Source organism: Piscibacillus salipiscarius (assembly GCF_042685285.1).
Lineage (GTDB): Bacteria > Bacillota > Bacilli > Bacillales > Alkalibacillaceae > Piscibacillus > Piscibacillus salipiscarius.
Window position 1 is genome coordinate 1 of the sequence record NZ_JBHUMZ010000010.1, and the last position, 54,839, is coordinate 54,839.

Here is a 54,839-nt window from a genome sequence, read left to right on the forward strand (position 1 = left end):
GATCTGTCCGTTTTTTCGTGCTAACTGTTCGCTTGCCGAGGCGATCTGTTCGCATTATCGGGCCAACTGTTCGTGTGCTGAGGAGATCTGTCCGTATTTTCGCGCCAACTGTTCGCGTGTCAGGAAAATCTGTCCGCATTATCGGGCCAACTGTTCGCGTGCTGGGGAGATCTGTCCGTTTTTTCGTGCTAACTGTTCGCTTGCCGAGGCGATCTGTTCGCATTATCGGGCCAACTGTTCGTGTGCTGAGGAGATCTGTCCGTATTTTCGCGCTAACTGTTCGCGTGCCGAGGAGATCTGTCCGTATTTGCAGCTAATTTGTTCATATAATGTACTTGTCCCCTCGTTTAAAACACCCAAGCTATGGACAAAATGAATATAGCGTCTAGAGGGGGATCACATATGCTATATCGATTGAAGCGATGGTATTTTAAAGTTCCTCAATTTGCAAGACTATTAGGGACCATATTTATAACAATGACTCTATTCGGATACATCGTTCATATGCTTGAACCGAATGAATTTAAAACTGTTTTCGACGGAATCTGGTGGGCATTTATTACAGGTTCGACAGTTGGTTATGGAGATTACGTTCCCCAGACGACAGTAGGGCGTTTAATGGGGATTTTATTACTGCTGCTAGGCGGAGGTGTGATCACATTTTATATGGTGACATTTTCAAGAAGTACGATTTCAAGAGAAAAATCATATGAACAAGGGCGAGTTGCCTTTAAAGGACAAGATCACTATATTATTGTCGGGTGGAATGAGCGCTCACGTAGACTTATACAACTTCTGAATGAACAGTATGGGGATCAAACTTCGATTGTACTTATAGATGAATCTATCAGAAAAGACCCCATCAATGTAGCCTACGTTCACTTTATTAGACATGACCCAAGTTTAGATAATACGTGGCAAAAGGCGAATATTGAGCACGCAAAAAAAATTATAATTACAGCAGATCAGTCAAAATATGAGCGTGATGCGGATACATACTCCATTTTAATCACAATCACGGCTCGAGGCATTAATAGCCAAGTGCCGATATTGGTTGAAATTCTAACGAGTGCTCAAAAAGCAAATGCCATCCGTGCCGGTGCATCTGAAGCCATCTGCACCAATGAATCGACGAGTACGTTATTCTTCCATGAATTAACTAGCCACCAGCAAATTCAAACGTTTGAATATGTGATGGCCTTATTATCAGACCAGGAATTTATCGTCCATAACGTCGCCGAACAATGGAAGGGTCACACGATTATTGAATTAACCTATAAAATGAAGAAGGAAGGCCTTCTTTTGCTCGGTCTTATTCGTGAAGAAAGCATTATGATGAACCCGGAACCACAAGAAGAACTGGTTGAAGGAGATCGCATTATTTTCTCTGAAAAATTAGTGCAATAGCGCTCTTTCTACCTTTTGCAAAACCTCTTCAGCTTCTTGAACATATTTGGCATCGACATCGGCATCCGGCTCTTCTGGCGCTGCGAATTGGTTAGTCATAGCGGAACGGTTGCCGCTCATACCTTCTTGATCAATACCTGATTCGAACCGGTGAGCTAACACGAATGGCTTGCCGATTCGAACCTTCGCATCACGTTCATCTAAATAGCCAATCTCCGTAGATATTGGAATACGCAGAAAAACGTATTGCTCAGTGTCTTTATCTAATTGATAGTCAAAATAAGCATGATCATAATCCCAGTTACCGCCAATCACAAAATCTAATCGCTTGAGTATATTTTCTAAATCATATAAGTCATACATTTGGTTATCTAAACCAGACTCTAATTGTTTCACGTTTATCACCTCACCCCTAGTATGTACGGTGAAAAAATAAACATGTATTTAAGAATTTGCCAAAGTATTTAAGATGCTTTATGGCGATAAATCATCACACCATTTGATACTAACGTTACTAAAACCAACACAGTACCGACTCTCACCAAGGTCCCTGATGTATCCATCAATGCAGCCCAATCTTCAATCCTGACTAAATGATTTTGATATACAATCTGAAATAGTAATGCAATCGCACAAGCACTAATACTTAGAAAAGTTAAAAGAGCCCAGCTTGAATTCTCGCGCTGTTTATAATACACCAGTGCAATAATTGGAATAAACCATGCCACCACACCCAAAATTAAACTAGCGATGTTAAAATAACCCATCACTTGCCCACCTTTTATTAAAATTTTGACCAACTTTATATTAACATAAAATTCCAATACCATAAGTTAAAAACACGTAAATTCAGAGAACCTACGTGTTTTTTACAATCTTAGTTTTTATCTTTTATCGGAATCCACACTTCACAGCGGTAATCGTTGCTATAAGCATCGCCATCAGGATAAGCTTCAATTTCAGGTCCTTCAGCATGTTCATAGCCTGTAGATGGAAACCATTCTGAAAAGATTCGATGTGTAACATTCTGTATCGCATCTGGCATCGCACCAACGGATTCGAATACTGCCCAAGTGGCAGAGGGAATCTCTTTTTCAACTAAACCATTCATCGGTTCTTGTTCAGGTTTTTCTATCGCAATCACATACGAAAATTCCTCTAATTCAGGCGCAAATTCCATACAAATTCCTAATACACCAAGATCCCCGGCTCGCTTCTCTAGTTTTTCAACCGTGCCGTTTTCATGTGATTCTTCCCAAAATTGAGGAATCTTTTTTAAATTCTCATCACCTTTGGTTGAGGCACGAATCTCTTTACCAACAACTTTAAATCCTTCTTTTTTCACGATTTTGTAATTCATATCTTCATCCCCTTTTAATTGAATGTGAAAGGAAAGTTTTGGATAGGCTTTTAAACTTCTACCTTCTTTACGTGCTTGAGAAGGACTCATACCGTGCACACCTCGAAAAGCTCTTGAAAAGGATTCTGGCGTATCGTACCCAAACTTCAATGCCAAATCAATAATTTTATTATCACTCAAAACAAGCTCTTGAGCAGCTCGAGTCAACCTTCTTTTACGGATATATTCCGCAACGGTAATTCCGGTTAACATATGAAAAAGTCTTTGATAATGAAACTTTGATAAATAAGCAACTGCTGCAACGTCATCAATGCTTATGTGATCAATAAGATGATCTTCAATGTATTCAATGCTATCTGTCATTCGTTTAAGGCCTTCCAAGACATAACTCCCTTTCCAACTCCAATAATACTGGGTAATTAGCTTTTTATCCTGACATTCCGTGCGCTCTTTTGTCAGTTTGACTAAATCTATTTTAACATTAAAAAAACGCATGGTTTTCTCAACCATGCGTTTAGTTTATATTTTTTTATAACGACATTGTTAGGATCTGTTTAACATCGTCATGATGTAAATTATTAAAGTTACCGAATGGTCCGTTTTTCATTGCGCGGTCAACCATTGTATCAATCTTTGATTCATCAATATCATAATCAGCTAAACGAGATGGTGCACCTAGAGCTGTCCAGAATTCGCTCAGACGATCAATTCCTTCAAGAGCCACTTGTTTATCTGATTTACCTGATGGATCAACACCGAATACTCTTACTGCTAACTGTTTGAAACGGGATGGATCTACATCAACATTGTGTCTCATCCAGTTAGGGAAAATAATCGCAAGCCCTCCTGCATGCGGAATATCATAAACCGCTGATACAGCGTGTTCGATATTATGAGATGCCCAGTCACCACGAGTACCCATTTGAAGCATTCCGTTAAGCGCGACTGTTCCTGCATACATAATCGTCTCGCGATATTCATATGAATCTAAGTTATTAATTAGCTTTGGTGCTGTTTCAATAACTGACTTAAGCACACCTTCACACATACGATCTTGAACAGGCGCATTGGTTGAACGATAGAAATATTGTTCAAAAATATGGCTCATCATATCGACGATACCGTAGATGGTCTGATCTTTCGGCACTGAATACGTATGAACTGGATCAAGAATCGAGAATTTAGGATAAGAGAATGGTGATCCCCATCCGTACTTCTCACTTGTTTCCCAGTTTGTAATAACGGCACCAGCATTCATTTCAGAACCTGTTGCAGCGAGGGTTAAAACGGTTCCTAGTGGCAGTGCATCTTGAGGAGTTACTTTTTTCGTAACTAAATCCCAAGCATCTCCGTCATATTTAGCCGCACTTGCGATGGTTTTTGTGGCATCGATTACACTTCCACCACCAACTGCTAGTAAGAAATCAATATTGTTTTCTTTACAGAAGTCAGCACCTTTATTAACAGTTGATAGTCGCGGATTTGGCTCCACCCCGCCAAATTCGAATACTTCATAGTCATTGTCTTTTAGCTTTTTGTCTACATTAGCAAAAATTCCATTTCGTTTAATGCTTCCACCGCCGTAAACGATTAACACACGTTTAACACCGTCTGGAATTAGATTAGGTAAATTCTCTAGTTGGCCTCGACCGAATACTAATTTTGTTGGATTGTGAAAAGTGAAATTTTCCATGTCGAATGCTCCTTTCTACATCTAACTAATTGTTATTATGAAGAAAAAATTTATTTTAATCAAAAAAAGTGTCTCGAGGGATTCCTCTGAGACACTTCTTAATTTGAAAAACTAAGACTAAAACAAGTCTAATTTTTCTTAATTATCCACGATAAGTTTGTTCACGATCTTTAGACTGCTCAATCCATTCTTCTAGTTTATCTTTAAGAACGTTAAAGCCAGTCCCTTCATCGTTTTGCTTCTGAACAGCTTTTTTCTTAGGTTGGTTTTGAGTTTTTGGTTTGTCTTCAGTAGCGCGAATAGATAGAGAATATTTTCCACTATCTTCGTCTACGTTTAGAACTTTAACTTTTACTTCATCCCCAACGGAAAGATGTTCATTAACATCTTTAACATATCCGTGTGTAACTTCTGAAATATGAACAAGGCCTTGGACATTTTCGTCAATCGCAACAAAGGCACCATATGGTTGGATCCCTGTTACTTTGCCTTCAAGCACTTGTCCTTCTTCGATGATTTTTGACATATTATACAACTCCCGACGCTATTTCTTTTGCACAATTTTATATTTTATCACAATCTCTACTCACTTTCAATGTGTGGGGCGTGTGATCATTTACTTATATTTTCTACAATTTTTTTATAAATCATGTTTATAATTTTTTAAAACGGTTATAAATAGTAATGTAATACTTTCTCGTATTCCCCCTTTGGCAAAGTGTTGGATAAGCACTTTGCTCTTTTTTTTGCACTTTTTTCGCATTCATCTTAAGAATTCGATAAACTTAATAGAGAGGTGAATGTTATGACATTTAATTTTGATAAAATCATTAATCGAGAAAACACGAGATCAGCTAAACTTGAATATCGTGAGGCCTTATTTGGGCGTAACGATGTACTACCGCTTTGGGTTGCCGATATGGATTTTCAATCGGTTCCAGAGCTCGAGACTGCTTTAGTAGAGCGGGCTAGACATAATTTATACGGCTACACCACTTTTGACGATGAAATTTTAAACACAATTAAAAGGTGGCTGTCTAAACGACATCAATTTGAAATCAATACGGACTTATTAACCTTTAGTCCTGGGGTTATACCTTCATTACACGCACTGGTTCAGGTATTTACAGAAGAAAACGATCAGATTGTTATTCAACCACCTGTTTACCCACCATTCTTTTCGGTTGTTAAAGCTCATAACCGTGAATTAGTGGAAAACCCGCTTATTAATAACAACGGACATTATGAAATGGATTTTGAGCATTTAGAAGAAACATTAAAAAATGGTGCAAAGGCTTTTATTTTATGTAGTCCTCATAATCCAGTTGGGCGTGTTTGGAGCCGAGATGAGCTTCAGAAGCTAGCCGATTTATGTGTGAAATACGGCGTGTACTTATTTTCTGATGAAATTCATGCAGATATTGTGTTTGATGGCTACGAGCATATTCCTGTTGCTTCGTTAAATGACAAAATTAACGAATTAACGTTTACACTAATGGCGCCTTCTAAAACGTTTAATATTGCAGGCCTTCAGGCTTCATATGTTATTTCGCCTAATGAGGATTTGAAGAAGAAAGTAAATGAACAGTTGATGAGGCAAGGTTTTTCAATGCTTAATACGTTTGCATTTACGGCTTTAGAAACGGTTTATAAGCATGGAGAAGACTGGTTAAATGCTTTAATTCAAAAATTAGAAGACAACAAAAAGTTAATTGATGAAAAACTTGAACAGTCGTCAGCTAAGATTAAATCGGTCGACACTGAAGGTACTTATCTCGTGTGGTTAGACTTTACAAAAACGGGTCTTGAACACGATGAAATCAAGCGCAAGCTAAGTGATGAAGCTAAAGTTGGTTTAAACGATGGTAAATCCTTCGGTGATCAAGGTGAGAAGTTTATGAGAATTAATATTGCTTCTCCAAGCCAAATTATCGAAGAAGGAATCGACCGAATTATTAAAGCGTTTGAATAGATAGCCTTAGCAGAAAAAATAAAGAAATGCCCTCCCTTTCCACAGGAGTTTCAGGCATTTCTTTTTTTCATTTTAACAACTGCTCATCTACACTTCTTATAATGTAGTTCTCTATTATTTCTCTTCTTCTTTCTTTTCTACTTGATCGCCTGGGTTTTGTCCTTCTGAACGTTTTTGACCTTTGATAATTTCAGCACAGGCAACGCGGTCTCCAGAATCACCAGCAGGCTGGCTGACTCCATCATCCTGACCGGAGTGTATCACTAATGCTTTTCCATCATCTTTAAAAATCGAGCCTTTCCCATCTTGAAGTGTTGCATCTTTAATGACATATTCATAAGTTGCCGTCCCATCTGGCTTTACTTCAAGGTTAGTCATATCCCCTATATGATGACCTTCTGGATGCATCAGACCGTGTTTCTTTTCACCTTGATTACTCCAGTGGTTACCCGCAGACTCGAATGTCGGCGCTTCACATTTTGGGAATTCGTGAAGGTGTATACCATGAAAACCAGGCTCAAGGCCTTCTAAGTTAACCGTCAGTTTAACGCCTCCGGGATCCGTTTGAAACTTCGCCTTACCGATTATATCTAAATCTTGGTTTTTGATATCCGCTTCATAAATCGATTCAGCGTCTGCTTGGCAGGCAGATAATATCAAAAAACAGCCGATTCCTAAAAATAGTTTTCGCATCTATCTCACCTCATTATTCAGTTTGTAGAAAAATGAGGAATCTTAAACATGCAAAAGTCATTTTCAGAGATTTTCGTACAAAAGTCTCCAGATCGCGTAGCTATTTTAATTTCGTATGATACGTTTATAAATTTTAAACCCCCGTTCATAAGTTTTGAATCCACGTTCAAAAACTCGGAAAACCCGTTTATAAAATTAAAACTTACGTTCATAACGAGCCGAAAGACGTTCAAAAGCACCTGAGGGTCTATAAAACAACCTAGATGAACGGGAGTCACCTAGGTTGCTGAGATTCGCGCTTGGCTTCAGGGTACTTTGATTCAAACTTCTCCTGCTCGCGCTTAGCTTTTTTTATAATCATTCGCATAAATAAAACGGCCACTGTCATAAACAATAATAGTGAGATGAGGGCCGGAATATATTCGGTTTTATCTTGTGGAAAATAAAGAAATTCCATCATAGCTACATCACCTATTTCTTTGAGCTAAACTCATTATAACAGATAGGCCAAACGCATAGACAATTAGATTGTTTCATCTTTATGAAAATTTAAAGCTCTTTTACTAAATTAGCCATTTCAATCGCGCCGACTGCTGCGTCGTATCCTTTGTTGCCTGCTTTGGTGCCAGCTCGTTCAATTGCTTGCTCAATTGTATTGGTCGTGATGACGCCAAAAATAACGGGTACACCCGTTTCTAAACTAGCATGTGAAACACCTTTTGCCGCTTCACTACATACATAATCAAAGTGAGGCGTTGAACCTTTAATGACCGCTCCAAGTGTAATGACAGCATCATAGTCACCAGATGCTGCTAATTTTTTCGCAGCAAGCGGAATCTCAAATGCGCCAGGAACCCACGTTAACGTGATTTCATCCTCTTTGACACCATGGCGCTTAAGGCCGCCAATCGCACCATCGACTAACTTTTCAGTAATAAAATCGTTAAAACGTCCTGCTACAATCGCAATTTTCAATCCTGATCCGACTAAATTTCCTTCAATTGTTTTCATATTATTCCCCTCCGTTTTAGAATAAGTGTCCTAATTTATCGCGCTTCGTATCTAAGTATTTTTGGTTATCTTTATTGGGTGCCATTTTAAGTGGTACACGGTCAACCAATTCTAAATCGTATCCGTGAAGACCTTTAATCTTACGCGGATTATTGGTTAACAGGCGCATTTTCCTGACACCTAAATCTTCTAAAATTTGCGCTCCAATACCGTAATCTCGTAAGTCAGCTGGAAAGCCTAATTTTTCATTGGCTTCAACCGTATCATAGCCTTCTTCTTGAAGTTTATAAGCTTTTAATTTATTTAAAAGTCCTATGCCCCGGCCTTCCTGGCGCATATAAAGAAGAACTCCTTTGCCTTCTTCTTCGATTTGTTTTAAAGCTGACTCTAATTGAGGGCCGCAGTCACAACGGTGTGACCCGAAAACATCCCCAGTTAAACATTCACTATGAACTCTAACTAATGTTGGTTCCGTTGGTGTGATATCGCCTTTAACTAAAGCAATATGTTCACGACCGTCAATTTGGTTCGTGTAGGCAATCGTACGAAAATCTCCGTAAGAAGTCGGTAAACTGATTTCAACTTCACGATGAACGAGTTTTTCATGCATTCGGCGATACTTGATTAGATCTTCAATCGTAACTAGTTTAAGCCCATGCTCGTCAGCTAGCTTACGAAGTTCTGGAACTCTCGCCATCGTACCGTCTTCATTCATGATTTCACAAATCGCTCCAGCTGGCTTAGACCCTGCTAAAGTTGCTAAATCAACAGCTGCTTCAGTGTGACCTGCACGACGTAGCACGCCACCTTTTTTCGCGATTAACGGAAAAATATGACCTGGTCGTTTAAACTCTGTTGGTACGACATCGTCTTCCGCTAAACGTGTAATCGTTCTTGAACGTTCATCGGCACTAATTCCAGTTGTCGTATCAACGTGGTCAATACTTACGGTAAAAGCCGTTCCATGACTATCCGTGTTAACGTCAGCCATTAAATTAAGCTGCAGCTGCTCGGCTTTCTCTTGAGTGATCGGCGCGCACAGCAATCCGCGTCCTTCACTCACCATAAAGTTTACCACTTCTGGCGTCGTATGTTCGGCTAATGCCACGAAGTCTCCTTCGTTTTCTCGGTTTTCATCATCAACGACAATGACGACCTTCCCCTGTTTTAAATCGTCAATTGCTTCTTGTATTGAATCAAACATATTTGCCCCTCCTATAACTCTCTCTATTATTGTCCCATAAAACCAGCACGGCGTATTTGTTCAACGGATATGCCTTCTGATTCACTTTCACTTGGTTTTACTAATTGATGTACATATTTGAGTAACATATCGCACTCGATATTCACTTCATCACCTTCATGCTTCGATGTTAAAATCGTTGCTTCTTGAGTATGAGGAATAAGTGAAATCGTAAACTGATTACTCTCTACGCCAAATACGGTAAGCGACGTCCCGTCAACACTGACAGAACCTTTTAACATAAAGTACTTAGCTAGTTCATCTGGCACTTCAATGTAAAAATACTCGGCGTTATCTTTACTCTCACGTTTAACAATTTTTCCGACCCCATCGACGTGACCTGATACGAAATGCCCTCCAAAGCGGCCATTTGCTGGCATCGCCCGTTCAAGATTCACTTTTGAACCTTCTTGTAAGCTTTTTAATGCTGTATGATGGAAGGTCTCTGGCATGATATCTGTGTCAAAAGTTGTATCTGTGTAGTTAGTTACCGTTAAGCAAACACCGTTAACTGAAATGCTGTCGCCTAACTGAACATCTTGGGTGATTTTTTCAACTTCAATTGTAAGTTGTAGCGACTCAGCACCTTGTGTCATTTGTTTAATGGTGCCTACTTCTTCAACAATACCTGTAAACATTATGAATCCTCCTCTTCGTGAGGCTTTGCGATTATTTTAAGATCTTGACCAATTGTTTCAACGGAGTCGAATTCGATTTGGATCGAATCTTTAACTTCATCGAAACCTAATTGATTATAAAAAGATTTACTCATGGCTCCCCCGATTAATTTCGGCGCCATGTAGACATGTATTTCATTGAATAATTGATTTTGGATAAAAGCTGAATGAATCGTTGAACCACCTTCAACATAAAGGCTCATGAGCTTCTCCTCAGCCATTTGACCCAAAAGCAACTCTAAATCGATTTGGTCAGAGTTCTGCCTCCAAACCTGAACATGACTAATTTCATTCAATGCTTTTTCTTTATTAGTATTTGCTTCTTTTCCGCAAACTACTATGGTATTTGAATCATCATTTGTTAAAAGCTTTGCTTCTAATGGAATAGATAAATGTGTATCGAGGACGATACGTGTAGGGTTCATACCTCCGCGGGGCAAACGGGTGGTTAATAGAGGATCATCTCGTAACACCGTCTCACTACCGACTAAAATGGCGTCATGTCTGTGACGATTATGATGAACGTCTAATCTTGATTGATCACTTGTAATCCATTTACTATCACCACTATTAGCTGTCATTTTTCCATCTAGGGAAACAGCTGTTTTAAGCGTGATATATGGACGTTTTGTTTTCATAAAATGAAAAAACATTTTGTTTATATCTTGAGCTTCTTGTTCTAAAATCCCAGCTTCAACATCAATGTCCTCACTACGAATCCACTCAACCCCGCCACCAGCAACTTTCGGGTTCGGGTCAAGCGTTGCAACGTAGACCTTTTTAATCCCAGCGTCTATAATCGCTTTAGCGCACGGAGGCGTTTTGCCATAATGTGCGCAAGGCTCTAACGTCACGTAAATCTCCGCATCTTTAGCGAGTTCACCGGCTTGCTTGAGGGCAAACACTTCGGCATGTGGTTCACCAGACTTCATATGTGTACCTGTACCCACTACCTTGCCGTCTTTAACAACGACCGCACCAACTGACGGATTCGGCCGCGTTTGACCTATGGTAAGTCTCGCGAGTTCTAAGGCATGATGCATGAAAAAATACTTATCTCTCAATCGTTAACCCCCTTTTTCTTATACACGGTTAACGATCCGATCCTTCTCCCATCCAGACTTTCACTGTCGGTTCTAGTTTTTCACTAGATCAGCCGCAAAAAGCGGGTCGCGGACTTAGAATGGTTCTCCATTCATCACCACCGGTCGGGATTTTCACCCAGCCCCGAAGAATCAGTATTCAGATTTATTAATACTGAACACGATTAAACCCTAGTCATTTCAAGGCTTCTGATAATCACCTTGACACTGTTTCAGACTATCTAAGACCAAATATTGTTCAATTTGGTCAACAGTTCGTCAACAGTTGACTACTGTAAAATATTATACATCAAGTATTTATATAACGCTATTATTTGAGTTTGCTATTTACAAAGTCATATTTTTTTCATTGACTTTTTTAAATATTATTATAACTTTAGTTGTAGCTAACTCTTGTATCCTGTATGGACGAATAAATAAATTATAGGATAGCAACTAAATTCCCTTTAAAATTTAGAGATAATTAATTTATCTAACCAGGATACAAGGGTTGGCCAAAATTTAAGAAGTAAAAACGCCAATTGATAAAGATATTTATAGATTCAAGCACCTTGGTTAAATTAGCCAAGTTTTTTTATGCGTTTTTACCTATAAAAATACCTTAAATGGGTGGAAAAATAACCTATTTGGGTTATTAAAAATCTTTATCATATAGTGTAAGTTGTATTTATTGCATTTATCTATTCCTACAAACACATATTTCGGAGGTGCTTTTTTTTTGGAGTTATTAACCACAGTTAAATTTGAACAAGATGAAATTCACGATATTATAGATGCCATCAATATAGCTCTCACCCAAGAAGATCAAAATATTACGCCCACACAGAAGAGTAGATATCAACAGCTGCTGAAAGGATTTATAAACTTATCTAGTGAATGGAAAAGTGAATTAAGTAGTAAAAAAAAACGTTAACACAAAGAGAATATGAAATTTTTAATTTACTTCTCTCTGGACTCTCAACGAAAGAAATTGCTGATAAAACCTATTCATCAAAGAATACAATTAATACACACATCAAGAGTATTTATAAGAAGCTAAACGTCCATAGCAAAGTCGAACTAATTTTGTATTACGGTTAAATTCAGAAGGTGTGTTTCAATATGAAGGAAGAAATTCGTGAAAAAGATATTTATCATTTGTATCAACCTATTTATGATCTTAATAAGTTTGAAGTGATTGGATATGAAGCACTACTAAGAACTACTCAAAGTGATAACCCTGAACAAGTATTTAAAGAAGCAAAAAAAGAAGGTTACTTATACTGGTTAGATACGGTATCTATCCAGAAAGCTATACATAAATTTATAAGAACCAAAGAATATAGACAAGATCATTACCTTTTTTTAAATGTGTACCCATCAACCCTTATTAACCCAAACTTTTTAGAATTTATAGATGAATTTTCAAATCTTAACCTTAACATAACATTAGAAATTAATGAGTCTGAGGCTGTTGAAGATATAAAAGAATTAGTTTTACAAAGTGATTATCTAAAAAACCGAAACATTCTTCTTGCCATTGACGATGTAGGAAAGGGCAGTTCAGAGCTAGTAAAAATTATAGAATTACATCCAGAAATTATTAAAATTGATGCTAACATAACCCAAGCTTTTAATCATTCAAAAGAGAAAACATTATTGATTAAGTTACTAATCAAGTACTGTAAAGAGCTACAAATCAGGCTAATCTTAGAAGGAATTGAAGAAATCGATACTCTATTTTCTATACGTGATAACGGAGCAGTTTATGGACAAGGTTACTTATTAGGGAGACCTTCTAATTTAACTTTACTAAATTAAAGGAGAAAATTATGAAATACGTTATTTTCTATGAATTAATTATTATAATTGCTTCTCTGTTATTCATAATGAAATTATTAAAAAAGAATAAGATAAGGTTGAAACAAATAAATTTACTTCAGCATGAATTAAAATCTAATACCAATAAGCCAGTTACTAATTCAGTCATCAACAATCGGAGAGGTGATTATAGAGTTAATGTTCATCACGAGCCAATCGAATTAACGTTCTTACACAGTCAGCATCAAAATTTAAACAAATTAGCCGGAAAGAAAATGCATGGTTACATTAAAGATATAAGTATAAGTGGGATTAAGATAGTAAGTGAGTATAACCTACCTATAAGTTCCAACATTCTTGTTGAATCATATTTTTCTATAAATGGAGAAGAGTTCAATATTAGAGCACTATTATTGCGTAAAGAAGAGCATATAAAAGAATCACTTATAACGTATGGTTTGCATTTTGAGGATTTGAATTATGAAATTGAGAAAAGACTTGCCGTTTGTTTGCATAAACTAGAAGCTAGTAGGCGCAACAGTATAAGTTAATGACGAAAGGTGATCAAAAGTGGACTTGCAACAAAAATATGATAAACATGCTTTAATCACTCAGATATTAGAAGTAGCTTGCCAGCTTAAATATGATAGCCAGTATTCCAAAGATAAAGCTGTTGAAGATTTAGAAAAAATTGTGAAAGTAATTGAAGAGGAAAAATAACCCCTAGTTTGGGGTTGTTTTTATAGTATATCTGTTGGATTATCTAATTTCTTAAATATATTCTCCATGAACGTTGAATCAAAACTATCATACCAGGAGTCAGGTAATTCAATTTCTATTAGTAACGAGATAAAATCTTGAACTAAATTACCATCAAATTCTTTCCAGGAGCATCTTTCCAACTCATCAAATGCCTCTCTATAAGACATTTTTGTTAATTTATAATCTCTCATGTCATAGGTCATGGCATCAAAAGAGTCACATACCCTTATAATCCTACCTTGGATAGAAATTTCCTCACCCATTAACCTGCGTGGATACCCAGTACCATCCCAATTCTCATGATGATCTCTTATAAATTCAGCTGCTCGCGTCTTTCCAAGTTCTTTTCTCACAATCAAATTACCAACATGACTATGACTTTGAAGAATTGTCCATTCTAGTCCAGTTAATTTATCTTTCTTAAATAACACTTCTTTGCTGATGCCTATTTTACCAATGTCGTGTAGTAATGAAGCAATATGTAAATCTTCATCGTAGACGCCAACTTTTTTTGCTAGCATCGAAGATAGATACATCACTCTTAATGAATGATGTTTAAATCGTTGTAACACCTCGTTATCTTGTGCAATTTCATTAAACAATGAATCTGGGGTTCTTTTCTTAGACACTAATTTCACCTCTACCACTTTATATCTCAACTTACATATTATTTATTTCGACAAAAAGTGATAGGATTTTAATGACTTGTTTATAATTTGAAAACTCAATTAAATTTTAACACTAATCTTCTTTTAATCTCGATTCTAGAGTTAGGAGGTGATATTTTAATGGATTACATTTTTGAAGGTCATTTAGTGACTCAAGAAACATGGGAGTATTATTGGTATTATGAGGATTGGGATTTGTATATAGACAATTCCAAACCAAAACGGAGTTATGTTAATGAAACTAATGAATTATGCAGGAGTTTAACAAACGAAATTGCAGATATATTTTAAGGAGAGTCATATGACTCTCCTTATTTCACAATATCATGATAACTTATAATTAAATCATCAGTTATTTCTCTATTAAACCCTTCTCTGTACACCCGTTGCCACGGGCCACCTACTTTATGAGTTTTTCTAACAAGATTAAACGGTTTTTCTTGTCCATATTCACTTAATACACTTAAAATACATTCAGTAGCCACCAACCCATGCTCAGATAAGGACAATTTAATAAATGACGGAGTGGCCACAACTTCATTTGGTTTAATAATAAATGATTCATCTTCTTGGTAATCAATCACTGAAGAACCATGAACAGTAAACTTATTAAATACGCTTTCCACCACAGGTCCATATTTATAAGATACAATTGGTTCTTCAAATAACTTTTCACCAGTTTTCTTTAAAAATTCAGCATAACAATAATATAAAATTTTTTGGAGTTTTAAATGTGACATTGGTACTACAGACAAAATAAATTTTGAAATATCATATGCAGTTAATTCTCTATCGCTTGTTACCAGGTCTAAAAACTCTTCCTTGTTTTGCGTAAATATAACATCTTCAAAAAATTTATCTTTTTCAAAAACAGAATCTAAGGAAGTTGAATCAGTAGATAATTTATGAATCCCAAATTGCATATCTCCACATTTTTTCTTTATTTTATGAAGAAGTTCATTTATTTCCTGTTTATCCAATTTTACATCTGAAGAATAGTGCCAGCCTATTCTACGCCCGCGTCTATAGTGACTCATAATTAACATAAAATGAAAAGCCAAATGTCACACCTCCTTAAATGCATCTTTATGTATACTAGCAGATTTTATGTATTCTTGCTTGTGTTTTTCGTGTGAATCATAATTAGTTTGAAAATCTTCTGGTAACCATATTTGCAACTCCCAGGGGTAAAACTTATTGTTATTACCATAAAAATATATATGTGTAGCTTTATATTCCCCTTTTGAAGAGTCTATATACTTTATTTTATAAAACTTTTTAATTATCCTGCACATTTTTTTAAATTCTTCACATTCATGATCAAAACCTTCTAAAGAAATCCTAAATCCTAATAAATCATTCAAACATTTATTTAATGGTATTTTTCCATTTTCTCTCTTCCCATTATTATAATGACCTAATTTATATATAATAGATTCCGGTTGTTTTACTCTCAGCCTAAAGTCTAAATCATTATAAATATAATCTAGATCAAGTTCTACAGTTAAAAATTCAAGCTCATTTAAATATTGACGTAGATTATATAAATAACCAGGTATTATTGAGTATGCGTCCTCATCTCCTACATTTTTTAATATATCATTAACTTTCGTTCTTTTTAGATTTATATCACTACCTGTTAAAGATTCATTAGAAAAATCGCTATGTATACTGGATATCTCCAAAATAATTTCACACAATTTATATATATCATATTTTATGACGCTGGTGTCTTTAGGAATTATGTCTTCGACCATTTTTAATTGTATCATTTTACCACCATATTAATATTCATTACATTTTATAATACAAAAGAATTAGTAAACCTTCAAACATAACTGTTTACAATATATAATTTGTATCGGCATAATTAATGAATTTTTAAGTAAAAAGCCCCTCAATCTGAGGGGCTTTTGAGACGGGACAATGTTTGTGATCAGTCCACGATATTAGCATTTACTGCCGTGAGTCATTTATACCTAGAAGTTACCCTTGTTTAATCTTCTTTGAAGTTCTTTAACCACTAGGCTTGGATCGCTGATTACACCATCAATTGGTGTACCTAAATATTTCTGAAGTTCGCTAACCGTTTCAGGTCCTAAGTAGCCATCAACGGTAGCACCAATTTTACGTTGCAAGGTTCTAATCACCAAACTTCCGCCTTGGCTAAACGTAATACCACTGACAATCATTTTAGTTACATCATTTTTTAATTGATCACTAATGATACCATCTTCTACAGTACCTAAGGCTTTTTGAAGAGCTCTCGTTGTTTTAGTGCCCCACTTACCATCAACTTTTAAATTAGGTGAATATAAGTTTTTACCTAAATATTTCTCTGGATCCACTGCATGAGTTTTATTAATGTTCCAGTTTCCTTTATGCAATTCAAAGTGTAAATGTTGGCCAAATGAATGACCGGTATTACCCATGACACCAATAACTTGTCCTTGCTTAACTTTGTCACCTACAGAAACTTTACGTGAACCATCACGCATATGAGCATAAACAGATTCCCATGTATCACCATTAATTTTGTGTTCGATCATAACACACTGACCGTAAGAATCTGATTCGTAAGAACGAGTTACTTTTCCATTAGCTACCGCCTTAATTTCGTGGTAACCGGGTTGCGCGAAATCAGTACCATGATGGTCTGGTCTGGAATTTGACCTAAACTCACTCGTTACTCTTTTGACGGTTGGATAAATAAATGTTGCCATGATTATCGACGCTCCTTATCTGAGAATTCCTCGCGCATTTCCTGGGTTACACTTTTGTTATCTTCATTAATGCTATTCAATTTGTCAGCTAATCCTGGTGGTAATAAGACACCTACTGCTGCTAAGTTTTCTATAATACTTAAACCTTCATTCGCAATATAAAAAAGCACAGTCGCATACGTGACTGCACCATTCAAACCTAATATTTGATCAACCACATTGGCCAAAATAATTACAACTAAAATGAGTAATTTTCTAGCGTAGCCAAATAGTGACTTTCTAGACCACAAGTTATCATTTTTCAGAGCTTTAAAAATACCTGTGATAATATCCAGTGCCATTAATAATAGTAACAAGTGTAGAAATTTCACTTCTCCAAACAAATAAAAATGTGCTGCTTCTAAATAAGACAAATTAACACTTCCCATCTTTGTTTCATCTCCTTAATAATCATAAGTTTGACCTCCCTTTAATTTTGGTCATTAAAAAAGAGAGGTTAGTCACCTCTCGTAATACCAACAATAAACCCGTTATTGGCTTAAAAATAAAATATTTAATTATTTATTGTCCTACTTACTTTGCCAACCCAATTTATTACTTCTTGTAAATCAACTTCAGTGTTCCAAAAAGTGAGATATCCCGCAGTAAGTTGTCGGAATTTATCTGTCTCTTCTATTCCTGAAATTCCACCAGATTCAGAATCAGAAACAATTAAATCTACATAATTTTTACTAACAGATGTTGTAGCCCAATCATCCATTCGCTCTTCAAAATGTTCATAATCATTTCTAATCTTCCTTAACATTTCTGGTGGTTCAATTAGTTCTGGATTTCTATCATGAATTATTTTTGCTCTTTCCTTTGATCTTTCTTTATCCTTCGGTCTAGAGCTTGTAGCATCCTTGTCTAATATTCTTACTATTACCATTGCTTGATTAATTACAGAAGTTGCATAATGGATTACCATTGAGGGCGTACTATTTTTCAAAGCGTGTTGCAATTGTACTACGCATTCATTCATCCATTCTTTGCGGATTTGTATTTCTTGTTCATATAAACGCATGATTCTATCTAGTTCATTAGGGTTGTTCGGAAAATATTTATTGTCCATATAACCACCCCTCCATTTTTATTTCTATTGTATATTAAGAGGTGTCTTTCTTCATAGTGTCTAATTACTATCTTGACTTAGGTTTATGTTCATTAATCACTTTCCAAACATAATTAGTATAAGTCTTCAATTCTCTTGCAATGTCAACTTGCCTCATCCCAAATTCATGCATCCTTAAAATCTTTTCCTTCTTAGTCATCTTCTCATACAACACATCAATGACCTCCTTAAATTAATTTATATAAATTATATACAACTAAATAATTTTTCGTAAGTAATTGAAGTGTTGTGTTTAATAGTTGTGATTGTATATTGGGGGCAACATAAATTAAGCGGTTAATTCTTCAATCAGTTTATCTTTAACTAGTTTTTGTAGCTCTTCTACACCTGCATTCGCCTCATACTCTTCATTTGAAACAGGTACATAACCATTAATGTTGATTTGATTATTTGAATCGACACCCCTAAAGTGGATATGAATTTTTGACTCGTTTCTTGTGTTAACAAATTGTACATTGTTTATTTTCACATCAAGGTTTTTAATCATAAATATCACATCCTTCCCTATCCCTTTAAAATTTTATGTGCTTTACTTAAAACACTTGGTGCTACTTTTATCCCTTCTAATTCATCTAAAGATATTAACTGTAATTGAACTTCCACATGTTGATTTAAAAGTTCATCAATGTCTTGTTTAAATTGGTCTAATTTATTTTCTTTTATTTTGACCTTTCCATTGTCTAATTCACTTTCCTTATACTTCTCAACAATTTTGGACCGCAATTTTTGGGCTGTTTCGAATTCCTCACCGACATGCCTTAAGTTTTTTTGCAATTTAAAAGCTACCTTTACTGGTAGTTCCTTTTCTCCCAATAAAGATAGCCCATCATGCAATAGAAATATGTCGTTTACAGTTACTTTCAATTTAGTTACCTCCTACTTAAGATGCTTCTTCTAAAAGCTTCACGCGCTCTTTTAAAGTTTGATTTTCAAACTCTAATTCTTCTAATCGACTATCGTATTCGTCAAATTTAACTTTCATCACAACATGATGTAGCGCACTTATTCGGTCGTAGTGTATACCTTCTGGTTCAGCCCATTCATACACTTCACCATTCGGTTCAAAATAAGGATTTCCATTTTCATCATAGTCTTTGAATTTAACAAGCCTAGGCTCAATAGGAGCTAAATCATCCGCAATATAACCATAATAACCGTATTGATCTGGATCCGCATTTGCCTTCGACTGATACCAAACAGGTTGTGCTTTCTCAAAAAAATTAAAAGCGTATTCTTCTTTTAAAGGCTCAATATTCTTCTTGTACTTTCTTGCAGATGTTGAACGAATCAAATGATAGGCCCCACTAATATACGCGTTAGGACTAGATGAAGTGGTGTAACTACTCAAACCAGGTAATCGTAATGAAACGTTATTGTCTGAGCCAATGTTAGCCCTCATATCAACTACTCTATTACTACTTCCGCCACCAACGGCATTAAAGCTAATCCAACCATTGTTCATCTCATTAGCAAATGTAACATCGTTAGAAGATGAATTAGGATAACCAAAATAACCACTACGACCATTCGTTTTTCCTGCTTTGTAAAATTCTATATAAAAGTGGTCTCTTCCATCTAATTGCAAACCTGGACCATTACTTTGCATGATGTGATTACCATAAGAATAGATTTCATCTGAATCAATGTTGATTCTTCCACCGCGATTTCTAATATTGAAAAAGTAACCACTGTGATAATTTACAAATCCTAAAAACGCCTCACCTAAGCCTTCGTGAAATGTCCCTAAAATAAACTCTTCTGATGTGTTTGGCTCAAAATAAATACTAGATGGATTCGCACCTTGGAAAGTATATTCATCCGTTACAATGGCTAGGCGATCATTGTTATTGCTATCTCTAACAATCAATCCTTCATTATTCAAGTGGATGCTGGTATGTCCACTACCTGCGTTTTGAACAATCTCAGAACCTTCTATATAAACACCGTAGATTTCACCAGCGTTAATAGTACCAATATTGGATGATATTGCACTCAATGCATCTGCGACAATTTGACTTGCCACTACAACACCAGTGTAAACGCCATTTTCATCAATATACGTACCCTGTCCATTCCAAGTACCAGCACTCGCAATCTGATCATCTGTTAATTGACCTGATAACCAGTCAACGTTTAATGTTCCATCACTATTAAAAACGCTAGCTCGATTCCAAACATCTTGGTTCATTTCAACCGTATTTTTGATAGGATTGTAATTATCATAAGCGTATTGTTCTGCGTTTGATTGAGCTTCTTGAGCCTGTGTAAAAGCGTATGATGTACTGTCTGTATAAATAGAATCATCTTTACTATCAATCTGTGTTTTTTCATACGTGTAATCCGCTAGTTCATCTTGACCAATTTTAAATGCAATTTGCTTCTGTAACCCTCGCCAAATTGACATAACTTCTTCTTGAGTAAATTCAATATAATCACCTAGGACAATTTTAGTTCTAGCATTTTCTTTTATACTTCCTTCAGATGTATGAACTCTAGCTTCTAGATATAAAGCAGGGGTAAATTTTTCATCTTTAACTCGAACGGTATCTCCAATGAATACTTGTTGTCCTAATTTGTTAGATAGTGTAGCGATGTCAGTATTATATTCGATTGTGGCATTCACTCGTTTTTCTAACTCGTTTTCAGTTAAAGTATCCAACCGTTCTTGAGTCATATTTTGATCAGACGATTGAGGATGATAGACCGCATATAAATGTTGCAAGTTTCCGTTTCCGTCTGGTACACCCCAACGTTTTAAAGCATCTTGATCTTCTATGAGTGTCGTTTTGACATTGCCATCTATATCAGGTGGACTAACGCCCAGTAGTGCCGTTACGACATTAGTTGATTTACTTTTTCGTTCAATGCCTAATAGGTTTTGGCCAAACGTTACTTCAAAGCCTCTCCACCTTCCAATACGTTCAATCATGTCTACATATCTAACAACCTTGCCATTTTCAATGGCGATTCGAAATTGTAATTCGAGATTAAATTCACTGGCAATTCTTTTTAAAAAGCTGTATGGATTAGTATGCTCTTCTATTTTGAATGACCGTAAGGTTGTATGAGCTATTTCCCCAACATTCCAACCTGTATCTTTTAATGTTTCAGTAACATGAAAGGTAGCTGTTTCAGCCGTTGTTTCTTGAGGATTGATAATTTTTGCCTTTTTTAATCGTAAATAACTAGCAGATGACCATACGTGGATATCATGACTACCATTTTGATTAAGTCTTTCGATATGCTCGTCAATAATAAATTCCGCATAGCCAACCTTTTTATCTGGAATCACAATACGGTTTTGATCTTGTATATGTTTTGAAAAATCCTTATTAGAAAAAGTAGTAAATTCAAAGGTGTCACTATTGGTATTTAAATCTATTCGTCGGTTATCACGCCAATAATTTCTCTCAGTAATAAAAGACAAAATGCTGCCTGTTTGCTTATCAGCTAAATGAATGAGTGATGGCAACATAGCTCACCTCCTTACTTATAAGCTGGACGATAGCGAAGCGTGCCTTGAAGGGCATTTTCTGGTAATAAAGCTAAGGTGTTTTCTCCTGGTTTTAAACTGAATGGTGTGGCCCCAAAATCTTTAAGATCGTTTCGTAATTCACCGTTAATTCGAATTTCTGGATCATATGGTTGCTTGTCTCGGTGATCAAACGTAATCATATCACCTGGTTGTGCAATATACGGAATACCTTGGACATCATTTAATTTATAACAACGCATCAATAACACTTTCATGTCTTCCTCGTTCGAATCAAAGAATTTTTGAAAGGATAATTGAATCTGTGAAACTTCTTGCGTAGACTGGTTTGATTCAATGGTTCGTCTCCACTCATTATCAACAATTTGTCCAGCTCCACTTCTTAGTAACTGAAGAATTAGTGTCCATGTATTACCTTCTCGAATCACTTTCATTCTGCCGTACATATCTTCTAGTGTTTTAGGTAACGTGAGGTATTCCGTAACCTCTCCACCATTTAGTTCTAATTGAACACCAAAATGATCTTGGCCAATCCATTTATCCTCTATAAAAGCTCTAAACACTATAGAGTTATTTGCATCTAAGCCATACATTTCAATTCTCCCGTTAGAACCACCTTTTGATTCAGCATAAAACCTAAAACCCATGTCAGCTTTAAAATCTTGAACTGCTTCAGAAAGACTGTGCTTCATAGCTGGACCATGCCACTCCTGTTCATCTGGATTAGGTTCAGCAAATATTGGGAAAAATCCTGTTTCATCATAATCCATTGAACCATTGATATAGCCTTCTGAAATAACGTTTGTTTCCACCCATCCAGTCATCGATTCCATATGATGATGAAATATTATTTCTTCTTCATTAACAGGAGTTTGCTTTACATCTATTGGTTGACCGATTAGCATAAATTCTTCTCCATTACTAACCATTGCAAATGTAATCGGTGAAAGGACTTCTAATTCAAAAATTGGTTTAGTTACTGCATTACCTTTAACATTTATCACGGTTCCCGTTGTTCCTACTAAAGGGATTTCTTGTTCAGGACCATAACCATATGGATCTAAACAAAGAAATTGAATGGTACCCGTTCTAAGATCTGCGAATTTATCAAAATCCTCTAATGTATTTTGAACAAGTGCAAAATACGTTCTATCAGGCTCATCATCAAACTGTAAAGGAACAGGTTCATCAGTAATAAGCCATTCTGCCAATTCATCTTTTAAATTTAGATCATGTGCTTCATCATTAAATTTAAATCCGATTGGTTGTCTAATTGTTAGAGGACGAACTTCTGAAGAATTTAAATGAGCTCCATCCATCCCAGGTACCGTTAATAAATGTCTATACACAGGGGCAAATGGAGCTTTCACTCTTCCATGAAGCATATGCAACCACGGTTTTCGGATATTGTTAAATGTGAAAGATTCAGTCAATACATAACCTCCTTTCTACCTGAAAGCTTCTATGATTCTATTATTTCGTTCTTGTTGCTCTGAAATATAAGGTTCAATTAATCTACCCACAGCTTCACTGTCCAATTCAATTGTTGTATTTTTCATAAGCAATTGAGTTAATAGCGCAATCATCTGTTTGGTGTCTTGAACCTGCTCACTTAATTTGTCAACCATCACTTTCATTAGGTGATTCCCTTCATTTGATGAACTAGATGAATCGCTTTGTCTACTAGATAAGGCAAGTAGTTTCATAAACTCACTTGGAGGGCGAACACCTTCCGCATAAGCTGGGATTGCGTTTGCAGCTAACTGCTTTGATTCATCATGTGGAAAAACTTGAGTACCTCTTGGGAGATCATAGATTCCAAGTGGCAGTGCTGCCCACCTATTTTTATAACGCGCTAATTCCCAACCTTCTTCACCCACAAGGGCTGTACCACCTGGGTGAAAATTAGTCCCATCAGCATAAGAAAGTCCATAAGCTGATGTTAATGCTGAAGCTTGGCTCCTTGTATAATCAGCTATACTCACATTAACTTTTCGATTAATGGGTTCGGATAACGCTGCATTAATATCTCTAACAGATGGTGATACATTCGCATTGATGGTTTTATCCACTCGTTCTCCGAGTTCTTTATTGTAATCACCAGCGACAGATACTAAATTTTCAATATTTCCTTTAGCATCTTTTAATCCTCTGATTTCCTCATCTATTTTGTTAACAGACTCCTGAAAAAGTTCTGTTTTACGTTCAGCTGGAGTGGCTTGTTCATATAACTTGTTTCGTTCTTCCTCTAATTTTGTTATACGTTCCTCAACTAAGCCAATGGAATCTTTATCTTGAATAGCCTGTCTAGCTTTTTCTTTAGAAATGCCAGCCGACGTTAAATAATGTTCCTGTAAGCGACTCGTTACAATATTAAGTTGTTTGATTTCTTCTTCTGTTTTTACTATCTGCTGTTCTTTGCTATTAATTTGTTGTTGTAACTCCAATGACTGTTCTTTTAGTCCTTGTCTTCCACCTTCAATTAATCTAAGTAAATCTTGAGCTTGTTTACGTTTTTTATTCATTTCTTTACGTTGACCAGCTAATAATTCACTTCGCATACCGTGTGTCTGGTTTTGTTGAATGATCTCTTTTGTTTCCTCTTTTAGGTCTTTCAGTTCCTCCTCGGTATACTGATTTAGTAGCTTATCAACCTCTGCTTGTTTTTCTTTAGATGCATTTAAACTATCTTGTTGCTTGGTAAGTTCTTGAGCTAATATGCTTTGGTTTTCTAAAACCTCATAATATTCGCCTTCTAATTCTAATGTGGCCATCTTAAGCATTTCATCATTATATTTTCGTAGCTCACTAGTTGTACCTGCTATTTTGCCACCTTGATCAGTTATTTTTTCTGTTGCACCTGGTAATTGGTCTACTAAATCATTATTTAAACTAACCATGGTGTCGAGTTGTTTGTTTGATAATCCAGACTCTTTTTTTAGACCCGCCATTTCTTTTTCAATATCTTCAATAACCTTAGGATCGGAAGCATCTTTTAACTCAGCATGTAAATCTACATATCTCGCAAATTCATCTTTTGTTAATTCCGATTGATTTCTCAACTTTTCAAATTGGCCAATCATCTGATCTGTTGTTTCATATTGATTCATAAATGAATCAGCAGTTTCAAATGAAATGTCATTCAGCTCTTTCGTAGTACTTGTCAGTTTATTAATAGCTCCGCCTACCAGTGTGAGACCACCAATTGCCACACCAGCTATGCCAGCTGGACCCAACATACCTAACCTTGAAATTAAGCCAACACCATTAGATTTTCCTAATACTTGAGTAACTTGACTTAAACCACTTGTAAGGGTACTAACAGTCTTAAATGTACTACCTAACATGAAATTAACAGGTCCTAATGCAGCTAAAAATCCTGCAGTAGATAAAATCGTTTTCTGTGTTGATGTATCTAAACTATCGAACCATTCAGCTAAATCTGTAACTCCTTCTGTTACTTCTGGTAAAACATCCTCGCTAAAATCTAGTAGAATTTCACCAACAGGTAATAGGCTTGTTTCAAACTCTCGTAAAATTCGTCTTTTGCGTTGACCAAATGTTTCTTCAACATTACCGGCCATACGATCCATGGAACCATCTACATTGTCTAATTCACCATCAATATCTTCTAGTGCTAAAATGGCATCTGCACCTAGGTCTTCCCATTTCGTACCAAATAAATCTACACCGACTTGGTTAGCGGTTGTATCATCTAAATCATTTAAATCTTTAACAATGGAGTCAAAAACATCAGAAGCTGTTGCTTCTCCATCTTCAAACGCTTCAAATAAATCTTGAGTATCATCTGATAACTGAGATAATGCATCTTTTGTCGTATCGGATCCATCCGCTAATCGAACACCAAATTCTTTAACAGCATCGTTTAAATAATCAAGATTATAAACACCTTCATCCATACCCTTTTCAAGAATTTGAAAGTATTCTTCAGCTGTAAAACCCATATCAGCAAATAAAGGAGCATATTCACTTAAGTTATCAAACATCTCATTTGAAAAGTTGAGACCATTTTGTGCACCACGCGCCATTAAGTCAAACGCAGCATCAGCCTCTAAACCAAACCCTTTTATAAGGTTGTTTCCAGCTCTTGTCACTTCATTAACATCTGATTCAAATGTTTCAGACAAAAGTAAGGCTTTACGTGTAATATCCTCTAACTCTTCATCATTTAAATCACGAATATTTTGCCTTGTTTGTAATATAGCGTGGTCTACTTCTTCAAGACTTTGTGCATACCCATCCTCATAAATGGATTGCGCAATATCCGTCATACGTTCAGTTTCTTCCGCTGTTAATCCAAGGGAATTTTGCATACGAACCGAAGCGTCTTCAAACTTACCTGCCGTCATTAAGGAAGCCGTTCCTGCCCCTAAAATAGGAACGGTCAAACCAGTTGTTGCCGTGGATCCTATGCTGGTTAATGAATCTCCGACTTTATCTAACTTCCCTGAAAACTGATCTAAATTTTGGCTAAGTTTCCCCCAAGTAGACTCTTGAAACGCCTGTTCTTTACGCATTTCTTCTAGTTCATCTGTTGTACGTTGGACGTAGCGCTCTAAGTTATTTAGTGCAGCTGCTTGATTATTGTAAGCACGTTCAGCCTTTTCTGCTTCTTTAGAACCTTGCCCGTGCTCATCAACCATCTTTTGATACTCTTTATAGGACTCTTCTGTTACCTTTTTCTGAACTTCTAACTTTTTATTGAGTCCTTGAAGACGTGTCTCATACTTTCCGATTGAACGATCTCCGCGATCAAATGCGCTCATATTTTTACGCATTTCTGAGTTAACGGTTTTTAGTCGGTCTTTTACACCCGTAAGACCTCTTTCCAAAGCTAAGTGATCTAATTCAAGCCCTATATTTAACCCTTCAATTCTTTCTGCCAATGGTTAACCTCCCTTCATAGAGGGATAAAAATTAACCGCCAAAGGCGGTAATTAGAGATGTTTCTTCTCTAGGTTTCGTTTCTTTCGATAGTAATTCAAGAACAAAATTAAACGGCATATTGAGTACATCATTGATGTCCTTACCTTGCTTCATCATTTTCAAAATAATCTCGTCTAAATATTGCTTTTGTTTTTCTGGTGTAAAATCATCATCAACTAACTGATTTTCTCCAGGTACTTTTTTGTTTCAATATTTTGATCACCTCTGGCCACAAAAAGTACTTGATCTTGTAAAATACGCATGGCATCTGGGGCATGAAGGCCCTTAAATAAATCTTCTTTTGTAAACTGACCACCATAGGCTTTGTCAGCAACGAATTCTAATAATTTATCAATCATTTCTTTCTCATTATTCACATTGACATTTTTCATTTCAGCCATTAAATCTATAGCCTCATAAACGACTGATAGAGGTAAAAACATCGGTGTTAAGTATTTCTTTGTAACTAATTCACCATCTTTAACTTCTGTAATGAGCTCGATCATGTGTCGCTTTAAATTTGCCATGTTAAATCCTCCTTCAAATTAAAATAGAGCAGGATTACTCCTGCTCTTCGACTTTCTTAATTAATGGTCTTCCTGCCTTATTGTCAGATGAAGCTAGTTCATCTAGTCGCTCTTGCTTAACCTTTTTATTAGCTGGTTTAGGGAATCGATCACCCACAAAATAATCTTTATCATCCTCTAGATCATGAAAACCTTCAATCACTTCATACTTAGCCATTTGAATAACCTCCTTAATCGCTTCAACATATTTGATAGAAGCTTTATTTTTATCTACATGCTTAAACGAATCTTTAAAGGGTACTTTATTCACGTATTTCCCTTTATAAAATAAATGCTGGTGATCATTCATCACACCAGCATTATGATAGATTTTCGTTTGATAATATCTTTCAACATTATCGGTTGGCCAACAAAAATCTAATTCATTAGGAGTTTCTACATCCTTACCGAAATGATAGACATTCCATAGCTGCGCCCACATTTCTGCTGTCCACTTTTGAATAGGAGTATAATTAGAATCATTTTGTCGTACATACTCCCTTTCTACTGAGCTTAAAAAGTTATATAGTTTGATAGAATCCTCAAAAACTTTATTCCAGTAGTCATGAGTTGGATGTTTGATTATCCATTGAGCTCCTCCGATAGGGTGTTTCTTTCTGATCAGTGAACAATCAACGCCTACAACATCACACATTCTTTTTAGTAAATCAGAACCTTTACTATCTATATACTCAACGCTTAAATAACTTTCACATGATGAAGCCAACCATTTATTTTTAGTTGGTTGGACATTAGGTAATTCTCTTAACAGTACATCACTATCCAAGTAATAGTATGTTTCCATTTCCCTTGAAGGATCTTCTTCTAAATATCGCTTCCATAGATAGGGTTTAACAGAAGGAATGTAACTTTTATCCTCACGAACATCATCATACACATGTATCTCAACACCATAATTCTCATGCAAATAAACAGGCACCCGTTCATCATGCCGTGTGAACAACAGCACAATGTGACGAATGCCTAGTTTTTGTAATCTAGTAATACACACTTCCAGCTCCCATTCAAAACGTTTAATGGCAGGCTGACATAAAATATATTTCATTTATAATCACGCGCTTGTTGTGGTAGTCGTTGTCGTCGTATCAGGATATGCGACTCCAAAAACTTTATTAAATAAAGCATCACGATTAGTGGTTTCACCATCCGCATCATAACCAAATACTACGGACTTTTCTTTTGTAAACCCATCGACTTTACGCTCCATAAATTCTCCTGAAATTTCTTGGTTCTGAAAAGCTGTGGTATCTTCTTTTGTCTGTGCGTTAATGGTTGGACGCATAAACATGCCTTTAGTTAACCCAACCCATTCTTTTGAACCATCCTCATGAGTTTTAGCAAATACACAAGCAACGTATGGAGGATTGTCCCCCTCACCATAAGAACCTAGTCCCTCCACCGTTTCAAGACCTAACAATGTTTGACGGTCCTCTACTGGTAGTTTATGAAATGCACCCGTTACGGTAACGTTACCATTCGAAACAGCAATTTCAGCTGTTTTGTTATCACCATAAGCACGTACAGCTTCTTGCGGTAATTCAACTGTAATCGTTTGAGCAAACTTAATGCGTTCAATAGAACCATTAATAATACCCGTATCGCTTGATTCATTCAGTACAGCATAATAAAACTCATCAACTCCGGTTGATGCTTTATAGTTTTTTTCTGAGAAATGCTGCAGGTTTAGCTTTAGCAGTCTATCTTTTTTCATAGATTTTCCTCCTCTTATTAGTTAACATATTTTTTACCGCGATAACGTCTAGCATCACGGTAAACATTTAAATCTTGATCCCATTCATCAACACCGCCACCATAGTTACCAAAGTTAAACTGATCCCAAAGAATCTGTTGAATTTGTTTAGCCACAAGGTCACGGTCTGTTTTATTAAATGACCAAACTTCAATTTGATATAGATAATCTTCTGTTAGCCATTTATTATCTGCATAATCTGATGGTAATGGAGGATCTAAAGGATCAATAATAATAAATGGACCTTTTTCTAGATCCTCAGTGTTCGGATATTTATAAAACTTAATCCTTTGGCCAACTTTTTCTTGAATAATCGGATCCACTTTAAAAGCTTCATAAAATTGATATTCCATTAGATCCCCCTTTCGATTACCTCTTTAACGGTTTGGCGGTAGGTCCTCTCTGCATTACGCAAAGCTTTTGCAATAGCCCCTTTACCTCGTGGGTTCGGATTTTGTACCGTACCAAACTCATTGAGATGGATAATTCGATAACGATCTTTTGGGCCTCTCCAATGTACTTTAATCGTACGGACACCACTATCCCACATAGGCTCAGAAATAGTGATTTCATCAATAGATGCTCCAGTATCTTTGAAGGATTCAAATTGACTTTTTAATTCCTTCACAAACACTTTAGCGCCCTCTTTTAAAGCCTCATCACTAATTCGTTGCATTGCTTGTTTACCAAGACGTTGTTCCAGTTCATTTATTAGTTGTTCTAAGCCGGTTATGTTGACACTCATGACGTTAAACTCGCAATCACATTAATAAAAGATTTATGTTGAAGATCAGGCTGTGCTTGCTTAACGTTATAACGTTTGTTTTGATACTCAGGTGCATCAATTTCGACGTAGTGCTTATTGTTTGGGATATATTCAGCTTGAGGATCTCGAATCGTAATTGTGATATCAGAAAGTGTCCCATTTGCTTTTGCTTGTTCTGCATCTCTTAACCACACCTCGTCAACTTTAGCCCATGTTCTAAAAAGTTCATTCTTTTCCTTTTCACCTGGGTAAGGTCCTTCGTTTGGCACATATTCATAAAAAATAACAGGTGTTCTTAGCTCACCTGTATGCACACGTGGAGGTTTATATTTAAAATTCCTCATCATTACACCCCAGACTTTGTTGTGGTGGTTGTTGTAGTCGTTGTCTCATCTGTTTCTTCTGAAAGTAAATCAATTCCTAAACTTGTTATCTCACTTAAAAAGTTATCTTCAAAATATTCAATGGCATCATTATAAGCGTACCGAGTACGTTCGAATACTAGTTCTTTAGCTCCTTCATGTTCATTAATGTCAAATGGCCCACATTTGCGTTGTAAACTATGAACAGAAAAAGACAGCAACCGCTGAAGATTACTGTCTTCTGAATTATGAGTAATGTGCATACGCTCTTTAAACTCTTCTAGTATTTCTTGAGTGACTTGAGTATTTGTCTGAACACCCATGATTCACTCACTCCTTATGCGCTTGTCGTAGTTGTAGTTGTGGTTGAGCCACCTAGATCTAAATCATAAACCGCAGCCGCATTATTGTCTTTCGGTTTACCTGTCGCATATTGTTTTGCAATATAAACCGTTGCATCTTCAAGCGCCATTGTTTGTTCAAACTTTTTGATAGGATCTCGGCCACCCATTGCTGCTAGATATTCACCTTGAAGGAAGAACAATACCTTTCCTTCAGGAACAAATACAGATTCATAGTCTTTAAAGTTAAGTGGATAGTTTGTCACGTATACTCCACTTGCGTTTTGAATGGTTGCATTAGCTTTAATACGGAAACTGTTTTTTGGATTCATCACCATGACAAGCTTATTTTCCACTTTACGAACTTGTTCTTTTCCATTCGCATCTGTGTATATAGCTAATTTTTCTGCAACTCCAGCTAATTCATCAATCATTGTTTCGCCACGTTGGAATGTAAGTGTGCCAGATGATGATTTATCTGAAACAGCACCTGTTTCACTATTAACATTCTTAAGTAAGCCAATAGGTTGGTTTTGCCCTGAACCAGCTACAAACCCTTGTTCAAGTCCAACAGCCATCGCTTCCTGAATCATGGTACGTACATATCGTTCAATCCATTCAGGACCAAGTTTTAACATGTCGTTTGAAAGTGGAATGAACGCTGTAAGCTTCAATTGACTAATAGATACTTTACGAAACGCAGCATTTAATTGGCCTTTGATTCCATCAAATAATGGCCCCCATACAGCTGCCCCTTCTGGATTACTAAAAATATACTCTGTGACTGCTCCTAGATTTTGTAATCCAAGTGCATCTAATAACGGATGTTCTTTTCTTAAATCTTCAAACACACGCTCTTGTGTCGTTTTTGGAAGCATTTCAGTGTCAGTAAATCCACCTTCTTCAACCACCGCATTAAAGAATTTGTATTCTTCTGATGTTAAAACATTTTGGCCGCGTGATTGAAGCACAGCATTATCAGCCATTTGAGTATTAACTTGATTTAGAATGTCTGATTGAACATCTTGTGCTAATGACTCAAGCATTTCATTAAGTGCTTGTGACTGCTCTTCTTCTGTGCCATTTTGTGTTGCCTTCGCAAATGCTAACTTCTTTTCTTCAAAATTATTGAATTTAATTGTCATTTTCCTCATTCCTCCAATATTTTATAAATTTAAAAAGAGCTCTGAAAGATTCCGCTTATATTCGGGATCTTGTTCAGGCTCTTTTGGTTCATTCGATTGTAGGTTAGTTTGCGCTGCATATTTCGCAACTAGCTTTTCTTTAAAGTTCTCATATTCTTCATCATCATCTTCTTCGTCATCCACATCTTCTAGAGATGGAATCTCAATTTCTTCTCCAATCACATCTGCTAAGCCAAAGGCAACTGCTTCTTCAGCTGTTAAAAACGTTTCGTCATCTAACAATCGATTCAATTCTTCTTCTGTTCCAACAAAACGTTTCTTATAAGAGGCTGCTAATGCTGAATCGATTTTACGAAGATCAGATGCTGTTTTTTCGAAATCATCGGCATTACCAAACTCAATGGTGCTTGCTCGATGAATCATCATCATTGTGTTTTCAGGCATGATGATTTTATTACCAGCCATCGCAATAACCGATGCTGCACTTGCTGCTAAACCATCCACATGAACCACAATATCCGCCTTATGACTTTTTAGTAAATTATTAATTGCCACACCATCAAATGCTGAACCACCTGGTGAATTAATGTGAACATGGATTGTTTCAGCATCTACTCCATGTAATCGTCGTTTTAAGCCCTGTGCGCTGTTTTCACTAAACAGGAACCCACCAATAGGACCATAAATATAGAGCTTAGCTTCTTTGTTATCGTCATTCGCCTCAAAACGAATACTCGACTTCTTATTCATCATATTTTTGAGTTCGTCTTTCCAATTCATTCTTTATCACCTCCTTCAAGTAAATCTGCTAACTCAGTATAGTTTTTCGTGATGATATGTTTGTCCAATAACTCATCATCTGAATGTTCATATCCTGCTGCCTCCCTTACTTCATTTCCAGTAAATGCTGATGATGATACAAGCTTATCAACTGCTGAAGCTAAGTCGAATAGATCACGGTAAGACGGACGCCTGATATCTAAACGATCACCACTTAAATAATCTTGTTTTTCAATGAACTTTCCGCTAAACTCGTCTTTTATTTTTTTAATTATTGGATCGATGCCAAACGTCATAAAATTGCGTGTGCTTTTTTCTACATCGGCCATTTCCCCACGGACTAAAGCAGGTGGTATACCTAAGGCTCTGGCCACATGATCTAAAAACCCATTTGTTATTTTATTAATTTCATCTACACTTGCTGATGCTCGATTAGATTCTTCTTTGTAAGTAAAACCTTTTTGTTGCGGTACAATAGCAAACGTCTTTTTCTTAACAGCTTCATACATACGGTTAATGAAATTTTGCAATTTAGTGGATGTATCTTTATCTTTCGCGTGAGCACTTTCAGTATCTACTGTTGCTCGAATTTGGTTGTTGTGCAATTGAAATTCAAGCATTCGACCAAACAATTCACCATAATCAGCATATAAACTATTAATTAATCGTGATAGATCTTCATTGTTGTAGGGAATGTAGATTACATCACTAGATAAAAATGTACGACGAAAAGTATAGTTTTTTACGGTTACTTCTCTAAACACATCATCCATCATCGCATATTCAGTTCGGCTGAAATCATCTGCAATTAATAGATCATCAGAATCTGTTTTAATGATCAATACTTCATTATCGTGAATAAGTTTGTAAACAAACATATCCCAAAATTCACTGGCCGACTGATTTCGGTTGGGCTTCACATTCATTCGGTAGTAAAATTCATCATGCTGAACAATACCTTTTTTCTTAATTCGAAATTCTGACTGACTAATCGTTCTTGCAATTAAATTAACGCATGTTGCTATGGCTAGTTTTTTGTAATAAATACGATCAGAAGTATCTTCTAATAAATCGATATCATACATGAAATCAATCTCATCATAATTCTTAGTAAAAATATCTAATAAACCCAAATAGTATCACCCCCTTAAAAGGCTATCTCATCTAAGAAAAAATCTTCTTCCTCTTCCAAAACGTTATCTGCTTCAAATAAAGCATGAATAAACGCTTGAAATCCATCTGTTTTACGTCTAACTTCATCTTTTTTCAAATACTCCTTGTTTCCATCTTTCTTGATTTTGACGTAAACATTATTCGTATACCAACGCATTAGCGGGTTATCATCAAAAATTATATTGTGGTTAGCAAATATCGTTTCGACTCGTGGAGCCAATTTACTGTGAATGGCTTTAGGATTCCGAATATAAATAAGTTCAAATCCTTCTGCCTCTAAAGCCGTCTTGACCAAATCTAACCTGAATGTATCAGCCACAATTCGATTCACTCCGTAATGCTCACGCATTTCTAAAAACCAATCAACTATATGTTTAATATTAATAACTGGCTCATCAACAATCGTTAAGAACCCTTCTTTTTCCCAATCATAAATAGGTGGTCTCAATTCAACGGAATCCAAAAATCCTTTACGTATAAATGAGTGTGTTTTCCATACGTAGTCATCACCTACTTTGAATAACAAACCTACAGCTGCAAAGTCTCTTATAGATGCAAAGTCTAACCCACCAACCGCTGTACGATGGTTTAAATCTGGAAAAGGCCTGTTGGTTGCTTCTATTTCTTCCCAGGTAGCAACTGAAGTGGTTAGATCCGTAGCTGGCGTATTCATACGTTTAGTCATAAATTTGATTCTTGCAGATGGTTTCGAGTTCCCCAAGCTGATATACTGTCTTTTAACGACTCTAAATAACTCTTTAGCATAATCGCTCATCGGTGGATGAAACATAGGATTAGCTTTTTGCCAATTCGTTTCATCGTCTAACTCACTTTCTTCATCTAAACATGCCATAAAAACAAAGAGATGATCATCCGGAGCTTCACCACGTAACACTCGCTCAGCTCTCTCTTTTAAATCATCTAAGTAACCTCCACGAACAAACCCGTCTGTCGTAATAAAAAATTCTCTAGAATGTTTAACTTTACCTAAGCCAGATGAAAACACATCTACTATGGCTGAATCTTCATATTCATGAACTTCATCATATATGACACAACCATCGCGTAGACTATCTTTGGTTTTGGCATTTGATGTATGGTATTTAAGAATACTTCCATTGGTTTTGCTCTCGATTTCTGACCTTGTATGGCGAAAAAGAGATTGTAATACTCCCTCTTTACCATCCTGTTCAATGACATCAAAAACTTCTTTATGAGATGTTTTGGCTTGGTCTTCACTATTGGCCACAATCGATACATTATATTTTTTGATGCCATGTAGATCACTAATAAAGAAATGAGTTAAAGTCGAAATAAGACCGTTTTTACCAGCACCTCTTGCCATATATAAGAAGAACTGTTCAAAGAACGGATGATCCCCTTCTTTGTAGTATAAGAAAACAAATGCTGTTATGAACTTTTGATAAGGCTGTAACTTGAAATAATGTTTTTCAGTAAAAGCAATGTAACGTTCGTGTGTCACTTCATCGAAGTAGAGATCGTCTCGATTGAGGACGTACTTTTTTAAATAAGAAAACAAAAGGACCAAATACTTACTGACTTTAATTTTGCCAGCTTCGTATTGGTCCATATAATAATCTACATGTTTGTTTTTCAACATTTTAAATTAGATCACTCGTTGAATACTTAGGTTGATTGTCATTGTCCTCATCGATAAATTTAAAAGTTCTTTCGATATTTATAATTGCTGTATTGACTTTGCTCATGTCATTTAACAGAGGATGGGACTTAATAAAAGTTTGACTCCCGTTTTTGATTGTGACCGATTCACCCTCATTTTTTACTTTGCGTTCCATTCGTCTGTACATCTCAATATGCTTTAAATACCTACCAACTTTTTCGACCTCAACTGGGTTAGTTGTATCTATACGTGACATCAGATAATGCTTGATTTTATCAGTGCTCACATCGATCCTTAATTTGTTCGTCACACATGCCCACCCCCCTTACGTGTGAATTTGGTTAAAAATCTAGGAAGTCGATTCCCCCTGCACCGGTGCCCCCAGCAGCAAAAACACCAAAATTTTTAGGCGGGGGGTATCACCATTTTTCGTCTCCATCCCACTTTGTTGGCTTTCTCTTAAATTTAAATACAAAATGCCTTCCATGCTTTTTGTTATGACATTTAACACAAAGTGTTTCGAGATTCTCTTCATCAAGCGCAAGCTCTGGATAATCTTCTAAATCTTTAATATGGTCAACTACTAGTTGTATCTTCTTTCGTTTAGCTTGTTCACTGTATTCATTAGTGTCTATCTTAACAAAGCCATTACGTTTACATTCCTGACATTCATAATTGTCACGTTGTTTGATATATAACCTCATTCGTTTCCAATCACGACTATCATAGAATTTGCGTTTTTGTTCTCTAGTTTTGTATTCAGTCATTTATATCACCACATAAAAAAGACACCCGATAGGATGCCTTCATCAATTATCTAGTTTTTGACTAATTTCATCTAGTTTTCGGATAATGAGCCAATTCTGTGCAACTAAGCTTTCCAATTGTAATAATTTTGCTTGCTCTTTAGAATCCATCGTTAACATGCCTACAGTTGAAGCAATCTTAGCAGAATTACTCGAAATCTCTTGTATGATTTCCATATCCTTTTCGCTTAAATTGTCTAGGTGATACTTTTTCATATACTTTTCTCTTTTAGCTTCTTGCTTCTCTTCTTTAGATTTAAACATTGAACCCTACCCCCTATGCGTTTTATTGTTTTATTCGACAAAAGGGAGATATTTCCTTCAAAATAAAAAGCACCACAGTGGGTGCTAAATATTTTTGGAATTGTATTTTGATATATTTTCAAAAGCTTCTGCTAGTCTTGTATAATTTTGTCTACTGTCATTATGATGAAATTGATTAAAATTATAACCTGTTGTGACTTCTTTTAATAACATCTCTTTTAATTCTGCATTTGAATAACGCTCTAGTTGTTTAACATCAGATATTGCGTCAGTAGTCATGCAAATTCCTCCTTAAAATCCAATGGGTTTAACTTCATCTTTCACTCCTAAATCAGAGAGCTTCTGATTCAAGGAATCTTGCTTCTTTTTAATATCGGATTCTTGTATTCGATGACTCCAAATTTTATATAATTTTAACATATTATTATAGTAATTTGTACTCGAATCACTTTTTGATCTGTGTATACTTATTAATAAATGTTCTCTCTCTATAAAATCGCAAAATGTAGTTGCTATTGGAGAAAACACCATTTCTTCATCTGCTACCCCATGAACTAAACATGCGCTAAAATATTCTAACTGATTTAAGATATCAGTAAGTCCATTCTTCTCTTTTGTAAGTGCCTCGATTATCGCATCTTTTTCTATATTATCAATATCTACATGAAATTCACCATTAAATTTCACAGTATCAGTCTGTTTTATTTTACCCTTTATTTTCTTTTGATATTCGTTTAAACTAGGCAGAAAAACTGTTGCGAAAAAATACAGCATTTCCGTACTTTTTTCTGCTGCAGCCCTTTGATTTTTTATCGAAATATCCTTCTTTAATAAATCAAATTGTTTTAAGGCAATAAAAACCCCTATTAGTAACCCTACACCAGCCAACAAATAAAGCATTTCTAAAATTTCTTTAACAACATTATAAATTGTTAACCACATAATTTCCCCTCCTCAACCCAATCTATTCGACATATAAGTTAAAAATCCTGCAAAATTAACAGGAAAATCCAATTAATTGATCGAAATTATCTTTGAGGAGGTGATAAAATGAAAAAATATATTATTAACCATGGATCCGGAAAGGAAATCCATAGACGCGATCATTTAACTCGTAACTGTCAAGTGGATGAAATTATCAAGAAAGAAGAAACTGATGACTACAACTATGTTTACCGATTATTACAAAATGGTTATAACGGTTGTTATTGGTGTTATCGTAGTCAACATACTGGATAATCCAACAAATGAAGGGGAGTTACAGCTCCTCTTCTCCTTTTAGAGTACACCTTGCCTTTCTGATAAAGTAATATTATCTCGATGCCACTCTTCACATTCCTGCATGGTAATACAACCTGTTTTAAGTTGCATCTGCCATACCCCTCCATTTTCTCCGTCGGCATAAAAATAAGGATATGGTTTATACCCTAAGTTTATAGCCAATTCAACGCTTTTTTCTTTAATCAAAGTTATCGGAGGATCGTGATGCGTTTTCCATTTACCAAATTTGTTTTCATATTCTACTATTTGACCTGCCTTACCATGACCGCAACAGCAACCTAATGTAATAACACCTTGATTATTAAGTTTTTGTATTTCATCAGCTATACAAGCATCTACATTCACAATATTATTAGTTTGATCTGGGTTAATTACTTTTACTTTTTTATAAACACCATGTAAACACATATAATCACCTCAGTATAAGTCTTTTCAATTATTCTTATGTCCATACCATATAATGAAGACATCATAAATGAATGTTTATCAATATTACCCAGCTGACAGTTTAAACAGGACAATCAATTTATTAACAAAAGGAGGTGATTACATGAAACACTACAGGTCAAATATGTGTCAGTTGGGCATCTAGTAAGCAATATTCAATTTACTGGTGCTATGAAATCCTGCCGCTCCGTCCTGCCTCCGATTGTACACAAATCGCTATTAACCTGTCATTTTTTGTGTAGATTGTGCATTCTGTGAAATCTTTTCCACGATTGAATCTTTAATGTTATAGATGTGCCTTCTTGATAATCCCATGTGATGACCAATCGCACTCATGCTTAAACCATCTAACATGCATTCTAAGACCGCTTTCTCTCTTGGATCTTGGATGACATGGATATTATTTTGTATGAATAGAACCTTGCGTTCTAATTTCTGAACCCATTTACTTTTCTTGTCACGTCTAATCACTTCTTTGGCAACAGGATCACTAGTATTTCCTTTTGGTTTAGGCATAGTAGATTCTATTCCAGATTGGGCAACAACATTTCCTCCGACTACTTGTAATAAATCTCTCTGTCTCTTAATCTCATTTAACATCCAGTTATAATCTCTAAGCGCACTCTCAATCTGTTTTTTGTTCACCTTTCCACCCCGCCCCTTCTTTCCCTAACTCTTTATAATAGTTACTGGGCTTGACCGGTTGCTGTACACCCGTTCGTTTATCTCTTCTGTGAGGATGAACCTTGAAGATAATTGTGTACTTCATCTTTTTCATCATTAACCCCCTTGATAAATAAAAAAGGACACCAATCAAGCAGCTGCGTGTGCAACTTACTTAATCAGTGTCCTCCAGTTGGCTGGTAGAACTACATCCCTCAATCATTTTTAGACGGATAAACTTTTACAATTCTTAATTTGTTAATAGATTTCTTTAATGTGTTTGGATTAAATGCTGACTCTTTTAGTGCTGAAAATTCGCCTTTTTCATCAAAGAACTCTTTTACCTCTCGACTTCTTTTATCAAGAAATTCGAACGAGTATTCTCCCGTTGGTATATCCTTCGAATCTAATACTTCTAATTTTCCACTATTTTTATTTGCATCTGCATTAAAAATTTTCCCAATAAATTCTATCGGTTCTTCTTCAATTATATTTTTGTTTTGTAAAAGCATTTTTTCTTCAACTCCAATTTTTATTAAATTCGAAGAGCTTTTATAATCACTAAATTCGGCCTTTTCAAAGGTTTTATCTTTTTCATCAATTAAATTAGCCATTTTTTTGTAAGTTGGGTAAGTTTCAACGGCAGTTGTAACAACATCTGGATGTGTGTTGATAAGTAAATCACCTTTTACATTGTATACATTAACGTCCCCTGTATTGTTATTTTCCATATATATTTCTTCTCCTCGTTGATTTGCCTGGAAAATTACTTTAAGATAATCAAAGCTTTCTTTAGCAATCTTCCATATGTTTTCTGCAGTCAAAGAAGTAACTATTGGTAGTAATGATGGGTAAACATGAGAAACAGTTATCACAAAATCTGCTTCAAATGAACCAGGCTTAATATTAAAAACCTTTATTTTTAAATCTTCTCTTCTATTTCTAGACATATACTTTTCGTCTTTTAATGTTAAATAAGTTTTTTCAATCAACTGATGGAACACTTCCATACTTTGCGATAGATAGTATAAGTCATAACCATCTTCAACATTCAGATCAGAACCAGATATTTTAAAATTTACTCTTTCGTTAATTTCCTGACTCAAAACTCTTCCCCCTCATCAAACTTAACCCTTTTCACCTTCCCTTGGTGAGTAATCACTTTTGTCTCTCCATGAGAAGGTAACTTTGTAATTTTTGCTTTTCCATTACTGTATACGACGCAAAAAGGCTCGTTCCCTTCAATATCTATCAAAATTTGTCGATTTTTCATATCTACTGGTATTGGTTTTAATCGCATGAGCTACGCCCCCTATGTTAAAATAACGTTGAGACAAGTTATATTTTTGGGAGCGCTAAGCTCCTTTTTTTATGTCAATATGTCAATCAGAACATAAATCATAGTGATGATTGTAATAACACTCAGCGTACAAACGATTCCAAACATCACAAAAGATTTTTTCAATCATATCACTCCATTCAGAAAGGTAAATCATCATCTTGAAGATCTACTGGCTACCCTTCGTTATCTAATACGTTTTTATTTGATTTATTTTGATTTAAACTTGCATTTTGCTGTTTGTTAGACTTAGATTCCTCAGACGTTTTACTCTCTAAAAACTGTACGCTTTCAGCGACAACTTCAGTAACAAAAACTCTCTTACCATCTTGTCCTTCAAAACTACGCGTTTGGATTCTTCCGTCTATTCCAATCATAGAACCTTTTTTCATATAGTTTACTAGATTCTCAGCTTGCTTACGCCAGATTACGCAGTTTATAAAGTCAGCTTCTCGTTCTCCCTGTTGATTTGAGAATGGTCTATTAACGGCTACGGTAAAATTAGCAACAGCTGTACCGTTAGGTGTGTAACTGAGTTCTGGGTCCTTTGTTAATCTCCCAACTAAAACAACTCTATTTAACATTAGTCTTTACTCACCTCTTTACATGATTACGATAACCTTTAATCCGCTCTCTTCGCTTTTCGCGCAGCTCATTAGCCTGTTTTAAAATAAAAGAGTCGCATTCCTCATCTGGAATTTCACGATCAAGCAGTGCGTTAATAATTCTTGAGCGAATATCTAGTCTGTATGGAAAATTCATTTGGTATCTAGTAAGCCATTCTTTATTAATTTCAGGTAATAGTTTTTGTTGTTTTTGTGCTATCAACAACAATTGACGTTCTGCTAGATTGTGAAATGGAATGTCTTTAGTTCTCATTTTACTTTCCTCACTTTCACTATTTTCCATGTACTTAGTCCTAGTTCATTAGTTCTAAATAAACTCGAATTTATTAAGCCCTGTGTCTCAAAAATTTCCGCCAGCAGTCTTCACACAAGTTTCCTCCTGCAAAATTAGCACGCTTTGTTTTACATTCAACACACTTTTTCACCAATGTTCGCCTCCTAATATAATTAAAGGGAAGCAGCAACCATTATGCTGCTCCTTCGTCCGAGTCTTCATCAGTATTATCATGTTGATCTTGCTCATTTGATTCTCCTTCGTTCTGTCCTTGCTTCCATTCCCACCATTTCGCAGCTAATGGAGCTATTTGTTTGAAGTAATCTTCAATGACCTCTACAATCTTTCCAGAGTTCATATCAAGTTCATTTGCTAACTTGGAATAAGAATCGCCTTCTAAGCGACGTTTAACAATCTCAGTAAAGTTCTTAGGAAAATCATCGAGTTCTGGAGCCATGCCACTTAATACGAATTTTTCGATGGCTTCTTTTTCGAGTTGTTTTTCTTCGTCATCGGTTTTCACTTCTTCTTTAGGTATTCCAGGTAATTCTAGTTGTTCTGGATCTTTAACCTCTTGTACGACTCCATGTTCATCTACTTTGTATTCAGTCAAAGGTTTTCGAGTATGAGCATCAACAGTCACGTTATAATTAATAATTGATGATTCAATTTCTATTTGAGCGTGGCTATCAATCATACTTGCTAGGTTTTCTAATTGCCCTCGTGTCTGAACATCCGAAACTTCAAGCACAACTTCTTGAATCCCTTTAGGTTTTAAATTCACTTTCTTCACTAACGCTTTAAAATTTGCATAAGTCATATAGAAACCGCTCCTTTAATTTATTAGTAGCTGTTGCTGTTCAAATTCTTTTAAGTGATTAACTTTAATTTTGACTCTTGGTGAATCTGAGTACCATTTCCTCACGATTAGTTCGACAATTAACTTATCATCTTCCCAAATCACACCGTTTAAGCCATCCTTAATACCTTTAATAAAGTTATCAACGTCAGGTTTAACTGTGGGTCTATATGTGCCTTGGTCAATCATTTTTCGCTTATACTTAGGCATTGATTTAGGAATGGATCTATAAATATCAACCTCTAGCTTTAGTGGTCCATCTAGTAATTTTTCTGGCCGATGGTCTGCAGCTACGAGATTAATATATTGCTTGTAGTTTCTTGACTTGGCTGGGTCATACATTCTAGCTCGTCCATTGATAGTCGTAGCTCTTGGCCGTCCTTGAGCGACTGGCTCTCCATAGACCGTAAATTCAATTGCTTCAGCTAGCTTTGTCATTCAGTTTTCGCCTCGCTTCTTCAATTCGTTTATCTGTACGCTCGCTCATGGCCATGACTTCTTTTTCAGTCATTCCAGTACCGAGTACTTTATAAATGCCTGGTCCTTCTTTTTGCCACATTAGGCATCCCCCTTTTTACGATAATCTTGTCCTTCTAGTCGAATGCTCGTTGCATGGTCAAACATACGTGATGTTATACGTTCACCATGTATGCCGTATTTTTGCTGCAGTTGACGTTCAGTGTAGTTCGTTGTGACGATTTTCCGTTTACCTTGCCTTAGATTCAAAACATTAAACAGCACCTCAGAAGCCCATGTTTCTTGCCCATTCTCGTTCCCTTTAATGTACTCGGAGCCAATGTCATCTAACACAAGTAGATCTAGCTTCTCAATCATGTTGTATAAATCATCTTTGGAGTATTTAGCATGGTTGTCATAGACTTTTCTAAAATAGTCAAGGAGCTTAGACACCTCGAAATATAAAACTTTATAACCGCGACTTTTAAGGGCTTTGACTGTTGCATAAGCTACATGACTTTTTCCAAGTCCGGCTTTACCGCTCACGACTAGTGAGTCAGATGGACGTACTTCAAAGTTTCTGATCAAATCAACAACCCACTCTTTAAGCGTTATTTGACTAGGAGTTATGGCTTGATACGAATTGATTGTGGCATGTTGCAAATGCTCAGGAACTACCGTGAATCGCTCAATAAAGTTTTTCGCTTTAATACTATCTAGTTCGTCTTTGCTTGGTAGGTTAAGAGATTCTTTAAGCTTACGATCCTCACAAGGTTTACAAGCGCCCAAAATTCCTCTTGGTGTTTCATAGACTGGATAGACATTGCCACATGACTCACATATTTCTTCCCCAGCTCTTTTGATGGAACTAAGAAAAGCCTTAGCTTGTTGCATATGTTCACCTCGTTTCTAAAATCCATCTAAATCAGGATCATATTCAGGCATGTGTTGGCCATTGCCATATTTACGCTGCTTATAAAACTCAAAATTCTCATCATCTTTCCTAACTTCGTCTATTGATTGAATACCTTTTTGGGACCAATTACGAATAATGCCAAGTGCATACTTAAATCCTTTTAGCTCTGTTTTAGCTCGATTCAGTGCTTCCGTAATTAGTTCTTCACCTAGCTCGTCACAAAAATCATTGAGCAAATATTTATCTCTCTCTGAGATACTAATAAAATATTGCTCTGCTAAATGAATTACGCGCGCGTTAGCTAGGCTAGGTATATGTTTTGTTTTGTTTATGTCTTGTTTATGTTTAACTAATGTGCTCAATTCTTGTCCGCTTTGTGTCCGGTTCGTGTATTCTTCCGTGTCCGCTTTGTGTCCGTCTCGTGTATCAAAACTAACAATCGAATACTTTCCAGCTTGATTCACACGATTAGACTTTTTGTATTTAATACGTCCTGCGTTTATGAGATCTGTTCTTGCACGGTGTAATTGCTGCCTTGATAAACCCGTCTTAGCTTGCAACGTTCCATTTGCAACCGTGAACTCACCCTGCCAGTTAGTTTTATTGTTAAGTGCCATTAACGTGTACCACAAAACAATTGCCCCACTGGGTAAAGGATTCGTATCAAGCCACTCATGAAACGTATTAAGCTCTTTAAGGTAATTCATGATCATCACCTGTTCTTTCCAAAATCGCTGTCATCTTCTCAATACGCTTTAACCGATAACCAGGGAAATTGTGACGGACGTATGCCGCCACATATCGTTTAAATTGAATCCCTGGATTTTTAGAGCTCTGAGCAATCCAAACATATACATCTGGAATAGCTGTTTCTCTAGTTTTCATTGCTTAGTTCAGCTGCGACTTCTTCAGCTGTTTTCTCAGGTTCACTTTGTCCCTCATCTGCTTCTATAAATTCAGCATCGATAATTTTCTGTTCCTCTTCACTAACTTCTTGTCGTTGACTCGGATCACTCACATCTTCTACATAAGCTTTTTGCATATCAATGGAGAGAATGCCCCATTTGTTTAACATGTTTCGAATGACCGTCTTTTTAGCCATTGCGTCATAATCATTTTTCCAACCAAAATCTGATTTACTGAACTTCTTCTTGTGCTTTTCAATCTCTTCTTTAGACCAATAAACCGTCTTTTTAAAGCCATTAATTAGTTCAAAATAACCCGTATAACCAATCACTTTGTCCGATTTCTTTTCATCAAAATCAAGTTCAATTTCTTCTGTTAATCGATCCCATTTTTGAAGCTCACCCTCGTAAACTTCAATCACATTAATATTCCTGTATTGTCCTGTTCTAAGAGCTAATTGAATATAACCTTTATATCCTAATTGGAATTGGGCCTTACCTCCGTATGGAACAATCCACGCATAACCCAAATTCTTATCAACTGGTAGATCGAGAGTGGCTGCAACCATCGCAGATGAGATAACACTCATAGGTTCAGCCTTTTGAAGCATTTTTTCGCTGTTATATAGATTAAGAATTGATGAAGTAAATTGATTAGCTCGTTTCCCCATCACTTCTTCAAAACGCTTCATAACAGCTGGAGAGTTTAATAAACTTTTCATTGTCGTTCCTTGAGTTTTTTGAGGTTGATTTTTCTTTTTATTCGATAGTTCATTTTTGAGTTTTTCATTAGTTGCCATCTATACCAACTCCTTCACTTTAAATGGTCTTGATACTGTAGTTTTTATGACTTTTTCATAGATATCAGGAAACTCTTTTTTAAGACGTTTAGAATCAACTGTCCTACGTTCATGTGATTTCCAATTGACTTCATAAGTGCCGACATGTCCAACTTCAGCCTCTTCTAATTCCTGTTTAATTTCGTGTTCAATCTGCTTTTTTTGCTCTTGTAATTGTTTAATAGATTCTTTCAATTCGTTGTAATGTCGTATCTTATCTTGGAACTCATAACCTAGATCCACTACTTTATTTTGTTCAGAGCGTTCATAACGCTCTTTCAAGTATTGTTCAGCTGCACTGGAACCGTCTAAAGCTGGTGGATTATTACCAAGTACATGGTAATTCCAAAAGTGAACTTCAGCTTCAAATATCATGTCAATGAGCTCTTCATCTCGTTCAATCTCTTTCCAGACAAAACGTTGACCACCTATTAAAACGGCAATATATGCTTTTTCATAACCCGTTACACCTAAATAATGTTGCACCTGGACTAAATAGGGTTCTGGAATCTCATCGTCTTCCCAGTCTTTCGCTAAATAAGCACTGGCTGTTTTACATTCAAGTAACGCATTTTCTCCAACAACTTTTCGATCTATATTGGCCATAATGAATTCATGTTCTGGATGTTGTAGCATAAAGTTATTACGTCTAACCTTTTTACCTGTTCGAACTTCAAATTCTTTAGCAACCATATCCTCTAGTAATGTTCCAAAATATGCAGCTTCGTTTCCTTGGTCTTCAGAATAGGATTGGCCCGTTTTCTCAAGCCATAGCTCAAATGGGGTTTTATATTTATTAAGACCAAGGATGACAGAAGCATCGCTTCCGCCAATCCCTTTATTTCGTTCTGAAAGCCATTCTTCACGTGATAATTCCTGTGTGTTTAAAACTGTTTCAGCGCTCATACAATGACCTCCTCAAACTCTTCATTTTCTGCTAAATGTTCTCCTAAGCATGTTTCGTTACAAAAGTGCCCGTCTTTGTGATGAATGACATGTCCACTTAATTCACGTTTACATTGCTCACATTCAAAGGTGCGTTCAATCTCCGCTCGAATTCTTGGATAGCCTGTGCGTCTCATGCGAGTAATTGTTGGATGTTCGAGATCCATTTTTCCGCCTCCTCCTTGCCCTCACACTCAATAAATGATTTAATGAGAATGAGGACTTAATTAAAGTATTGCTTTATGTCTCTTTAACCACTTGGCAGAGTGGTTATTTTTTTGTGTCCGTGTGCCAAATTAAGTGGTGAACATTAAAACCTTTGGCCTGCATGTCATTTGCAAACTTCTTTAAGTTTTCTTGATATGCTTGTTCATGTTGTAGTTTTTTTAATGAATCAAGTGATATTTTTAATGCATCTATAAAACCAATCACATCTTTATGATCGTTGTATTGAACGGCAATTCGAACTCGACTTTGCAAATATTCAATACAGGCTAGCTCTCGTTCTATTTTTTCTTCGAGTGTGAATGATGACATTAAGCAACCTCCTGCTCTAACATGAGTTGTTTTACGTTGTTATAAAATTCAAGAATTTGTTGATTACTATAGTCTGTAAGGTCATAAGCTTCTTGTAGATCTTCCCTAATTCGATCTAAAGATTTGATAGGGTTAGAACTATTAATAGCTCGCTTAACTCGTTCTTGATAAATTTCTTTTGCTTTTACCCAATCGGTGTATTCTCCATAACTCATCTTGTTCACCCCTTTCTAGTAATTTTTTAAGGATTAATTACTTTACTAATCTCTCAGCTCTCATTCGCTGTTCAGCTGTATTAAAAATATCGTGGAATTTAAAATCATAATCTTTACATAGCTTTGCAATCTCAAACTCTAGAAACGCAATAGCTTCAGCTGATTCAACTAACGCGTTTTCTATCTGTTGTCGCTCGAAGATTTCTATATATTTCGGTTGTTTCGCGATTGCGACTTCATCAATCGATTCAAGGGCCTCTTTTAATTCTTTTTTGGTACGCATAACAACTGCTGCTCTATGCTGATCTAGAGCTTCACCATCTAACCAACCTAAGCCCCAACTTTTATACTCGTAAGCTGATTCAATTCCAATTCGTGGATCATTGTATTTAGAACTCATATGATTAGATAACTCAGGACTTACAGAAGCTCGTCCATTTTCTTGTTGTGAAATGGCTTCTCTTGAATAACCTGTTTCAAGGCTTAACTGCAGTTGTGTTAATCCAGTTTCTTTTCTAGATTGTTTCAAAGCATCTGTTGCGTCATTTTTACCATTGGTCATTAATTTCACCTCTTCTCTTACCATCTTTTGGTTAATAGATTAGTAGAATATATTTAGAATGAACTTACTTGCGGTTCATTCTTGTAGTTGTCTTGTTCTTGCTCTTTGATCCAGTTATCGATGGACTGTTTAGAGAAAAAGACATTACGTCTAATTCGGTAGTGCGGAATTTCTTTTTTACGTGCCATTCGATAAACGGTATCTAAACATACTCCTAAGTAATCAGCTGTTTGTTGTGCGGTCATACGGTCTGTCATGTTCAACGCCCCCTTTCAAATGTTGAAAAGTCAATTATCTCTGTAGGATTTTCCTCTTCCCTGTCGAATGGTAGATACAGGAAGGAGGTGTAATCTTTGGGAAACATCGATGTCGCAGAAATCGCTAGTCGTTTATATGAAGTTCATAAACCTATAGGTGCTGAAGAAATTCAGAAGTTAGTTGATGAGAGAATAAACGGTAAATCGATACAAATTGAAAATCTCGGTTCTGAAATTATGATGATGGTAGCTGAGCTCACCGGAAAAATGAGAGCTCAAGATTACAGGTTTATGATTGACTTATTGCAAACAACTATAGATGAACTTCAAAAATCAAATTAGTCCCATTTAAGAGGAAATAAAGCATCACTAAATTTTTTGGTGTTTAATTGTACGTTAATTGCATAAGTCGTCGTTGGCGCGGCGACTTCTTTCTCTAATTTATTAACACGTTTTATCAGTTGTTGAACTTGATGGTTTTGATTCACCTAAGACACCTCCTGTTCTTTTTGTTCAATTTCCGTTTTAGAAATTGAATGAGACAAAAAAAGATCATTAAATGGAATATTAAGTTTTTCAGAGAGTGCTGAAAGCTCGTCAACTTTAAAATTGTAATGGCCTTTCTCTCTTTTCCAATATTGAGATGAGTCACTCAATCCCAGAAATTCTGACATCTGATTAATGGTGAACCCTAAAGATTTTCGTTTTTCTTTAATCAAATGTAAATTTATTTTCATTTATGTCACCTCGCTTCAAATATCTAATTTAGAAATCTTACTTAGATTATATATATTCTATTTTAGAAAGTCAACACTTTTTATTTCTATTTTAGAATAAATTATTTATTTCTTTTTTAGAAAGTTTATAATAGTTCTCGAGGAGATGTCTTATGGATATAGGTAAAAAACTCAAAAACTTAAGAGAACGTAGAGGCTTACAGCAGGTTGAATTAGCTTATAAGATTAACGTCTCTCAAACCAAAATGAATAAAATCGAAACAGGTTATCAAAAGAAAATAGAACCTGAAATTTTGACTAATATTGCTGAAGCATTAGACGTTTCCACGGACTATTTATTAGGCAAAACAGATAAAGAAAAGGAAAATGATTTCGACCCCATAGCTGAACACAATCGCCTACTAAAAAAATACGGCATTGAGGATTCAGGTTTCTTCGATATAGAGAAATGGAAACAGATGGGGCCAGAAGAATTAAAGCAGCTTGAGGATTATTTTGAGTTTATTGTTAATAAAGCAAGAGAGAAAAATAAAGATAGCGAGTAAATAACTACATACACCAAGATCGAGGCACACTTAGTTTAGTGTGTCTTTTTATTAATTTGAGGAGGGATATAATGAGCATATTTAATATTTTCAAAAGCTTATTTGGTGAAACGATAGAAAAAACAAAATTTAAAGTAAATGCGAAAATCGAAACATCTGTACATTACAATAACGACATAAATCCAGTTTATAAAAAGAAACTTTCTAATGGCTTACTTCCAGGGGAGATTATTTTAATTAATTGGTTAGATGGTAAAAGTACTTCTTCAAACCCACCTGGATATTTCGAATATACATACGGACTTAAAACAGGGCAATCAACCGAAAAATTGATTAATAATGGATATCTTAGACAAGCATCACCATTTGAATCGTTACCATCACTTAAAGTACCAGAATTAAAAGAACTACTAAAAACTAAAAGTCTAAAAGTCTCAGGAAATAAAGCTGCTTTAATTGAGAGGATAATAGAAAACTTCTCTCTTGATGAAGTTGATAAATATGTGAAGGATAAAAGTTTAGTGATTACCGGGAAGGGTCATGAGGTTCTAAAAGAATATTATTACATAGTTCCGGCTCACAGAAACGATTCTAAAGATGGAATCTATAATGTTGCAAACGCTATAAGTTTTGTAAATAACTTTAAAGGAACATACAACCCTCCTAATGGTGACATTTCTTGGGCTTTATTTCAAAAAGCTTTTTTAAAACACTCTGAAGAACTTAATTATGGTTTAATGTCCATTGATTTAAGTAACATGGCAAAACAGCTAAGAAAGGAAAATAAATATAGTCACGCTATATTTAATTATTTCAGAGTCTTTATCATAGAGTTAAGTGGTTTATCGAATGGAAAAGGGGTATCTCACCCAAATATTATGACATATGGTACATCTACGGGTTTAGAAATTCTAAAACTAAAAGAAGTATTAAATTTATCCCAGGAGCAACTAAAAGAAGAATTTTTCAGAGCTTGGGATAAAACCTTCCAAGGCTTACTATTTCATTATTTAACAAAAGAAGAATGTTTCCAATGTTTGCTTGCTGCCCTAGATGAAGAGGAAGATTACATTAAGGAAGTTTTGTATAATGCCTATGAAGATTTAAAAAGAAATGTGGATGAAGAAACATTTGAAAAGAAAATTGGCTTGTTCTTCCCCATTGATTATAAAGATAAATTATATTAAGAAGATTCTAATGTTGGCGTTAAATTCAATTAACATAAATAAATTTACTCAGGGGGTAATTAATAATGAAAAAACTATTATCACTTCTACTAGTTTTAATGCTGACCATCTTCTTGGCAGCATGTGGTGACGATGGAGAGACAGAAGCTGATACCACTAATGATGAAACAGAGACAGAAGAAACTAATGAAGGTGATCAAGAAACTGAAAATGAGGATTCAGAGACAGAAAATGAAAAAGAAAATAAAGACGAAGAATCTAGTGATGAAAGTGAAGTTAGCGACACTGTTTTAGAGAACGAAGATTACAAATATGTCATTAAAGGAACTGAACAGTTAACGGGTAAATATGAAGATAGACCAATACTTGCTGTCGAAGTTGAATTCACAAATAAAACCGATGAACCAACCAGCCCTTGGATGGCATTAGCTTTGAAAGCGGAGCAAGAAACTGACACTACAGTCGAAATACTTAATGGAGCAAATGGATTATTCCCAGATGATTATAAACCAGATTTAGTCAAAATGGGAGATACAAACGTTAAAAGCGGAGCAACAGTTGAAGCAGTAATAGGATATGAGATACTTTATCCAGGTAGTCCAGTTATATTAAAAGAATTTACTATGATGGATGAGGATATTTCTTTTAAGCGAATAGTTGAGACTTCGAAGTAACTTTTTATCTTTTAGTCTTCCAATTTTGGAAGACTTTTTTTATACTGTTAATACGAACATATGTTCTTAATTAAAGGGGGATTATTATGAAATATTACAAAACTGCACTAGAAGAATGGGTAACTAAATGGTATTTACGTAACAAAGTTTTATCCTCTCACGATATGGACATCTTTCAAATTGCATTAAAGCATGGTATTTATCTACATAAAAAGCCTATGTTACCCCGATATGATGTTTTCGGTCGTTATAAAGGCATCATTATTGACTCGCGCGAAAAGGAAGAGATACAACGTGAACAATTCTTCCATGAGCTCTGTCATGTCCTTAGACATTGTGGTCATCAGTCTATGATTCCTGAAGCATTTAGAGAGTTGCAAGAACGTGACGCTAGACACTTCACTCTTTATGCTGCTCTCCCCTCCCACATGATTAAACACTATGATTTCACTGATGAATTAATCATTGGAACATTATCAGAGACTTTTAAAGTACGTAAAGAACTGGTTGTTGAAAGACTGGATCGTATTTATCGCAATCAAAAGTTTACCATTTCACCGGATTACTGCCCTTTATAATAACCTAAAAGGAGGTTTAAATATGGCTAGTTATACTCAAAGGGGAAAGAATTCATTTACGTTATTTGTGGAGTTAGGCTATGACGAAAATGGCAAGCGCTTAAGAAAAACAAAAACCATTAAAGTAGATTCTAGACTTATGAAAACCAAACGAAAATTAGAAGGCTACTTAGAAGAAGAATGGTTAAAGTTCAAAATGCAAGTTGAGGCTGGAGAATACATTGAGCCTCAGAAGAAATATTTTAAGGATTTTGTTCATGATTGGTCTGAAAAATATGCTAAAAGCTTTTATGCTAAAAAAACTTATAATAATTATATGGAGAAACTTAATAACTACATTCTTCCTCGTTTTGGCGCAATGCGAATTGAACAAATCAAAACACTTCATATAGTTGATTTCTTAAACGAAGCTTCACAACCTGGTTTCGGCAAACGCAAGAAAGACGTACCTCTTTCAAGTAGTACTATTTATGAATTAGATAAAATTCTGAGGATCTTATTCAATAAAGCTGTGACGTGGCAAATAATTTCAAAAAGTCCAATGGAGTCACTTGAACGACCTAAACTAAAAAAACGTAAACCAAAATTCTATAGTGGAGCTGACTTTGCAACTTATTTTGAAGCACTTGACCAAGAATCTAAACAGTGGCGTTTATTTTTCTTAACAGCTCTCATAACTGGTTTTAGACGTGGTGAGATTGTGGCTTTAGAATGGACTCATTTTGATTTTGATAATCTACAAATTAAGTTAGTTCAAAGTATCCCATTATTTGAAAATGGAAAGCCACTAATCAAGTCAACAAAGACTGATGAAGACATTAGAGTTGTTGATATGCCTGAATGGTATATGGATGAAATGAAAATCTTTTATAAAGAGTGGAAAAAGGAAAAGTTTTCTGCAGGAGATCAATGGGAAGAAAAAGGACATAAATTCGTATTTCACACAGGTTTAGGTAGACCTTATAATCCACAAACACCTACTAGTAAATGGAGGCAGATTATAAAAAAATATAATTTAAAGGATATTCGATTACATGACCATCGACATTCCATGGTATCCTGGTTACTTGAGAACGGTGGCTCCATTAAGGAGGCCCAAATTAGAGCAGGTCATAGTAGCATGAGAACTACATCGGATATATATGGCCACCTGTCACCAGAAGGTATGAAAAAGACAGCTGAAAAATTCAATCAATTAAATCCCAATAAATATAAAAATAAAAGTTCCTAATTATATCCTTTCAGACTAAAAAATAATGCATTTGGTCAACAGCTCGTCAACAATTAGATAATTAAGCCACTGTTCACCGAAAACAAAAAGAGCCTTAACCCTTTTAATATCAAGGATTACAGGCTCTTATATTTTTTACTATTTTGAATGTAATTTCACCCAGCCCCGAAGGATTATGCGTTCATATTTTAAGGCTGAACACAACAAAACCCTATTAAATATTACTATACATAATTATACATGAAGTATTTTATGAACGCTATAAATTGGCTTTAATCACCAGCGTTAATTATTAATAATATACCACTTTAACTCACATAAACTATAACTAAATACTCTCACTAATAAGAACGAGGTTGAAGACAATATGAGCGATTCTTTTGAGTTTAACAGTGACTCAGAAACACCTCAGAGTTTAAAATTGGCTTTACTAGCTAGTTCACTAACAACTGTAGCCGATGCAATAGCTACCTTAGCCACATTATTAGCCATCGATGAAACTAAAGAGGCTAATTTACAAGCTGAACAAGAAAAACAGGACATAAATCAGCAATTACTTAACCTACAATATCAGTTGGATGACTTAACAAATAGCCATCAGCAACAACAAGAACGTTTAGACCAAGTCATCAATTCGTTAAATTCAATTCAAAAAATGATCATTGATAAAAACTTATAAGCTATTACATATAATGAGTTTTAATTAGACAAGCTATTGAATTTAAAGCCACTTTTAAAAGTGTTTAATCCTTCTCTTTTCGTGGAATGTATCAAGTAAATCCACAAAAAGGAGATGATCTCATTGGATTTAAAACCATTACTCAATAAACTTGAACATTATCGATCTGAAAAACCAAATAAAGTGTTTACGATGTATTTAAATACAGACCCAGCTGACCCCGATCAGCAAGGCGGGAAATGGAGATTACAACTCAAAAACGGTTTAAATAACTTTGAATCTTACTTACAGGAAGATGGCGATTCAGATGAAAAGCGAAATTACTGGGCTGTAAAAGAAAAAGTCGAAAACTTTATGAATGAAAATGAAATGAACCTTAAGAAGAGCGTCATCATTTTTGCAACTGGAGATGACGATGTATGGTTTGCAGATATTTTACAAATGCCAGTTAAAACAGCCTTTTTCTGGGAAGAGGAACCTGTATTAGATCAATTAAAAGAAATGCAAGAAACATTCCCTAAAACAGGTATTATTCTAACTCAGAAAGACCAAATCAAATACATTGATGCTGATTTAGGAACCGTCAACGAAACGAATGTATACGAACTTGATTTAGATACAGAAGATTGGCGCTTGCATCAAGGTACTCACAAAGCTGATTCCAACTTAGGTTCAGGTGGCGGTAAAACATCTAAGAAAGACGAATTTTACGAACGTTTCGAAGCTAACCGTTATCGTTGGTATAAGAGCATCGCACCAAAACTTGATAAAGCTGCTAAAAATCACGGCTGGGAACGCATTTACCTAGTCGGTGAATCAGATGAAGTAAACGACTTAGAAAGTCATATGAATAAAACAATTGAAGATAAAATCAACAAAAACTTACTTGATCATGAAGAAACCAAAGTGTTAGAAGAAGTTTTATAGAATAAATAGCTGAGCTCGATCCCAGAGCTCAGTTTTTTAACTTAGGAGGCTTTAAACATGATTGAACAGATAATTAAAGATTACTATAAAGCTTGGAATAACGCTCTAGCAACGAACGATTCATCACAAGTGCGTGAGAAAATGTCCCCTGAATTTGTTGGTTATTGGTGCCATAGTGCCTTGGCAGCTCCGCAGAAGTATGACTACGACTATGACCTTAACGATGTTTTGGAGCAGTACTTAGGTACCCAGACAACGAAATCATTTGAAATCGAATCGATCACAACTCGAACAAACGATGTGTTAGTCTTTGGAACCGAAACCAACACCGTAAATGGAATTGATTACCCAGCAAAAATATTTTTTGTATGGAAAAATGAACAAGATGGTTGGCGATTATTGCGCGAATATATTGAATTAATTAACTAATTCCTTTAAATTGTTTACGAATTTGAAATATGGTAGGTTAAGGAAGTAAGAATGATTCAAGGAGGAACAGGATATGAGTACACATATTGGTGCTAAAAAAGGCGATATTGCGGATACAATCTTACTTCCAGGTGACCCGCTACGCGCGAAGTATATTGCGGAAACATTTTTAGAAGATGTGACTTGCTATAACGAAGTTCGCGGTATGTACGGTTACACAGGTACATACAAAGGTAAGCGCATCTCGGTGCAAGGAACAGGTATGGGTGTTCCAAGTATCTCTATTTACGTTAATGAATTAATTCAAGAGTATGATGTTCAAAACTTAATCCGTGTTGGTTCTTGCGGAGCGTTACAAAAAGATGTTAAAGTGCGCGATGTTATTCTAGCCC

81 protein-coding genes and 1 riboswitch (1 of these 82 running past the window's edge) are annotated in these 54,839 nt (G+C 35.7%); of the genes, 19 read left to right on the forward strand and 62 right to left on the reverse strand.

Annotated elements, in window-relative coordinates; genetic code table 11:
* The first annotated feature begins 402 nt into the window (after positions 1–402).
* Positions 403–1,407, forward strand: coding sequence for a potassium channel family protein (locus ACFSW4_RS02065; RefSeq protein ID WP_377327164.1), 1,005 nt, complete (start codon positions 403–405; stop codon positions 1,405–1,407).
* On the opposite strand, the gene ACFSW4_RS02070 is transcribed toward ACFSW4_RS02065, so the two are convergent.
* The 5 genes from ACFSW4_RS02070 to yugI form a co-directional block, all read right to left on the reverse strand.
* Entirely contained in the window at positions 1,396–1,803 is a 408-nt protein-coding gene (locus ACFSW4_RS02070) for a YugN family protein (protein WP_054753512.1), read from the reverse strand. The genes ACFSW4_RS02065 and ACFSW4_RS02070 overlap by 12 nt on opposite strands.
* A gap of 68 nt (positions 1,804–1,871) precedes the next feature.
* On the reverse strand, positions 1,872–2,174 hold the full coding sequence (locus ACFSW4_RS02075; RefSeq protein ID WP_279401617.1) for a hypothetical protein: 303 nt from the start codon (positions 2,172–2,174) through the stop codon (positions 1,872–1,874).
* A gap of 110 nt (positions 2,175–2,284) precedes the next feature.
* Positions 2,285–3,262: an AraC family transcriptional regulator gene (locus ACFSW4_RS02080; RefSeq protein WP_369404918.1), complete on the reverse strand. Its 978-nt coding sequence runs from the start codon at positions 3,260–3,262 to the stop codon at positions 2,285–2,287.
* 34 nt (positions 3,263–3,296) lie between these two features.
* Positions 3,297–4,460 (reverse strand): iron-containing alcohol dehydrogenase, encoded by a 1,164-nt coding sequence (locus ACFSW4_RS02085; RefSeq protein WP_377327166.1) that lies wholly within the window; start codon positions 4,458–4,460, stop codon positions 3,297–3,299.
* A 142-nt stretch (positions 4,461–4,602) separates the two neighbouring features.
* Positions 4,603–4,986: a S1 domain-containing post-transcriptional regulator GSP13 gene (gene yugI, locus ACFSW4_RS02090; protein WP_054753516.1), complete on the reverse strand. Its 384-nt coding sequence runs from the start codon at positions 4,984–4,986 to the stop codon at positions 4,603–4,605.
* 279 nt (positions 4,987–5,265) lie between these two features.
* Between yugI and ACFSW4_RS02095 the strand changes: the two genes are divergently transcribed.
* On the forward strand, positions 5,266–6,432 hold the full coding sequence (locus tag ACFSW4_RS02095; protein ID WP_377327168.1) for a MalY/PatB family protein: 1,167 nt from the start codon (positions 5,266–5,268) through the stop codon (positions 6,430–6,432).
* A gap of 114 nt (positions 6,433–6,546) precedes the next feature.
* Here ACFSW4_RS02095 and ACFSW4_RS02100 read toward each other — a convergent pair whose 3' ends face one another.
* The 6 genes from ACFSW4_RS02100 to ribD all read right to left on the reverse strand — a co-directional run bounded on the left by ACFSW4_RS02100 (position 6,547) and on the right by ribD (position 11,120).
* On the reverse strand, positions 6,547–7,125 hold the full coding sequence (locus tag ACFSW4_RS02100) for a superoxide dismutase family protein (RefSeq protein ID WP_279401618.1): 579 nt from the start codon (positions 7,123–7,125) through the stop codon (positions 6,547–6,549).
* A gap of 274 nt (positions 7,126–7,399) precedes the next feature.
* Positions 7,400–7,585, reverse strand: coding sequence for a hypothetical protein (locus ACFSW4_RS02105; RefSeq protein ID WP_377327170.1), 186 nt, complete (start codon positions 7,583–7,585; stop codon positions 7,400–7,402).
* Between the two features lie 89 nt (positions 7,586–7,674).
* Positions 7,675–8,136, reverse strand: coding sequence for a 6,7-dimethyl-8-ribityllumazine synthase (ribH, locus tag ACFSW4_RS02110; protein ID WP_377327172.1), 462 nt, complete (start codon positions 8,134–8,136; stop codon positions 7,675–7,677).
* A gap of 16 nt (positions 8,137–8,152) precedes the next feature.
* Positions 8,153–9,340 carry a bifunctional 3,4-dihydroxy-2-butanone-4-phosphate synthase/GTP cyclohydrolase II gene (locus ACFSW4_RS02115; RefSeq protein ID WP_377327174.1) on the reverse strand — a complete coding sequence of 396 codons (1,188 nt, stop codon included), beginning with the start codon at positions 9,338–9,340 and terminating at the stop codon, positions 8,153–8,155.
* Between the two features lie 26 nt (positions 9,341–9,366).
* On the reverse strand, positions 9,367–10,017 hold the full coding sequence (ribE, locus tag ACFSW4_RS02120; protein ID WP_054753521.1) for a riboflavin synthase: 651 nt from the start codon (positions 10,015–10,017) through the stop codon (positions 9,367–9,369).
* Complete coding sequence (gene ribD / locus ACFSW4_RS02125) at positions 10,017–11,120, reverse strand: bifunctional diaminohydroxyphosphoribosylaminopyrimidine deaminase/5-amino-6-(5-phosphoribosylamino)uracil reductase RibD (RefSeq protein ID WP_054753523.1); 1,104 nt, start codon at positions 11,118–11,120, stop codon at positions 10,017–10,019. Before ribD ends, ribE begins: the two co-directional genes overlap by 1 nt.
* A gap of 36 nt (positions 11,121–11,156) precedes the next feature.
* A riboswitch (FMN riboswitch) is annotated at positions 11,157–11,295 on the reverse strand.
* A gap of 582 nt (positions 11,296–11,877) precedes the next feature.
* Here ribD and ACFSW4_RS02130 point away from each other — a divergent pair.
* From ACFSW4_RS02130 to ACFSW4_RS02150, 5 genes are read left to right on the forward strand one after another with little or no spacing between them, the layout of a single operon-like run.
* The gene (locus ACFSW4_RS02130) at positions 11,878–12,072 is read left to right on the forward strand and encodes a hypothetical protein (RefSeq protein ID WP_377327176.1); all 195 of its coding nucleotides are present in this window, start codon (positions 11,878–11,880) and stop codon (positions 12,070–12,072) included.
* Positions 12,073–12,089: 17 nt separating this feature from the next.
* Entirely contained in the window at positions 12,090–12,239 is a 150-nt protein-coding gene (locus ACFSW4_RS02135) for a response regulator transcription factor (protein ID WP_369404924.1), read from the forward strand.
* Positions 12,240–12,260: 21 nt separating this feature from the next.
* Positions 12,261–12,959 carry an EAL domain-containing protein gene (locus ACFSW4_RS02140; RefSeq protein WP_377327178.1) on the forward strand — a complete coding sequence of 233 codons (699 nt, stop codon included), beginning with the start codon at positions 12,261–12,263 and terminating at the stop codon, positions 12,957–12,959.
* A gap of 11 nt (positions 12,960–12,970) precedes the next feature.
* Positions 12,971–13,510, forward strand: a complete 540-nt coding sequence (locus ACFSW4_RS02145) for a PilZ domain-containing protein (protein WP_054753530.1) — start codon at positions 12,971–12,973, stop codon at positions 13,508–13,510.
* Positions 13,511–13,529: 19 nt separating this feature from the next.
* Entirely contained in the window at positions 13,530–13,679 is a 150-nt protein-coding gene (locus ACFSW4_RS02150) for a hypothetical protein (protein WP_377327180.1), read from the forward strand.
* Positions 13,680–13,699: 20 nt separating this feature from the next.
* On the opposite strand, the gene ACFSW4_RS02155 is transcribed toward ACFSW4_RS02150, so the two are convergent.
* Positions 13,700–14,350, reverse strand: a complete 651-nt coding sequence (locus tag ACFSW4_RS02155) for an HD-GYP domain-containing protein (RefSeq protein ID WP_377327182.1) — start codon at positions 14,348–14,350, stop codon at positions 13,700–13,702.
* Between the two features lie 159 nt (positions 14,351–14,509).
* Here ACFSW4_RS02155 and ACFSW4_RS02160 point away from each other — a divergent pair, with 159 nt between their 5' ends.
* Complete coding sequence (locus ACFSW4_RS02160) at positions 14,510–14,680, forward strand: hypothetical protein (RefSeq protein WP_279401621.1); 171 nt, start codon at positions 14,510–14,512, stop codon at positions 14,678–14,680.
* Between the two features lie 20 nt (positions 14,681–14,700).
* Here ACFSW4_RS02160 and ACFSW4_RS02165 read toward each other — a convergent pair whose 3' ends face one another.
* The 28 genes from ACFSW4_RS02165 to ACFSW4_RS02300 all read right to left on the reverse strand — a co-directional run bounded on the left by ACFSW4_RS02165 (position 14,701) and on the right by ACFSW4_RS02300 (position 37,281).
* Positions 14,701–15,450, reverse strand: coding sequence for a Panacea domain-containing protein (locus ACFSW4_RS02165; protein ID WP_377327184.1), 750 nt, complete (start codon positions 15,448–15,450; stop codon positions 14,701–14,703).
* A gap of 3 nt (positions 15,451–15,453) precedes the next feature.
* On the reverse strand, positions 15,454–16,161 hold the full coding sequence (locus ACFSW4_RS02170; RefSeq protein ID WP_377327186.1) for a hypothetical protein: 708 nt from the start codon (positions 16,159–16,161) through the stop codon (positions 15,454–15,456).
* A gap of 207 nt (positions 16,162–16,368) precedes the next feature.
* Positions 16,369–17,112: a M23 family metallopeptidase gene (locus ACFSW4_RS02175; RefSeq protein WP_279401623.1), complete on the reverse strand. Its 744-nt coding sequence runs from the start codon at positions 17,110–17,112 to the stop codon at positions 16,369–16,371.
* Between the two features lie 2 nt (positions 17,113–17,114).
* Entirely contained in the window at positions 17,115–17,540 is a 426-nt protein-coding gene (locus tag ACFSW4_RS02180; protein WP_054753536.1) for a phage holin family protein, read from the reverse strand.
* A gap of 125 nt (positions 17,541–17,665) precedes the next feature.
* The gene (locus ACFSW4_RS02185; protein WP_054753538.1) at positions 17,666–18,223 is read right to left on the reverse strand and encodes a hypothetical protein; all 558 of its coding nucleotides are present in this window, start codon (positions 18,221–18,223) and stop codon (positions 17,666–17,668) included.
* Between the two features lie 67 nt (positions 18,224–18,290).
* Positions 18,291–18,437 carry a hypothetical protein gene (locus tag ACFSW4_RS02190; RefSeq protein ID WP_279401624.1) on the reverse strand — a complete coding sequence of 49 codons (147 nt, stop codon included), beginning with the start codon at positions 18,435–18,437 and terminating at the stop codon, positions 18,291–18,293.
* Between the two features lie 114 nt (positions 18,438–18,551).
* Entirely contained in the window at positions 18,552–18,770 is a 219-nt protein-coding gene (locus tag ACFSW4_RS02195) for a hypothetical protein (protein WP_054753540.1), read from the reverse strand.
* 17 nt (positions 18,771–18,787) lie between these two features.
* On the reverse strand, positions 18,788–19,147 hold the full coding sequence (locus tag ACFSW4_RS02200) for a hypothetical protein (RefSeq protein ID WP_377327189.1): 360 nt from the start codon (positions 19,145–19,147) through the stop codon (positions 18,788–18,790).
* 16 nt (positions 19,148–19,163) lie between these two features.
* Positions 19,164–21,758, reverse strand: coding sequence for a phage tail spike protein (locus ACFSW4_RS02205; RefSeq protein ID WP_377327191.1), 2,595 nt, complete (start codon positions 21,756–21,758; stop codon positions 19,164–19,166).
* Between the two features lie 11 nt (positions 21,759–21,769).
* Positions 21,770–23,209, reverse strand: a complete 1,440-nt coding sequence (locus ACFSW4_RS02210) for a distal tail protein Dit (protein WP_054753552.1) — start codon at positions 23,207–23,209, stop codon at positions 21,770–21,772.
* A gap of 15 nt (positions 23,210–23,224) precedes the next feature.
* Positions 23,225–26,683, reverse strand: a complete 3,459-nt coding sequence (locus tag ACFSW4_RS02215) for a phage tail tape measure protein (protein WP_054753554.1) — start codon at positions 26,681–26,683, stop codon at positions 23,225–23,227.
* 31 nt (positions 26,684–26,714) lie between these two features.
* Positions 26,715–26,840, reverse strand: a complete 126-nt coding sequence (gene gpGT, locus ACFSW4_RS02220) for a phage tail assembly chaperone GT (RefSeq protein WP_377327295.1) — start codon at positions 26,838–26,840, stop codon at positions 26,715–26,717.
* A 59-nt stretch (positions 26,841–26,899) separates the two neighbouring features.
* Positions 26,900–27,250, reverse strand: coding sequence for a phage tail assembly chaperone G (gpG, locus tag ACFSW4_RS02225; protein WP_377327193.1), 351 nt, complete (start codon positions 27,248–27,250; stop codon positions 26,900–26,902).
* A gap of 34 nt (positions 27,251–27,284) precedes the next feature.
* Complete coding sequence (locus ACFSW4_RS02230) at positions 27,285–27,467, reverse strand: hypothetical protein (protein WP_377327297.1); 183 nt, start codon at positions 27,465–27,467, stop codon at positions 27,285–27,287.
* Between the two features lie 894 nt (positions 27,468–28,361).
* A complete protein-coding gene (locus ACFSW4_RS02235; protein ID WP_054753560.1) occupies positions 28,362–29,021 on the reverse strand; it encodes a major tail protein in 660 nt (219 codons plus the stop codon).
* 17 nt (positions 29,022–29,038) lie between these two features.
* Positions 29,039–29,413 (reverse strand): hypothetical protein, encoded by a 375-nt coding sequence (locus ACFSW4_RS02240; RefSeq protein ID WP_054753562.1) that lies wholly within the window; start codon positions 29,411–29,413, stop codon positions 29,039–29,041.
* Positions 29,413–29,805 carry an HK97-gp10 family putative phage morphogenesis protein gene (locus ACFSW4_RS02245; RefSeq protein ID WP_054753564.1) on the reverse strand — a complete coding sequence of 131 codons (393 nt, stop codon included), beginning with the start codon at positions 29,803–29,805 and terminating at the stop codon, positions 29,413–29,415. Before ACFSW4_RS02245 ends, ACFSW4_RS02240 begins: the two co-directional genes overlap by 1 nt.
* Entirely contained in the window at positions 29,802–30,170 is a 369-nt protein-coding gene (locus tag ACFSW4_RS02250; protein WP_377327196.1) for a phage head completion protein, read from the reverse strand. The genes ACFSW4_RS02245 and ACFSW4_RS02250 overlap by 4 nt, the downstream gene beginning before the upstream one ends.
* 2 nt (positions 30,171–30,172) lie before the next feature.
* The gene (locus tag ACFSW4_RS02255) at positions 30,173–30,511 is read right to left on the reverse strand and encodes a hypothetical protein (protein WP_054753569.1); all 339 of its coding nucleotides are present in this window, start codon (positions 30,509–30,511) and stop codon (positions 30,173–30,175) included.
* A gap of 14 nt (positions 30,512–30,525) precedes the next feature.
* Positions 30,526–31,674, reverse strand: a complete 1,149-nt coding sequence (locus tag ACFSW4_RS02260) for a phage major capsid protein (protein WP_377327198.1) — start codon at positions 31,672–31,674, stop codon at positions 30,526–30,528.
* A gap of 21 nt (positions 31,675–31,695) precedes the next feature.
* Positions 31,696–32,454 (reverse strand): head maturation protease, ClpP-related, encoded by a 759-nt coding sequence (locus ACFSW4_RS02265; RefSeq protein WP_377327200.1) that lies wholly within the window; start codon positions 32,452–32,454, stop codon positions 31,696–31,698.
* Positions 32,451–33,587 (reverse strand): phage portal protein, encoded by a 1,137-nt coding sequence (locus ACFSW4_RS02270; RefSeq protein WP_377327202.1) that lies wholly within the window; start codon positions 33,585–33,587, stop codon positions 32,451–32,453. Before ACFSW4_RS02270 ends, ACFSW4_RS02265 begins: the two co-directional genes overlap by 4 nt.
* Positions 33,588–33,601: 14 nt before the next feature.
* Positions 33,602–35,248, reverse strand: a complete 1,647-nt coding sequence (locus ACFSW4_RS02275; RefSeq protein ID WP_377327204.1) for a terminase TerL endonuclease subunit — start codon at positions 35,246–35,248, stop codon at positions 33,602–33,604.
* A 1-nt stretch (position 35,249) separates the two neighbouring features.
* Positions 35,250–35,579: a P27 family phage terminase small subunit gene (locus ACFSW4_RS02280; RefSeq protein ID WP_054753571.1), complete on the reverse strand. Its 330-nt coding sequence runs from the start codon at positions 35,577–35,579 to the stop codon at positions 35,250–35,252.
* Between the two features lie 109 nt (positions 35,580–35,688).
* The gene (locus tag ACFSW4_RS02285; protein WP_377327206.1) at positions 35,689–36,036 is read right to left on the reverse strand and encodes an HNH endonuclease; all 348 of its coding nucleotides are present in this window, start codon (positions 36,034–36,036) and stop codon (positions 35,689–35,691) included.
* A 42-nt stretch (positions 36,037–36,078) separates the two neighbouring features.
* Entirely contained in the window at positions 36,079–36,339 is a 261-nt protein-coding gene (locus ACFSW4_RS02290) for a hypothetical protein (RefSeq protein ID WP_054753574.1), read from the reverse strand.
* 84 nt (positions 36,340–36,423) lie between these two features.
* Positions 36,424–36,618: a hypothetical protein gene (locus ACFSW4_RS02295; protein WP_054753575.1), complete on the reverse strand. Its 195-nt coding sequence runs from the start codon at positions 36,616–36,618 to the stop codon at positions 36,424–36,426.
* 12 nt (positions 36,619–36,630) lie between these two features.
* Complete coding sequence (locus ACFSW4_RS02300; RefSeq protein ID WP_377327208.1) at positions 36,631–37,281, reverse strand: DUF4760 domain-containing protein; 651 nt, start codon at positions 37,279–37,281, stop codon at positions 36,631–36,633.
* A gap of 108 nt (positions 37,282–37,389) precedes the next feature.
* Here ACFSW4_RS02300 and ACFSW4_RS02305 point away from each other — a divergent pair, with 108 nt between their 5' ends.
* Complete coding sequence (locus ACFSW4_RS02305; protein WP_054753580.1) at positions 37,390–37,578, forward strand: hypothetical protein; 189 nt, start codon at positions 37,390–37,392, stop codon at positions 37,576–37,578.
* 39 nt (positions 37,579–37,617) lie between these two features.
* Here the strand turns inward: ACFSW4_RS02305 and ACFSW4_RS02310 are convergent, their stop codons facing one another.
* The 20 genes from ACFSW4_RS02310 to ACFSW4_RS02405 all read right to left on the reverse strand — a co-directional run bounded on the left by ACFSW4_RS02310 (position 37,618) and on the right by ACFSW4_RS02405 (position 47,460).
* Positions 37,618–38,028, reverse strand: coding sequence for a hypothetical protein (locus tag ACFSW4_RS02310; RefSeq protein WP_377327210.1), 411 nt, complete (start codon positions 38,026–38,028; stop codon positions 37,618–37,620).
* Positions 38,029–38,286: 258 nt separating this feature from the next.
* On the reverse strand, positions 38,287–38,712 hold the full coding sequence (locus ACFSW4_RS02315; protein WP_377327212.1) for a helix-turn-helix transcriptional regulator: 426 nt from the start codon (positions 38,710–38,712) through the stop codon (positions 38,287–38,289).
* Complete coding sequence (locus tag ACFSW4_RS02320) at positions 38,693–38,845, reverse strand: hypothetical protein (RefSeq protein ID WP_377327214.1); 153 nt, start codon at positions 38,843–38,845, stop codon at positions 38,693–38,695. The genes ACFSW4_RS02315 and ACFSW4_RS02320 overlap by 20 nt, the downstream gene beginning before the upstream one ends.
* Before the next feature lie 100 nt (positions 38,846–38,945).
* Entirely contained in the window at positions 38,946–39,836 is an 891-nt protein-coding gene (locus ACFSW4_RS02325) for a hypothetical protein (RefSeq protein WP_054753584.1), read from the reverse strand.
* On the reverse strand, positions 39,833–40,030 hold the full coding sequence (locus ACFSW4_RS02330; protein WP_054753587.1) for an XtrA/YqaO family protein: 198 nt from the start codon (positions 40,028–40,030) through the stop codon (positions 39,833–39,835). Before ACFSW4_RS02330 ends, ACFSW4_RS02325 begins: the two co-directional genes overlap by 4 nt.
* A gap of 215 nt (positions 40,031–40,245) precedes the next feature.
* Positions 40,246–40,653, reverse strand: a complete 408-nt coding sequence (ssb, locus tag ACFSW4_RS02335; RefSeq protein WP_377327216.1) for a single-stranded DNA-binding protein — start codon at positions 40,651–40,653, stop codon at positions 40,246–40,248.
* 10 nt (positions 40,654–40,663) lie between these two features.
* Positions 40,664–40,948, reverse strand: a complete 285-nt coding sequence (locus ACFSW4_RS02340) for a hypothetical protein (RefSeq protein ID WP_377327218.1) — start codon at positions 40,946–40,948, stop codon at positions 40,664–40,666.
* Positions 40,949–41,162: 214 nt separating this feature from the next.
* Positions 41,163–41,789 carry a hypothetical protein gene (locus tag ACFSW4_RS02345; RefSeq protein ID WP_054753589.1) on the reverse strand — a complete coding sequence of 209 codons (627 nt, stop codon included), beginning with the start codon at positions 41,787–41,789 and terminating at the stop codon, positions 41,163–41,165.
* A 15-nt stretch (positions 41,790–41,804) separates the two neighbouring features.
* Positions 41,805–42,266, reverse strand: coding sequence for a RusA family crossover junction endodeoxyribonuclease (locus ACFSW4_RS02350; protein WP_054753591.1), 462 nt, complete (start codon positions 42,264–42,266; stop codon positions 41,805–41,807).
* A complete protein-coding gene (locus ACFSW4_RS02355) occupies positions 42,250–42,387 on the reverse strand; it encodes a hypothetical protein (RefSeq protein WP_279401633.1) in 138 nt (45 codons plus the stop codon). Before ACFSW4_RS02355 ends, ACFSW4_RS02350 begins: the two co-directional genes overlap by 17 nt.
* Positions 42,387–43,178, reverse strand: coding sequence for an ATP-binding protein (locus ACFSW4_RS02360; RefSeq protein ID WP_054753593.1), 792 nt, complete (start codon positions 43,176–43,178; stop codon positions 42,387–42,389). The genes ACFSW4_RS02355 and ACFSW4_RS02360 overlap by 1 nt, the downstream gene beginning before the upstream one ends.
* A gap of 15 nt (positions 43,179–43,193) precedes the next feature.
* Positions 43,194–43,907: a DnaD domain protein gene (locus ACFSW4_RS02365; protein ID WP_377327221.1), complete on the reverse strand. Its 714-nt coding sequence runs from the start codon at positions 43,905–43,907 to the stop codon at positions 43,194–43,196.
* Positions 43,894–44,085, reverse strand: a complete 192-nt coding sequence (locus ACFSW4_RS02370) for a hypothetical protein (RefSeq protein ID WP_054753597.1) — start codon at positions 44,083–44,085, stop codon at positions 43,894–43,896. Before ACFSW4_RS02370 ends, ACFSW4_RS02365 begins: the two co-directional genes overlap by 14 nt.
* Positions 44,075–44,905: a recombinase RecT gene (locus ACFSW4_RS02375; RefSeq protein WP_054753599.1), complete on the reverse strand. Its 831-nt coding sequence runs from the start codon at positions 44,903–44,905 to the stop codon at positions 44,075–44,077. The genes ACFSW4_RS02370 and ACFSW4_RS02375 overlap by 11 nt, the downstream gene beginning before the upstream one ends.
* Positions 44,906–45,850 (reverse strand): YqaJ viral recombinase family nuclease, encoded by a 945-nt coding sequence (locus tag ACFSW4_RS02380; protein WP_377327223.1) that lies wholly within the window; start codon positions 45,848–45,850, stop codon positions 44,906–44,908.
* On the reverse strand, positions 45,847–46,056 hold the full coding sequence (locus ACFSW4_RS02385; protein ID WP_054753601.1) for a hypothetical protein: 210 nt from the start codon (positions 46,054–46,056) through the stop codon (positions 45,847–45,849). Before ACFSW4_RS02385 ends, ACFSW4_RS02380 begins: the two co-directional genes overlap by 4 nt.
* A gap of 103 nt (positions 46,057–46,159) precedes the next feature.
* On the reverse strand, positions 46,160–46,426 hold the full coding sequence (locus ACFSW4_RS02390) for a hypothetical protein (RefSeq protein WP_377327225.1): 267 nt from the start codon (positions 46,424–46,426) through the stop codon (positions 46,160–46,162).
* Positions 46,426–46,641, reverse strand: coding sequence for a hypothetical protein (locus ACFSW4_RS02395; RefSeq protein ID WP_054753604.1), 216 nt, complete (start codon positions 46,639–46,641; stop codon positions 46,426–46,428). The genes ACFSW4_RS02390 and ACFSW4_RS02395 overlap by 1 nt, the downstream gene beginning before the upstream one ends.
* Positions 46,642–46,678: 37 nt before the next feature.
* Entirely contained in the window at positions 46,679–47,203 is a 525-nt protein-coding gene (locus ACFSW4_RS02400) for a helix-turn-helix domain-containing protein (protein ID WP_377327227.1), read from the reverse strand.
* Positions 47,204–47,256: 53 nt separating this feature from the next.
* A complete protein-coding gene (locus ACFSW4_RS02405) occupies positions 47,257–47,460 on the reverse strand; it encodes a helix-turn-helix domain-containing protein (protein ID WP_054753609.1) in 204 nt (67 codons plus the stop codon).
* A 96-nt stretch (positions 47,461–47,556) separates the two neighbouring features.
* On the opposite strand from ACFSW4_RS02405, the gene ACFSW4_RS02410 reads away from it, so the two are divergent.
* A complete protein-coding gene (locus ACFSW4_RS02410) occupies positions 47,557–47,802 on the forward strand; it encodes a hypothetical protein (RefSeq protein WP_054753611.1) in 246 nt (81 codons plus the stop codon).
* Here ACFSW4_RS02410 and ACFSW4_RS02415 read toward each other — a convergent pair.
* On the reverse strand, positions 47,799–47,948 hold the full coding sequence (locus ACFSW4_RS02415; protein WP_377327229.1) for a hypothetical protein: 150 nt from the start codon (positions 47,946–47,948) through the stop codon (positions 47,799–47,801). The two genes, ACFSW4_RS02410 and ACFSW4_RS02415, sit on opposite strands and share 4 nt — an antisense overlap.
* On the reverse strand, positions 47,949–48,197 hold the full coding sequence (locus ACFSW4_RS02420; RefSeq protein WP_377327231.1) for a helix-turn-helix domain-containing protein: 249 nt from the start codon (positions 48,195–48,197) through the stop codon (positions 47,949–47,951).
* A 152-nt stretch (positions 48,198–48,349) separates the two neighbouring features.
* On the opposite strand from ACFSW4_RS02420, the gene ACFSW4_RS02425 reads away from it, so the two are divergent.
* The 9 genes from ACFSW4_RS02425 to deoD form a co-directional block, all read left to right on the forward strand.
* Positions 48,350–48,742 (forward strand): helix-turn-helix domain-containing protein, encoded by a 393-nt coding sequence (locus ACFSW4_RS02425; RefSeq protein WP_054753615.1) that lies wholly within the window; start codon positions 48,350–48,352, stop codon positions 48,740–48,742.
* A 71-nt stretch (positions 48,743–48,813) separates the two neighbouring features.
* Complete coding sequence (locus ACFSW4_RS02430; RefSeq protein ID WP_054753617.1) at positions 48,814–49,929, forward strand: SAP domain-containing protein; 1,116 nt, start codon at positions 48,814–48,816, stop codon at positions 49,927–49,929.
* A 65-nt stretch (positions 49,930–49,994) separates the two neighbouring features.
* Positions 49,995–50,603 (forward strand): DUF5067 domain-containing protein, encoded by a 609-nt coding sequence (locus ACFSW4_RS02435; RefSeq protein ID WP_377327233.1) that lies wholly within the window; start codon positions 49,995–49,997, stop codon positions 50,601–50,603.
* Between the two features lie 86 nt (positions 50,604–50,689).
* The gene (locus ACFSW4_RS02440; protein ID WP_054753621.1) at positions 50,690–51,181 is read left to right on the forward strand and encodes an ImmA/IrrE family metallo-endopeptidase; all 492 of its coding nucleotides are present in this window, start codon (positions 50,690–50,692) and stop codon (positions 51,179–51,181) included.
* Between the two features lie 22 nt (positions 51,182–51,203).
* A complete protein-coding gene (locus ACFSW4_RS02445) occupies positions 51,204–52,412 on the forward strand; it encodes a tyrosine-type recombinase/integrase (protein WP_377327235.1) in 1,209 nt (402 codons plus the stop codon).
* 367 nt (positions 52,413–52,779) lie between these two features.
* Positions 52,780–53,091, forward strand: coding sequence for a hypothetical protein (locus tag ACFSW4_RS02450; RefSeq protein WP_054753623.1), 312 nt, complete (start codon positions 52,780–52,782; stop codon positions 53,089–53,091).
* A 123-nt stretch (positions 53,092–53,214) separates the two neighbouring features.
* The gene (locus ACFSW4_RS02455) at positions 53,215–54,018 is read left to right on the forward strand and encodes a VLRF1 family aeRF1-type release factor (protein WP_054753625.1); all 804 of its coding nucleotides are present in this window, start codon (positions 53,215–53,217) and stop codon (positions 54,016–54,018) included.
* A 57-nt stretch (positions 54,019–54,075) separates the two neighbouring features.
* Entirely contained in the window at positions 54,076–54,447 is a 372-nt protein-coding gene (locus ACFSW4_RS02460; RefSeq protein ID WP_377327237.1) for a nuclear transport factor 2 family protein, read from the forward strand.
* 73 nt (positions 54,448–54,520) lie between these two features.
* A protein-coding gene (deoD, locus tag ACFSW4_RS02465) for a purine-nucleoside phosphorylase (RefSeq protein ID WP_054753629.1) crosses the window boundary here: on the forward strand, positions 54,521–54,839 show its start. The gene runs 389 nt beyond the window's last position; the window shows 319 of its 708 coding nt (coding positions 1–319); its start codon is at positions 54,521–54,523; the stop codon falls past the right edge of the window.

Coding starts and splice junctions, on each gene's coding strand:
- ACFSW4_RS02115 (WP_377327174.1), bottom strand. CDS start 9,340: ATGTTTGATTCAATACAAGAAGCAATTGACGATTTAAAACAGGGGAAG.
- ACFSW4_RS02245 (WP_054753564.1), bottom strand. CDS start 29,805: ATGAGTGTCAACATAACCGGCTTAGAACAACTAATAAATGAACTGGAA.
- ACFSW4_RS02285 (WP_377327206.1), bottom strand. CDS start 36,036: ATGACTGAATACAAAACTAGAGAACAAAAACGCAAATTCTATGATAGT.
- ACFSW4_RS02420 (WP_377327231.1), bottom strand. CDS start 48,197: ATGAAAATAAATTTACATTTGATTAAAGAAAAACGAAAATCTTTAGGG.
- ACFSW4_RS02085 (WP_377327166.1), bottom strand. CDS start 4,460: ATGGAAAATTTCACTTTTCACAATCCAACAAAATTAGTATTCGGTCGA.
- ACFSW4_RS02250 (WP_377327196.1), bottom strand. CDS start 30,170: ATGAGGAATTTTAAATATAAACCTCCACGTGTGCATACAGGTGAGCTA.
- ACFSW4_RS02235 (WP_054753560.1), bottom strand. CDS start 29,021: ATGAAAAAAGATAGACTGCTAAAGCTAAACCTGCAGCATTTCTCAGAA.
- ACFSW4_RS02385 (WP_054753601.1), bottom strand. CDS start 46,056: ATGGATCTCGAACATCCAACAATTACTCGCATGAGACGCACAGGCTAT.
- ACFSW4_RS02305 (WP_054753580.1), top strand. CDS start 37,390: ATGAAAAAATATATTATTAACCATGGATCCGGAAAGGAAATCCATAGA.
- ACFSW4_RS02240 (WP_054753562.1), bottom strand. CDS start 29,413: ATGGAATATCAATTTTATGAAGCTTTTAAAGTGGATCCGATTATTCAA.
- ACFSW4_RS02065 (WP_377327164.1), top strand. CDS start 403: ATGCTATATCGATTGAAGCGATGGTATTTTAAAGTTCCTCAATTTGCA.
- ACFSW4_RS02140 (WP_377327178.1), top strand. CDS start 12,261: ATGAAGGAAGAAATTCGTGAAAAAGATATTTATCATTTGTATCAACCT.
- ACFSW4_RS02450 (WP_054753623.1), top strand. CDS start 52,780: ATGAGCGATTCTTTTGAGTTTAACAGTGACTCAGAAACACCTCAGAGT.
- ACFSW4_RS02195 (WP_054753540.1), bottom strand. CDS start 18,770: ATGATTAAAAACCTTGATGTGAAAATAAACAATGTACAATTTGTTAAC.
- ACFSW4_RS02100 (WP_279401618.1), bottom strand. CDS start 7,125: ATGCGAAAACTATTTTTAGGAATCGGCTGTTTTTTGATATTATCTGCC.
- ACFSW4_RS02255 (WP_054753569.1), bottom strand. CDS start 30,511: ATGGGTGTTCAGACAAATACTCAAGTCACTCAAGAAATACTAGAAGAG.
- ACFSW4_RS02295 (WP_054753575.1), bottom strand. CDS start 36,618: ATGACTACTGACGCAATATCTGATGTTAAACAACTAGAGCGTTATTCA.
- ACFSW4_RS02105 (WP_377327170.1), bottom strand. CDS start 7,585: ATGATGGAATTTCTTTATTTTCCACAAGATAAAACCGAATATATTCCG.
- ACFSW4_RS02440 (WP_054753621.1), top strand. CDS start 50,690: ATGAAATATTACAAAACTGCACTAGAAGAATGGGTAACTAAATGGTAT.
- ACFSW4_RS02320 (WP_377327214.1), bottom strand. CDS start 38,845: ATGAAAAAGATGAAGTACACAATTATCTTCAAGGTTCATCCTCACAGA.
- ACFSW4_RS02425 (WP_054753615.1), top strand. CDS start 48,350: ATGGATATAGGTAAAAAACTCAAAAACTTAAGAGAACGTAGAGGCTTA.
- ssb (WP_377327216.1), bottom strand. CDS start 40,653: ATGTTAAATAGAGTTGTTTTAGTTGGGAGATTAACAAAGGACCCAGAA.
- ACFSW4_RS02370 (WP_054753597.1), bottom strand. CDS start 44,085: ATGAAAACTAGAGAAACAGCTATTCCAGATGTATATGTTTGGATTGCT.
- ACFSW4_RS02430 (WP_054753617.1), top strand. CDS start 48,814: ATGAGCATATTTAATATTTTCAAAAGCTTATTTGGTGAAACGATAGAA.
- ACFSW4_RS02260 (WP_377327198.1), bottom strand. CDS start 31,674: ATGACAATTAAATTCAATAATTTTGAAGAAAAGAAGTTAGCATTTGCG.
- ACFSW4_RS02300 (WP_377327208.1), bottom strand. CDS start 37,281: ATGTGGTTAACAATTTATAATGTTGTTAAAGAAATTTTAGAAATGCTT.
- ACFSW4_RS02160 (WP_279401621.1), top strand. CDS start 14,510: ATGGATTACATTTTTGAAGGTCATTTAGTGACTCAAGAAACATGGGAG.
- ACFSW4_RS02095 (WP_377327168.1), top strand. CDS start 5,266: ATGACATTTAATTTTGATAAAATCATTAATCGAGAAAACACGAGATCA.
- ACFSW4_RS02400 (WP_377327227.1), bottom strand. CDS start 47,203: ATGACCAATGGTAAAAATGACGCAACAGATGCTTTGAAACAATCTAGA.
- ACFSW4_RS02405 (WP_054753609.1), bottom strand. CDS start 47,460: ATGACAGACCGTATGACCGCACAACAAACAGCTGATTACTTAGGAGTA.
- ACFSW4_RS02375 (WP_054753599.1), bottom strand. CDS start 44,905: ATGGCAACTAATGAAAAACTCAAAAATGAACTATCGAATAAAAAGAAA.
- ribH (WP_377327172.1), bottom strand. CDS start 8,136: ATGAAAACAATTGAAGGAAATTTAGTCGGATCAGGATTGAAAATTGCG.
- ACFSW4_RS02175 (WP_279401623.1), bottom strand. CDS start 17,112: ATGGCAACATTTATTTATCCAACCGTCAAAAGAGTAACGAGTGAGTTT.
- ribE (WP_054753521.1), bottom strand. CDS start 10,017: ATGTTTACAGGTATTGTTGAAGAAGTAGGCACCATTAAACAAATGACA.
- ACFSW4_RS02355 (WP_279401633.1), bottom strand. CDS start 42,387: ATGTGGCAAAAAGAAGGACCAGGCATTTATAAAGTACTCGGTACTGGA.
- ACFSW4_RS02145 (WP_054753530.1), top strand. CDS start 12,971: ATGAAATACGTTATTTTCTATGAATTAATTATTATAATTGCTTCTCTG.
- ACFSW4_RS02365 (WP_377327221.1), bottom strand. CDS start 43,907: ATGAATTACCTTAAAGAGCTTAATACGTTTCATGAGTGGCTTGATACG.
- ACFSW4_RS02445 (WP_377327235.1), top strand. CDS start 51,204: ATGGCTAGTTATACTCAAAGGGGAAAGAATTCATTTACGTTATTTGTG.
- ACFSW4_RS02330 (WP_054753587.1), bottom strand. CDS start 40,030: ATGCGATTAAAACCAATACCAGTAGATATGAAAAATCGACAAATTTTG.
- ACFSW4_RS02380 (WP_377327223.1), bottom strand. CDS start 45,850: ATGAGCGCTGAAACAGTTTTAAACACACAGGAATTATCACGTGAAGAA.
- gpG (WP_377327193.1), bottom strand. CDS start 27,250: ATGGCAAATTTAAAGCGACACATGATCGAGCTCATTACAGAAGTTAAA.
- ACFSW4_RS02265 (WP_377327200.1), bottom strand. CDS start 32,454: ATGAATTGGAAAGACGAACTCAAAAATATGATGAATAAGAAGTCGAGT.
- ACFSW4_RS02180 (WP_054753536.1), bottom strand. CDS start 17,540: ATGGGAAGTGTTAATTTGTCTTATTTAGAAGCAGCACATTTTTATTTG.
- ACFSW4_RS02435 (WP_377327233.1), top strand. CDS start 49,995: ATGAAAAAACTATTATCACTTCTACTAGTTTTAATGCTGACCATCTTC.
- yugI (WP_054753516.1), bottom strand. CDS start 4,986: ATGTCAAAAATCATCGAAGAAGGACAAGTGCTTGAAGGCAAAGTAACA.
- ACFSW4_RS02460 (WP_377327237.1), top strand. CDS start 54,076: ATGATTGAACAGATAATTAAAGATTACTATAAAGCTTGGAATAACGCT.
- ACFSW4_RS02290 (WP_054753574.1), bottom strand. CDS start 36,339: ATGTTTAAATCTAAAGAAGAGAAGCAAGAAGCTAAAAGAGAAAAGTAT.
- ACFSW4_RS02395 (WP_054753604.1), bottom strand. CDS start 46,641: ATGAGTTATGGAGAATACACCGATTGGGTAAAAGCAAAAGAAATTTAT.
- ACFSW4_RS02345 (WP_054753589.1), bottom strand. CDS start 41,789: ATGACTTATGCAAATTTTAAAGCGTTAGTGAAGAAAGTGAATTTAAAA.
- ACFSW4_RS02390 (WP_377327225.1), bottom strand. CDS start 46,426: ATGTCATCATTCACACTCGAAGAAAAAATAGAACGAGAGCTAGCCTGT.
- ACFSW4_RS02080 (WP_369404918.1), bottom strand. CDS start 3,262: ATGCGTTTTTTTAATGTTAAAATAGATTTAGTCAAACTGACAAAAGAG.
- ACFSW4_RS02170 (WP_377327186.1), bottom strand. CDS start 16,161: ATGATACAATTAAAAATGGTCGAAGACATAATTCCTAAAGACACCAGC.
- ACFSW4_RS02185 (WP_054753538.1), bottom strand. CDS start 18,223: ATGGACAATAAATATTTTCCGAACAACCCTAATGAACTAGATAGAATC.
- gpGT (WP_377327295.1), bottom strand. CDS start 26,840: ATGATGAAGCAAGGTAAGGACATCAATGATGTACTCAATATGCCGTTT.
- ACFSW4_RS02360 (WP_054753593.1), bottom strand. CDS start 43,178: ATGCAACAAGCTAAGGCTTTTCTTAGTTCCATCAAAAGAGCTGGGGAA.
- ACFSW4_RS02205 (WP_377327191.1), bottom strand. CDS start 21,758: ATGTTGCCATCACTCATTCATTTAGCTGATAAGCAAACAGGCAGCATT.
- ACFSW4_RS02340 (WP_377327218.1), bottom strand. CDS start 40,948: ATGAGAACTAAAGACATTCCATTTCACAATCTAGCAGAACGTCAATTG.
- ACFSW4_RS02230 (WP_377327297.1), bottom strand. CDS start 27,467: ATGGCTAAGTATGAAGTGATTGAAGGTTTTCATGATCTAGAGGATGAT.
- ACFSW4_RS02350 (WP_054753591.1), bottom strand. CDS start 42,266: ATGACAAAGCTAGCTGAAGCAATTGAATTTACGGTCTATGGAGAGCCA.
- ACFSW4_RS02310 (WP_377327210.1), bottom strand. CDS start 38,028: ATGTGTTTACATGGTGTTTATAAAAAAGTAAAAGTAATTAACCCAGAT.
- ACFSW4_RS02275 (WP_377327204.1), bottom strand. CDS start 35,248: ATGTTGAAAAACAAACATGTAGATTATTATATGGACCAATACGAAGCT.
- ACFSW4_RS02075 (WP_279401617.1), bottom strand. CDS start 2,174: ATGGGTTATTTTAACATCGCTAGTTTAATTTTGGGTGTGGTGGCATGG.